Origin of the sequence: Streptomyces sp. NPDC091292 (genome assembly GCF_044757265.1) — a bacterium.
GTDB lineage: Bacteria > Actinomycetota > Actinomycetes > Streptomycetales > Streptomycetaceae > Streptomyces.
In genome coordinates this window covers 1-57,671 of the sequence record NZ_JBIVUQ010000025.1, presented here as the reverse complement: position 1 = coordinate 57,671, position 57,671 = coordinate 1, and the positions used below count along the sequence as shown (strand labels likewise).

General features: G+C 72.2%; 46 protein-coding genes (1 of these 46 running past the window's edge). 27 read left to right on the top strand and 19 right to left on the bottom strand.

What is annotated here, in order from left to right; all coding sequences use genetic code 11:
* Positions 1-7,803, bottom strand: partial view of an amino acid adenylation domain-containing protein gene (locus tag ACIQNU_RS38285; RefSeq protein WP_401375608.1) — the 5' portion only. 1,626 nt of this gene lie to the left of the window's left edge; the window shows 7,803 of its 9,429 coding nt (coding positions 1-7,803); its start codon is at positions 7,801-7,803; its stop codon lies beyond the left edge, outside the window.
* 87 nt (positions 7,804-7,890) lie between these two features.
* The gene (locus ACIQNU_RS38280; protein ID WP_401375606.1) at positions 7,891-8,844 is read right to left on the bottom strand and encodes a sterol desaturase family protein; all 954 of its coding nucleotides are present in this window, start codon (positions 8,842-8,844) and stop codon (positions 7,891-7,893) included.
* A gap of 391 nt (positions 8,845-9,235) precedes the next feature.
* On the opposite strand from ACIQNU_RS38280, the gene ACIQNU_RS38275 reads away from it, so the two are divergent.
* Both ACIQNU_RS38275 and ACIQNU_RS38270 read left to right on the top strand, forming a co-directional pair.
* Positions 9,236-10,147, top strand: coding sequence for a HipA family kinase (locus ACIQNU_RS38275; protein WP_401375730.1), 912 nt, complete (start codon positions 9,236-9,238; stop codon positions 10,145-10,147).
* Positions 10,148-10,189: 42 nt separating this feature from the next.
* A complete protein-coding gene (locus ACIQNU_RS38270) occupies positions 10,190-10,519 on the top strand; it encodes a SelT/SelW/SelH family protein (protein ID WP_401375603.1) in 330 nt (109 codons plus the stop codon).
* Between the two features lie 48 nt (positions 10,520-10,567).
* On the opposite strand, the gene ACIQNU_RS38265 is transcribed toward ACIQNU_RS38270, so the two are convergent.
* The 5 genes from ACIQNU_RS38265 to ACIQNU_RS38245 all read right to left on the bottom strand — a co-directional run bounded on the left by ACIQNU_RS38265 (position 10,568) and on the right by ACIQNU_RS38245 (position 16,009).
* Positions 10,568-11,458 carry a class I SAM-dependent methyltransferase gene (locus ACIQNU_RS38265; protein ID WP_401375600.1) on the bottom strand — a complete coding sequence of 297 codons (891 nt, stop codon included), beginning with the start codon at positions 11,456-11,458 and terminating at the stop codon, positions 10,568-10,570.
* Positions 11,451-13,739 carry a protein translocase subunit SecD gene (gene secD / locus ACIQNU_RS38260; RefSeq protein ID WP_401375597.1) on the bottom strand — a complete coding sequence of 763 codons (2,289 nt, stop codon included), beginning with the start codon at positions 13,737-13,739 and terminating at the stop codon, positions 11,451-11,453. The genes ACIQNU_RS38265 and secD overlap by 8 nt, the downstream gene beginning before the upstream one ends.
* Before the next feature lie 64 nt (positions 13,740-13,803).
* Positions 13,804-14,208 (bottom strand): hypothetical protein, encoded by a 405-nt coding sequence (locus tag ACIQNU_RS38255; RefSeq protein ID WP_401375595.1) that lies wholly within the window; start codon positions 14,206-14,208, stop codon positions 13,804-13,806.
* A gap of 113 nt (positions 14,209-14,321) precedes the next feature.
* Positions 14,322-14,999 carry a response regulator gene (locus tag ACIQNU_RS38250; protein ID WP_401375592.1) on the bottom strand — a complete coding sequence of 226 codons (678 nt, stop codon included), beginning with the start codon at positions 14,997-14,999 and terminating at the stop codon, positions 14,322-14,324.
* Positions 15,000-15,001: 2 nt separating this feature from the next.
* Entirely contained in the window at positions 15,002-16,009 is a 1,008-nt protein-coding gene (locus ACIQNU_RS38245) for a HAMP domain-containing sensor histidine kinase (protein WP_401375589.1), read from the bottom strand.
* Positions 16,010-16,275: 266 nt separating this feature from the next.
* Between ACIQNU_RS38245 and ACIQNU_RS38240 the strand changes: the two genes are divergently transcribed.
* Together ACIQNU_RS38240 and ACIQNU_RS38235 are read left to right on the top strand one after the other, a co-directional pair.
* On the top strand, positions 16,276-16,668 hold the full coding sequence (locus tag ACIQNU_RS38240) for a TraR/DksA family transcriptional regulator (protein ID WP_401375586.1): 393 nt from the start codon (positions 16,276-16,278) through the stop codon (positions 16,666-16,668).
* The gene (locus ACIQNU_RS38235) at positions 16,665-17,429 is read left to right on the top strand and encodes a rod shape-determining protein (protein WP_401375583.1); all 765 of its coding nucleotides are present in this window, start codon (positions 16,665-16,667) and stop codon (positions 17,427-17,429) included. Before ACIQNU_RS38240 ends, ACIQNU_RS38235 begins: the two co-directional genes overlap by 4 nt.
* On the opposite strand, the gene aceB is transcribed toward ACIQNU_RS38235, so the two are convergent.
* Together aceB and ACIQNU_RS38225 are read right to left on the bottom strand one after the other, a co-directional pair.
* Positions 17,426-19,057 (bottom strand): malate synthase A, encoded by a 1,632-nt coding sequence (aceB, locus tag ACIQNU_RS38230; protein ID WP_401375581.1) that lies wholly within the window; start codon positions 19,055-19,057, stop codon positions 17,426-17,428. The genes ACIQNU_RS38235 and aceB overlap by 4 nt on opposite strands.
* Before the next feature lie 150 nt (positions 19,058-19,207).
* Entirely contained in the window at positions 19,208-19,828 is a 621-nt protein-coding gene (locus ACIQNU_RS38225; RefSeq protein ID WP_401375579.1) for an NTP transferase domain-containing protein, read from the bottom strand.
* A 268-nt stretch (positions 19,829-20,096) separates the two neighbouring features.
* Here ACIQNU_RS38225 and ACIQNU_RS38220 point away from each other — a divergent pair, with 268 nt between their 5' ends.
* From ACIQNU_RS38220 to ACIQNU_RS38210, 3 genes are all read left to right on the top strand, one after another.
* Complete coding sequence (locus ACIQNU_RS38220) at positions 20,097-20,384, top strand: DUF5955 family protein (protein ID WP_401375727.1); 288 nt, start codon at positions 20,097-20,099, stop codon at positions 20,382-20,384.
* A gap of 147 nt (positions 20,385-20,531) precedes the next feature.
* The gene (locus ACIQNU_RS38215) at positions 20,532-20,690 is read left to right on the top strand and encodes a hypothetical protein (protein WP_401375577.1); all 159 of its coding nucleotides are present in this window, start codon (positions 20,532-20,534) and stop codon (positions 20,688-20,690) included.
* Positions 20,683-21,039 carry a hypothetical protein gene (locus tag ACIQNU_RS38210; protein WP_401375575.1) on the top strand — a complete coding sequence of 119 codons (357 nt, stop codon included), beginning with the start codon at positions 20,683-20,685 and terminating at the stop codon, positions 21,037-21,039. The genes ACIQNU_RS38215 and ACIQNU_RS38210 overlap by 8 nt, the downstream gene beginning before the upstream one ends.
* A 20-nt stretch (positions 21,040-21,059) precedes the next feature.
* Here the strand turns inward: ACIQNU_RS38210 and ACIQNU_RS38205 are convergent, their stop codons facing one another.
* Complete coding sequence (locus tag ACIQNU_RS38205; RefSeq protein WP_401375574.1) at positions 21,060-21,692, bottom strand: response regulator; 633 nt, start codon at positions 21,690-21,692, stop codon at positions 21,060-21,062.
* Entirely contained in the window at positions 21,689-23,047 is a 1,359-nt protein-coding gene (locus ACIQNU_RS38200) for a sensor histidine kinase (RefSeq protein WP_401375572.1), read from the bottom strand. The genes ACIQNU_RS38205 and ACIQNU_RS38200 overlap by 4 nt, the downstream gene beginning before the upstream one ends.
* 134 nt (positions 23,048-23,181) lie before the next feature.
* Between ACIQNU_RS38200 and ACIQNU_RS38195 the strand changes: the two genes are divergently transcribed.
* Positions 23,182-24,297, top strand: a complete 1,116-nt coding sequence (locus ACIQNU_RS38195; protein ID WP_401375570.1) for an ABC transporter permease — start codon at positions 23,182-23,184, stop codon at positions 24,295-24,297.
* A complete protein-coding gene (locus tag ACIQNU_RS38190; RefSeq protein ID WP_401375569.1) occupies positions 24,294-25,022 on the top strand; it encodes an ABC transporter ATP-binding protein in 729 nt (242 codons plus the stop codon). Before ACIQNU_RS38195 ends, ACIQNU_RS38190 begins: the two co-directional genes overlap by 4 nt.
* Positions 25,023-25,113: 91 nt before the next feature.
* Here the strand turns inward: ACIQNU_RS38190 and ACIQNU_RS38185 are convergent, their stop codons facing one another.
* Positions 25,114-25,920, bottom strand: coding sequence for an IclR family transcriptional regulator (locus ACIQNU_RS38185; protein ID WP_401375567.1), 807 nt, complete (start codon positions 25,918-25,920; stop codon positions 25,114-25,116).
* 250 nt (positions 25,921-26,170) lie between these two features.
* Between ACIQNU_RS38185 and allB the strand changes: the two genes are divergently transcribed.
* Both allB and alc read left to right on the top strand, forming a co-directional pair.
* Positions 26,171-27,508 (top strand): allantoinase AllB, encoded by a 1,338-nt coding sequence (gene allB / locus ACIQNU_RS38180; protein WP_401375564.1) that lies wholly within the window; start codon positions 26,171-26,173, stop codon positions 27,506-27,508.
* Positions 27,509-27,575: 67 nt separating this feature from the next.
* Positions 27,576-28,739, top strand: coding sequence for an allantoicase (alc, locus tag ACIQNU_RS38175; protein WP_401375724.1), 1,164 nt, complete (start codon positions 27,576-27,578; stop codon positions 28,737-28,739).
* A 24-nt stretch (positions 28,740-28,763) separates the two neighbouring features.
* Here alc and ACIQNU_RS38170 read toward each other — a convergent pair whose 3' ends face one another.
* Complete coding sequence (locus ACIQNU_RS38170; RefSeq protein WP_401375561.1) at positions 28,764-29,495, bottom strand: SDR family oxidoreductase; 732 nt, start codon at positions 29,493-29,495, stop codon at positions 28,764-28,766.
* 265 nt (positions 29,496-29,760) lie between these two features.
* Between ACIQNU_RS38170 and ACIQNU_RS38165 the strand changes: the two genes are divergently transcribed.
* Complete coding sequence (locus ACIQNU_RS38165; RefSeq protein WP_401375558.1) at positions 29,761-30,372, top strand: dihydrofolate reductase family protein; 612 nt, start codon at positions 29,761-29,763, stop codon at positions 30,370-30,372.
* 138 nt (positions 30,373-30,510) lie between these two features.
* Positions 30,511-30,954, top strand: a complete 444-nt coding sequence (locus ACIQNU_RS38160; protein WP_401375556.1) for a ribonuclease domain-containing protein — start codon at positions 30,511-30,513, stop codon at positions 30,952-30,954.
* 44 nt (positions 30,955-30,998) lie between these two features.
* Here the strand turns inward: ACIQNU_RS38160 and ACIQNU_RS38155 are convergent, their stop codons facing one another.
* On the bottom strand, positions 30,999-31,211 hold the full coding sequence (locus ACIQNU_RS38155) for a hypothetical protein (RefSeq protein ID WP_401375553.1): 213 nt from the start codon (positions 31,209-31,211) through the stop codon (positions 30,999-31,001).
* 178 nt (positions 31,212-31,389) lie between these two features.
* Between ACIQNU_RS38155 and ACIQNU_RS38150 the strand changes: the two genes are divergently transcribed.
* The 4 genes from ACIQNU_RS38150 (at position 31,390) to ACIQNU_RS38135 (ending at position 35,122) form a co-directional block, all read left to right on the top strand.
* Positions 31,390-32,646: a histidine kinase gene (locus tag ACIQNU_RS38150; RefSeq protein WP_401375550.1), complete on the top strand. Its 1,257-nt coding sequence runs from the start codon at positions 31,390-31,392 to the stop codon at positions 32,644-32,646.
* Positions 32,643-33,380, top strand: a complete 738-nt coding sequence (locus ACIQNU_RS38145) for a response regulator (protein WP_401375548.1) — start codon at positions 32,643-32,645, stop codon at positions 33,378-33,380. Before ACIQNU_RS38150 ends, ACIQNU_RS38145 begins: the two co-directional genes overlap by 4 nt.
* 88 nt (positions 33,381-33,468) lie before the next feature.
* Positions 33,469-34,653, top strand: coding sequence for a cytochrome P450 (locus tag ACIQNU_RS38140; RefSeq protein ID WP_401375721.1), 1,185 nt, complete (start codon positions 33,469-33,471; stop codon positions 34,651-34,653).
* 49 nt (positions 34,654-34,702) lie between these two features.
* Positions 34,703-35,122, top strand: coding sequence for a PaaI family thioesterase (locus ACIQNU_RS38135; RefSeq protein WP_401375545.1), 420 nt, complete (start codon positions 34,703-34,705; stop codon positions 35,120-35,122).
* A 13-nt stretch (positions 35,123-35,135) separates the two neighbouring features.
* On the opposite strand, the gene ACIQNU_RS38130 is transcribed toward ACIQNU_RS38135, so the two are convergent.
* Positions 35,136-36,140 (bottom strand): Gfo/Idh/MocA family oxidoreductase, encoded by a 1,005-nt coding sequence (locus tag ACIQNU_RS38130; RefSeq protein ID WP_401375543.1) that lies wholly within the window; start codon positions 36,138-36,140, stop codon positions 35,136-35,138.
* 100 nt (positions 36,141-36,240) lie between these two features.
* Between ACIQNU_RS38130 and ACIQNU_RS38125 the strand changes: the two genes are divergently transcribed.
* The 8 genes from ACIQNU_RS38125 (at position 36,241) to ACIQNU_RS38090 (ending at position 46,640) form a co-directional block, all read left to right on the top strand.
* Complete coding sequence (locus tag ACIQNU_RS38125; protein ID WP_401375542.1) at positions 36,241-37,005, top strand: GntR family transcriptional regulator; 765 nt, start codon at positions 36,241-36,243, stop codon at positions 37,003-37,005.
* A 261-nt stretch (positions 37,006-37,266) separates the two neighbouring features.
* Positions 37,267-38,250: a sugar ABC transporter substrate-binding protein gene (locus ACIQNU_RS38120; RefSeq protein ID WP_401375539.1), complete on the top strand. Its 984-nt coding sequence runs from the start codon at positions 37,267-37,269 to the stop codon at positions 38,248-38,250.
* A gap of 5 nt (positions 38,251-38,255) precedes the next feature.
* Complete coding sequence (locus ACIQNU_RS38115) at positions 38,256-39,305, top strand: ABC transporter permease (RefSeq protein WP_401375718.1); 1,050 nt, start codon at positions 38,256-38,258, stop codon at positions 39,303-39,305.
* The gene (locus tag ACIQNU_RS38110; protein WP_401375537.1) at positions 39,302-40,150 is read left to right on the top strand and encodes an ATP-binding cassette domain-containing protein; all 849 of its coding nucleotides are present in this window, start codon (positions 39,302-39,304) and stop codon (positions 40,148-40,150) included. Before ACIQNU_RS38115 ends, ACIQNU_RS38110 begins: the two co-directional genes overlap by 4 nt.
* 82 nt (positions 40,151-40,232) lie before the next feature.
* Positions 40,233-41,387, top strand: a complete 1,155-nt coding sequence (locus ACIQNU_RS38105; protein ID WP_401375534.1) for an ROK family glucokinase — start codon at positions 40,233-40,235, stop codon at positions 41,385-41,387.
* Positions 41,388-41,389: 2 nt separating this feature from the next.
* A complete protein-coding gene (locus ACIQNU_RS38100) occupies positions 41,390-41,968 on the top strand; it encodes a sugar kinase (RefSeq protein WP_401375531.1) in 579 nt (192 codons plus the stop codon).
* A 140-nt stretch (positions 41,969-42,108) separates the two neighbouring features.
* Positions 42,109-44,964: a DEAD/DEAH box helicase gene (locus tag ACIQNU_RS38095; protein WP_401375529.1), complete on the top strand. Its 2,856-nt coding sequence runs from the start codon at positions 42,109-42,111 to the stop codon at positions 44,962-44,964.
* The gene (locus tag ACIQNU_RS38090) at positions 44,961-46,640 is read left to right on the top strand and encodes an SWIM zinc finger family protein (RefSeq protein WP_401375527.1); all 1,680 of its coding nucleotides are present in this window, start codon (positions 44,961-44,963) and stop codon (positions 46,638-46,640) included. The genes ACIQNU_RS38095 and ACIQNU_RS38090 overlap by 4 nt, the downstream gene beginning before the upstream one ends.
* A gap of 350 nt (positions 46,641-46,990) precedes the next feature.
* Here the strand turns inward: ACIQNU_RS38090 and ACIQNU_RS38085 are convergent, their stop codons facing one another.
* The 4 genes from ACIQNU_RS38085 to ACIQNU_RS38070 all read right to left on the bottom strand — a co-directional run bounded on the left by ACIQNU_RS38085 (position 46,991) and on the right by ACIQNU_RS38070 (position 54,970).
* On the bottom strand, positions 46,991-47,398 hold the full coding sequence (locus ACIQNU_RS38085; RefSeq protein WP_401375715.1) for a hypothetical protein: 408 nt from the start codon (positions 47,396-47,398) through the stop codon (positions 46,991-46,993).
* Positions 47,399-47,525: 127 nt separating this feature from the next.
* The gene (locus ACIQNU_RS38080; protein ID WP_401375526.1) at positions 47,526-48,257 is read right to left on the bottom strand and encodes a hypothetical protein; all 732 of its coding nucleotides are present in this window, start codon (positions 48,255-48,257) and stop codon (positions 47,526-47,528) included.
* A gap of 28 nt (positions 48,258-48,285) precedes the next feature.
* Entirely contained in the window at positions 48,286-52,953 is a 4,668-nt protein-coding gene (locus ACIQNU_RS38075; protein ID WP_401375524.1) for an RHS repeat-associated core domain-containing protein, read from the bottom strand.
* A gap of 790 nt (positions 52,954-53,743) precedes the next feature.
* Complete coding sequence (locus ACIQNU_RS38070) at positions 53,744-54,970, bottom strand: hypothetical protein (protein WP_401375522.1); 1,227 nt, start codon at positions 54,968-54,970, stop codon at positions 53,744-53,746.
* Between the two features lie 584 nt (positions 54,971-55,554).
* On the opposite strand from ACIQNU_RS38070, the gene ACIQNU_RS38065 reads away from it, so the two are divergent.
* Positions 55,555-56,889, top strand: a complete 1,335-nt coding sequence (locus tag ACIQNU_RS38065) for an alpha/beta fold hydrolase (RefSeq protein ID WP_401375519.1) — start codon at positions 55,555-55,557, stop codon at positions 56,887-56,889.
* 58 nt (positions 56,890-56,947) lie between these two features.
* Positions 56,948-57,580: an MBL fold metallo-hydrolase gene (locus ACIQNU_RS38060; protein WP_401375517.1), complete on the top strand. Its 633-nt coding sequence runs from the start codon at positions 56,948-56,950 to the stop codon at positions 57,578-57,580.
* The last annotated feature ends 91 nt before the right edge of the window (positions 57,581-57,671 follow it).

Below are 57,671 nucleotides of genomic sequence, written 5' to 3'. Positions count from 1 at the left end.
CGGGCCGCACAGTCCGCGCAGCCGCTGGTACTCCGCGACCTTCCACGCGTCCGAACCGACCACCAGGAGCCGCAGGAAGTCGAGCCGTTCGCCCTCCCGCTCGCAGTGGTCCATCAGCCCCCGCACGATCGCGGGCACGAACTCCGCGCAGTCGACGCGCTCCGTCCGCATCGTGCGGTACAGCCGCGCCGTGTCGAAGATCAGGTCCCGGTCGGCCAGGACGAGGGTCGCGCCGGAGCACAGGGCACGCACCAGGTCGCCGGTGAACACGTCGAACGAGGGCTCGGCGAGCTGGAGATGCACCCGTACGCCGTCATCGAGCCGGTACTCCTCGCGCCAGGCCGCGTAGGCGGAGGCGAGGGAGCGGTGGCTGATCCGGACGGCCTTGGGGAGGCCGGTGGAGCCCGAGGTGGTGATGGTGTACGCGGGGGATTCCGGGTCCGCCGCCTCCGCCGGGGCCGGTCCGTCGGTCTCCGCCGCGCGCAGGGCGCCCGGCGTCACCACGGAGGCCGGCAGGCCCTCGGCCCACGGGACGTACGGGTCGCCGACGACGACCAGATCGGCCCCGGCGCTCCGCAGGACCTGCGCGACACGGTCGGCGGGCTGGTCGGGGTGGAGCGGGAGGTAGGCGCCGCCCGCGCGGAGAACGGCGAGCAGGGTGACGATCAGCTCCGGCGACTTGTCGAGGCGCAGCCCCACGACCGAGCCCGCCGTGACCCCCAGCTCCCGCAGCCGCCGCGCCCTGGCGTTCGCCCGGCGGTCGAGTTCCCCGTACGTCAGCCGGGCCGCGCCGCCCCGCGCGGACGGGACCGACACGGCCACCGCCTCGGGGCTCGCCGCCGCGATGTCGCCGATGAGGTGGTGCACCGGCCGGTCCTGCCCCGGAGTGCGTCCCGTACGGGCCGTCTGCCGGGCGGCGCCGCTCCACTCGGACACCAACTGCTCGCGCTCCCGGTCGCCGAGCATCTCCAGGCGCGCGGTGGGCAGCGCGGCGGGCGCCCGCACCAAGCTGTCGAGCAGCCGCACATAGTGCCCGGCCATCCGGCGTACCGTCTCCGGCACGAACAGGTCGGTGTTGTACTTCAGGACACAGTGGAAGCGCCCCTCCGCCTCGTTCTCGTACACCGACAGCGTGAGGTCGAACTGGCCCTCCTCCTCGGGCAGTTCGATGTAGTCGAGCCGGTAGCCGTACTGCTCGGTGGCCACCTTGTGGGTGAGCAGGATGAACATCGCCTGGAACACGGCGGAGCGGCTGGGGTCGTGCTGGAGGCCCAGCTCCTCCACCAGCAGCACGAACGGGTACTCCTGGTTGTCCAGACCGTTCAGCACGGTCGTACGGACCTGTGCCAGCAGCTCCGCGACCGTGGGCGCCCCGGACAGATCCGCGTACAGCGGGAGCGGGTTGACGAAGTAGCCGTAGACGGAGGCGAACTCCTGCTGGGTGCGGCCGGTCACCGGGCTGCCGACGATGACGTCGTCCTGACCGGAGTAGCGGTGCAGCAGGACGTAGTAGGCGCTCAGCAGGACCATGAACGGCGTCACGCCGTGCTCCTGCGCCAGCGCGTGCACCCGGACGCTCAGTTCGCCGTCGAGCACGAAGAACTCCGATGCGCCGTTGTGCGTCTGCACGGCGGGGCGGGGCTTGTCGGCCGGCAGGTCCAGGAGCGGGACGTTGGACGGCAGATGGGAGCGCCAGTACGCGAGCATCCCGGCCGCCTCGCGGCTCGCCAGGAACCGGTTCTGCTGGTTGAGGAAGTCCAGATAGCGTGCGGGCACCGGCGGCAGCGCGGGCTCCCGCCGCTGCTTCAACGCCTCGTACACGGCGAGCAGTTCCTCGATGAACGTGAACGTCGAGATCGCGTCCGAGACGATGTGGTGGACCGCCTTCATGATGATCCAGCGGTCGCGGTCGCGTCGGAACAGGCGGAACCGGACCAGCGCGTCCCGTTCGAGGTCGTACGGCTTGCGGTACTCGCGGACGATCACCCGCTGGATGTCGTCCCACTCCTGCCCCTCGACGTCGAACAGGGCGAGGTCGGGCTCCGCACCGGACACCGTCCGCTGCACCGGCCGGCCCGCCTCCAGATGGAACGAGGTGCGCAGCGCGGGATGCCGGGCGATGAGCCTGCGTACGGCCTCGAACATCAGCTCGGGATCGAGTTCCGCACGCACCTCCACCGCGCCGCCGATGTTGTACGCGTACCCCTCGGGGTTGAGCTGCTTCAGGAACCAGAGCGCTTTCTGATTCTGCGTCAGAGGGTGGTTCCGCTCGTCCGTGAACACCTCCACGCCCGCCCCCGGACCGTCGTCGGCCCCGTCGGCGGCCACCCGGTCGACCAGACCGTCGTAGAGCTGACTGGCCAGTTCGCCGACCGGTGTGCCACTCAGCAGAGCCACCACCGGCAGGGCGATACCGAACTCGGCCTGCACCTTCGCGCGCAGCTCCATCGCGAGCAGCGAGTCCAGGCCCAGCGCGCCGAGCCCGGTCGACGCGTCGATGTCCTCCGCCGTACGCAGGACGCCGGCGGTGAGCGCGGTGAAGCGGTCGGCGACCAGCGCCCGGCGCCCGGCCTCGCCCGCTGCGCGGAAGGCGTCGAGGAACGCGTTGCCGCCCGCGTTGCCACCCGCGCCGTCGTGCTCCCGCGCGGACGCGGCGAGTTCGGTGATCAGCGGGGGCGGGGTGTCGTACCAGGCGAGGAACGTCGGCCAGTCGACGATCGTCGCGACGAGGAGCTGGGCCCTGTCCTGGCCGATGACGCGCTCCAGGACGTTCACCCCGACGTCCGGGAGCAGCGAGCTGAGGCCGCGGCTGTGCAAGTAGTGGTCGGCCAGGCCCAGTTCCTCGATCATGCCGGTCGCCCACGGGCCCCAGTCCAGACTCAGCGCGGGCAGCCCCCGGGCCCGGCGCCGGTGCGCGAGCGCGTCGAGGAACGCGTTGCCCGCCGCGTAGTTGGTCTGCCCTGCGGTCGTCAGCAGCGAGGCGATCGACGAGAAGAGCACGAAGTGCTCCAGCGGTTCGTCCCGCAGATGCTTGTCCAGCAGATGGGCGCCGACGGCCTTCGGCCCGTACACCGCGTCGAACGTCGCCCGGTCCATGTCCGCGACCAGCGTGTCCCGCACCTGACCCGCCAGGTGGAACACCCCGCGCACCGGTGGCGCGCCGCCCCGCCGGTGCGCGGCGAGCCAGGCGGTCAGCGCGGTCTCGTCGGTGACGTCGACCGTCGCGGGCACCGCCTGCGCGCCCAGCGACTCCAACTCCCTGAGCAGGGCGACCGCCCTGCCCTGCGCCGTGCCGGGGTCGGTCGTCGGCCACTCCTCGCGGGCGGGGACCGGGGTCCGGCCCATCAGGACGAGCCGGCGGGCACCGCGCTTGACCAGGGTCCGGCACAGGAGCCGGCCCAGCGCCCCGAACGCCCCGGTGACCAGATAGCTCCCGTCCGCGCGCAGCCGCAGCGGCATCGGCCGGGTCAGCCCCTCGGCGGGCAGCAGGCGGCTCGTCGCACGGCGGTCGCCGCGCAGCCCGATCTCCTCCTCGTCTCCGCTCAGGAACTCGCGCAGCAGGGCCACGGCGTCCGCGCGGGCGCCCGGCGCGCCCGGCTCGCGCGCGGGATCGAGGTCGACCAGTTTGCCCCGGTGACCGGTCAGTTCCTGGTGGCGCAGCACGCGCGTGACGCCCCAGGCCGACGCGGGCAGCGGCGCGACGGCGTCCCCGGGTGACACGGGCTGCGCGCCGCGCGTGACGACGTGCAGCCGACCGCCGGTCCCGCGCCCGAGAAGGACGCGGGCGAGCGCGACGAGGGAGTACGCCCCGGTGGCCCCTGCCCGCGCCAGGTCACCGTGGGCGCAGTCGGCGATGTCCGGCAGATCGAGGTTCCACAGATGGACGACCGTCCCGCCGAACGGCGTGCCGTCCCGGTCGAGGTCGGCGAAGAGCCGCTCCCACTGCTCGGCGGAGTCCGGCGCGACGGTGAACGCCGTGTCCCCGGACCGGTAGGAGGCGCCCGGCCGCACCGTGCGGCAGCGGTCCCCGCGCGCCGTCACCAACTCCGCGAAGGCGTCCGCGACACCGTGGCCGTCGGCGAGCAGCAGCCAGTCCCCGCTCTCCGTGGCCTCGGGCCCGCCCGCGCCTTCCCGCGGGTCCGCCCACGGGCGGTCGGTCCAGGTGGGCTCCGCGAGCCAGGAGTCGATCGTGGTACGGGAGACCGTGGTCGACGCCTTCTCGACGTCGGCCGCGCGGAACCCGGTCATCCGGCCCAGCGCCGTCCCGTCGTCGGCGTAGAGGGCGAGGTCCCCGACCAGTTCGTCCCCGTCGTCCCGGACCACCGTGCCGTGCACCCACAGCGTCCGGTCACCGACCGGCGCGAGGCACACCTCGTCCAGCGACAGCGGCAGCCGGATGCCCGTACCCCTCGACGGCGTTTCCCTGTCGGGGATCTGCGGTGCCAGGAGGGTCTGGAAGCAGGCGTCGAGGAGTACGGGATGGATGTGGTGGCGAGCCGCCTCGTCACCGATCGCCGCCGGGGGCCGGATCCGCGCCAGGACCTCGCCCGCGCCGATCCAGACCTCTTCGATGGCCTGGAACGCAGGCCCGTACTGGTAGCCGAGGGCGGCCAGTCCCGCGTAGCACTCCTCGCCGCCGAGGTGGCGCGGGCTCCGTCGCCTTACCGCGTCGATGTCCAGGGCCGGCCCGGCGGAGCGGCGCTGTCCGGTACGGACCACTCCGCTCGCGTGCACCGCGCGCTCGGTGTCGGCCCCGGACGGCGCGGAGGGGACGGACGCGACGGTGAAGTCCCCGTTCTCCAGGGACACGGACAACTGGACCGTCCGGGGCTCCTCCTCGCTCAGGAACAGCGCCTTGCGCAGGTCGACGGAGGCCAGCACCACATCCGTGCCCCCGGTGAGGGTCCGCACGGCCTGCGTCGCCATCTCCAGGTAACCGGCCGCCGGGAACACCACGGTGTCCTGGATACGGTGGCCGGCCAGGTACGGCAGCGACTCGGTGTCGAGCCGGGACTGCCAGGTCGGCTCCGCGTGATCCGTGCGGCGGCCGAGGAGCGGGTGGTCGAGCAGTCCGAGCCGTACCTGCGCGACGGGCCGCGGCTCGGTCCAGTGACGGTCGCGCCGCCACGGATAGCGGGGCAGCGGAACTGTCTCACCGGCGGGCTGGAGCACGTCCCACGCGACGCAGGTGCCGAGGTTGTGCAGGGTCGCCAGGGACACGGCGAACCGCTCGGGCTCGTCCTCCGCCCGGCGCACCGACGGCACCACGACGGCCGAGCGCCCGGTGTCCTCCAGGCATTCGCGGATGGCGTGACCGAGCACCGGATGCGGGCCGATCTCCAGGAACACCCGGTGGCCGTCGTCGGCGAGCGCGTCCACGGCGGCGCGGAACCGCACCCGGTCGCGGACGTTCTTCCACCAGTACCCGGCGTCCAGCGCGACGCCCGCCGCCGTACCGTCCTGACCCGTGAGGCGGACGGGCACTCGCGCGGGGCGGGGCGCGAGATCGGCAAGCGAGTCCAGCAGCTCGTCCTTGATGCGGTCCATCGCGGCGCTGTGGTACGGGACCTGCACCGAAAGGAACTTGGCGAAGACCTGTTCCGCCTTCAGCTCGTCGGCTAGGGAGCCGAGCGCCGTCGCGTCCCCGGCCAGGGTGAGCGAGGTGGGGCTGTTCACGGCGGCCACGGACACCTTGTCCCCGTAGGGCAGCACCCGGCGTTCGGCCTCGTCCTCGGACAGGCCGACGGCGAGCATGGTGCCCGTCCCGGCCAGCGTGTGCTGGAGGCGGCTGCGATGGAGGACGATGCTGACCGCGTCCCGAAGCGAGTAGACGCCCGCCTCGTGGAACGCGGCCACCTCGCCCGTGCTGTGCCCCACGACGGCGTCCGGGTGGACTCCGTACGAGCGCCACAGGGCCGCGAGGCCGATCTGCACGGCGAAGTTGGCCGGTTGCGCGAGCCAGGTCTCGCCCATCCGCGACCGGTCCTCGTCGGCCGCCATCTCGTCGAGGAGCGACCACCCGGCTTGCGCGCGGATCTCCCGGTCGCACGCGGTGACCGCCGCACGGAACACGGGCTCGCTCGCCATCAGCCCCCGGCCCATGCCCCACCACTGCGGGCCCATCCCGGTGAAGACCCAGACCAGGCGCCGTTCCTGGACCTCCAGTTGACGCCCCCGCACCACCCTCGGATGGGGTGCGTCCCGCAGATACGCGGCCAGCCCGTCGTCCAGCGACTCCCGCGAGGAGTACACGACCGACAGCCGCGACTCCAGGTGCTGACGCCGGTGCGCGAGCGTGTGCCCGAGATCGGCGAGGCCGACCGCCGGACCCCGGTCTCCGGCGAGTTCGTGACGGATGCCGTCGGCCAGCTCGGCGAGGGCGTCCGGGTGACGGGCCGTCAGCGGAAGGATGCTCCACCTGCGGTCGGCGGTGCCGGCGGCGTCCGTGGCCCCGGCGGTGCGGGGGAGCGGGGCCGGGCGCGGGGCGGGCGCCTCCTCCAGTACGACATGGGCGTTGGTGCCGCCGAAGCCGAAGGAGTTCACCCCGGCCCGCGCGGGCCCCTCGTGCGCGGGCCAGTCGGTCACGCGCGTGGGGATGGCGAACGGTAACGCGCCGCGGTCGATCGCCGGGTTGATCTCTTCGAGGTTGATGTGGGGCGGGATCGTACGGTGCTTGAGCGCCAGGGCGGTCTTGATCAGCCCCGCGATCCCGGCGGCCGACTCCGTGTGCCCGATGTTGGTCTTCACCGAGCCGACGTAGCACGCGGCTCCCGGAGCGCGTCCGACGGCGAGCGCACGGGCCAGCGCGTCGGCCTCGATCGGGTCCCCGACCGGCGTCGACGTGCCGTGGGCCTCCACGTACTGGAGGTCTCCCGGCACCAGCCCGGCCTCGGCGCACACCTGTCGCACGAGGGTGACCTGCGCGTCCCCGTTGGGCACGGTGATGCCGTTGGTCCGGCCATCCTGGTTGACGCCGCTGCTGAGGATCACCGCGTGGATCGGGTCCCGGTCCCTGAGCGCGTCCTCCAGCCGCTTGAGCGCGACCAGGCCGACGCCCTCGGCGCGCACATAGCCGTCCGCCGACGCGTCGAACGTACGGGAGCGGCCGTCGGGCGACAGGAAACCGCCCTTCGTCTCCGCGACGGTGTACTGCGGCGCCATGTGCAGCAGGACGCCGCCCGCGAGCGCGAGATCGCTCTCACGGTCCCGCAGGCTCCGGCACGCCAGGTGGACGGCGACCAGGGACGAACTGCACGCGGTGTCGATCGAGAGGCTGGGGCCGCGGAAGTCGAAGGAGTGCGAGATCCGGTTCGACACCATCGTCATCATGGTGCCGGTCGCGGTGTGGGCGGCGAGCGTCTCGAAGCTCAGGTCGGAGAACTGGAGGATCTTGTAGTCCAGCGTGAACGCGCCCACGTAGACAGCGGTGTTGCTGCCCGCCAGCTCGGCCGGCCGCTGGCCGCCGTCCTCCAGCGCCTCCCACGCCACTTCGAGGAGCTTGCGCTGCTGGGGGTCCATGTGGTCGGCCTCGCGGGGACTGATCCCGAAGAAGGCCGGTTCGAACTCGTCGAAGCCGTCGATGTATCCGCCTCTGCCGCCCGCCAGCCGGCCCGGCTTGTCCCGGTGACGGCTTCTGAGCGTGGTGACGTCGTAGCGGTCCGCCGGCGTCGGCGTGACGCAGTCCTTCCCGTCCACCAGGTTCTGCCAGAAAGCCCGGTGGTCCGATGCTCCGCCGGGCAGTCGGCAGCCGATGCCGATGATCGCGACTTTGCCCGTCGAAGCGTCAGGGATCGCGTCAGCCAAATTCGCACACTCCTCAAGTGGTGGCGCTGCCATGAGGGCAGCGCACAGTCAGCGGTGCCGGACTCCGGGGCCGGGTCCGGGTCATGATCAGGAGGACTCGGCGCCGGGTCTCTTCGTACGGCTCGTACGCCTGGTGCGGCTGGTACGGCTCGTGCGGTTCGTGCGGCGCCATGGGTGGAGCAGGCTTGCGAGGATCTCGCCGGTCCCGGGGAACGACGTGGCGTCGCTGAGACCGACCGCGGCCGGTTCACGGCCGGGCCGCCAGGTGAAGCTGCCGAACAGGTGGTCCCAGCAGGAGAGGTCGGACCCGTAGTGGCCCGCCTCGGACACATCCGTGCTGTGGTGCAGGCGGTGCTGCTCGGGGCTCGCCAGGACGTGGTTGAGCGGGCCGATCCGGACATCGATGTTGGCGTGGGCGAAATAGCCCTGGGTCACGACGAAGAGCCCCGTGGTGAGCACGGCCTCGCCGGAGAACCCCACGAGCGCCAGGGTGAGTTGGACGACGCCCTGCGCGAGGACGATGTCGAGGACGTGGTTCACGCCGTTGTTGGCGACGTTGACCTTCTGCGGCACGTGGTGCACACCGTGCAGCCGCCACAGCAGCGGATTGGTGTGTTCCAGCCGGTGCACCAGGTAGCTCGCCAGCGAACCGATCAGCAGGGCGAGAGGGATCTCGGCCCAGAGCGGGAGAGCGGGTTCGGCGGGCGACAGCGCGGTCACCGCAGTCGCCACCAGCAACTGCGCCAGCGCGCCGCCGGCCATCGTCAGGAGGAAGTACACGCCGTACCACCGCCACTCCGACGCGCTGGGATGCCAGTCGCGCTGGTACGGAATCAGCCGCTCCAGCGTGGTCAGATAGAGCAGCGTTCCCATCAGGAAAAGCGGGTTCACACGGCCCGGATCCCATTCCTGCATCAGCGAAATCGCGGCCACCAGAATGGTGAGCAGGAGAAGCAGGGGATAGGCGAGACTGCGGAGAAGTTTTTGGTGAATCGGTCGGTGTAATTCGGTGTTCTCGTCTTTTTCGCGCACCCGTGGCATCTCCGTAGGAATGCTGTGCCGGTCCCATGGGCTGCGCCGTTGCAGCGGTCGGATCCGTCGGTGGGATACAGGAGCCGCACAAGGGTCGCGCTGTGAAGAGCCGCGACGATGCGGATGTCGGATTTCGGTCACATCGCGCAGGAATGGCGCAAAGAATTCGAATGTTCACCGAGTGGGCATTCTCCCCCGAGCGTCATACCTCACGTCTCCGCCATTGAACAGGAAATGCTCGGCGGGGTGGAATGGGGAAAAGGAATATGTCGCCTGTGTGGGTGACTTAATATTCTTATCGCTCCGCATTCGGTCGGCGCCGTCGTCCCCGGGGGGCACGCCTGGTTAGCATGGTCAGTTCATGCGGATCGACGGACCGCTGGGCCACAGGGAGACGAGGATGCTGAGAGAGGTCACGGCGACCCGCTATGTCGAAGCGCTGCGGACCGGCGGCTCCGTGCCCGGAGTCGTCGAGGCCGACGACCTCGGGACCTACGTCGTCAAGTTCACCGGCTCCGCCCAGGGGCGCCGGGCCCTGGTCGCCGAGGTGATCGTCGGGGAACTCGCCCGCCGGCTCGGCCTGCGCGTGCCGGAGCTGGTGCGGGCCCACTTCGATCCCGCGGTCGCCCGGGACGAGCCGCACCAGGAGGTACGGGACCTGCTCGACGCCAGCGCCGGGCTCAACCTCGGCATGGACTTCCTGCCGGGCGCTGTCGACTTCACCCCGCACGCGCTGGACGTCGACCCGCTGGAGGCCGGGCGGATCGTGTGGCTGGACGCGCTCACCGCCAATGTCGACCGGACCGTGCACAGCTCCAACCTGCTGATCTGGCCAAGCTTCGGCACCCGTGAGCCGAAGCTCTGGCTCATCGACCACGGCGCGGCCCTCGTCTTCCACCACCGCTGGGAGACGGCCGCCGCCTCCGTCGACAAGGTCTACGACTTCCGCCGGCACGCGCTGGGCGGACAGGCGCCGGACACCGTCGCCGCCGACGCCGACCTCGCGCCCCGTACCACCCGTGACCTGCTGCGTGAGGTCGTCGCGCTGGTCCCCGACGAGTGGCTGGCCGACGAGCCCGGATTCGCCGGACCCGACGAGGTCCGCGACGCCTACGTCACCTATCTCGCCGCCCGCGCCGAGGCGTCCGCGGTCTGGCTGCCCACAGACTTCCCCGGCCGCGAACAGCTCGCGGCCGAGGACGCCCACCGGGCCGCCGCGACCGAGGCGTCCCGCCCCGCCTGGCTCAAACGGGTCCCGGACCTGCACGGCAAACCCGCCGCCGAACAGGACTGGACCGCCCACCTCGGCTGACCCGTTCACCGAGCCGACCGCAGCGAAAGGCGGTGCCTCCTCATGGCGCCCGAACCCTCTGAGCCCACCGAACCCCCCGCACGTCCCGTACACCGCGTGCAGATCGAGTACTGCACCCAGTGCCGCTGGCTCCCCCGGGCCGCCTGGCTGGCCCAGGAACTCCTCACCACCTTCGAGACGGAGCTGACGGAACTCTCCCTGGCCCCCGGCACGGGCGGAGTCTTCGTGGTGCGGGTCGACGGCGAGGTGGTGTGGGACCGGCGCACTCAGGGGTTCCCGGAGCCGACGGCGGTGAAGCGGCTCGTACGGGACCGGGTGGCACCGGGCCGCAGCCTCGGGCACGCGGACCGGCCGGGGGAGAGCGGCGCATAGCGCCCGGCGTCCGGGGTTCGGGGTTTCGCGGGGACGCCCCGGCTGCCGTCAGACGGTCGCCACGAGCAGCTCTTCCCCGCTCGACGTGCCGAGACCGTCCGTACGGCCCGCGAAGTACCGCTCGTCGAGCACGGCCGCCGATACATGCCGTGCGTCCTTGAATCCGGCGTCGCGGGCGAGGGCCAGCATCTCCGAGGGCGCGAAGAAGCTGAGGAACGGTGTCCCGCTCGCCTGTGCCCCGCGCTGTGCGACGCGGAGTCCGGCGCGCTTGTCCTCGTCGAGCAGGTCCGGCGGTAGCTGGAACGTCATGGCAAGGGTGGAGCCCGGGGCGAGTGTGGCGAGTCGGCGCAGGGTGGCCGCGTTCGCCTCCTTGGTGAGGTACAGGGTGACGCCCGTGGAGGCCACGACGGCCGGCCGGTCCGCGTCGAATCCGGCGGCCTCCAGCTCGTCCCACCACGAGCCGCCCGCCTCGAAGTCGACGGGGACCAGGCGCAGCCGGTCCGGGACGCCGAAGCCGAGTTCGGTCAGGCGCCGGCGCTTCCAGGCCTGAGGGCCGGGCCGGTCGACCTCGAAGATCCGCAGCCGGGACGCGATGTCGGGCCTGCGCTGGGCGAAGGAGTCCAGACCGGCACCGAGGACGACGTACTGGCCGACGCCGCGGTCCGTCCGCTCCACGACCAGGTCCTCGATGAAGCGGGCCCGCGCCACGATCGACGCTCGGAACCAGCGGGTCGCGGCCGGGTCCATGTCCCCCCGGTCGCGCCAGTCGTCGCCGGGGTCGGCGAGCCGCAGACCGATCTCGTCCTCCAGGACATGCGGCGGCGGGTCGACCCGCACATGCAGAGCCCGCCACAGGGCCGTGCGTACCGCCGTACTGTCCGGCACTTCGGCCGCTTCGGCGGCGGAATGGTCCGGCCCTGTGGTGGGTTCGTCAGCCATGGCGCCAGCTTAGGTCGCCTTGTTCCTGCTCAGCTCGCCGTACGCGCAGGGCGCCGCGGGCCTCCAGTTCGACGGCCAGTGGCATCGCCGTGAACATCGACGACCAGGTGCCCACCACGATCCCGATGAGCAGCGCCAGCGCGAAGTCGGTGAGCGAATCGCCGCCCAGGGCGGCGAGCGCCGCCAGGATGAACAGGGCGCCCATCCCCGTGTTCACGGTCCTCGGCACGGTGTGCAGCACCGCCAGGTCGACGGTCCGGGCGAACGGCTGCTTCCTGCGGCCCGGCCACTCCTCCCGCAGCCGGTCGATCAGGACCACCGAGTCGTTCACCGAGTAGCCGATCACCGTGAGCAGCGCCGCGAGGAACACCCCGTCGACCGGTTTGCCGAGCCACGCGAACACCCCGGTGAGGATCACCGCGTCCTGCGCCATCGCGGCGACCGCCGCCGCGCCGAGCGCCCAGCGGAACCGCACCGCGAGGTACAGCAACTGACCGCCCACGGCCACCGCCAGGGCGATCACGGCACCCCGGCGCAGCTCGCTGCCCATGCTCGGGCCGATCCGCTCGTCCCGGATCTTCTCCGCGACCCCGCCGAGCGAGCCGACCGCCCGGTCCACCTTCGCCGCGTCGGCGTCGGACAACTGGTCGGTGCGTACGGTGAGATCACCGTTCCCCGACGTCTGGACGACGGCGCGCGGGAATCCGGCGTCGGCGAGCGCTCCCCGCGCCCGTTCCGCGTCCACGGGCTGCGCGGTCGCGTACTCGATGAGGCGCCCGCCCGTGAACTCGACCCCGAAGTTCAGGCCCCGTACCACGATGCCCGTCACGGCGAGCACCAGGACGGCGGCCGACACGGCGAGCCAGCGGCGCCCGTGGCGCATCGGCCGCAGGTCGCGGCGGGTGAGCCAGTCACGGACCCGGCCGCGGTGCGCGATCCCGGAGATACGGGGGCGGCGGCGGACCGGGCGGCGGGCCACCGCGTACTCGGCAAGGACGCGGGTGACGACGAGCGCGCTGAACATCGAGACGAGGACGCCGATGCCCAGCGTCACCCCGAAGCCGCGTACCGGCCCCGACGCCAGGAAGAACAGCAGTCCGGCCGCGATGAGCGTGGTGATGTTGGAGTCGGCGATGGCGCTGAACGCCTGCCGGAACCCGGACTTGAGCGCCGTACGCGGACTCCGGCCCGCGCGGGCCGCGTACTCCTCACGGGCCCGTTCGAAGACGAGGACGTTCGCGTCCACGGCCATGCCGATCGCGAGGACGAATCCGGCGAGGCCCGGCAGGGTCAGTGTGGCGCCGAGCGCGGCGAGGGTCGCGTAGGAGATGAGGCCGTAGCAGGCGAGCGCCACGGCGGCCAGGGCGCCCAGCAGCCGGTAGACGACGATGACGAACAGGGAGGTCAGGACCGTGCCGATGACTGCGGCCTGGGCGCTGGACCGGATGGCGTCGGCGCCGAGCGTGGGGCCGACGGTGCGTTGTTCGACGGTCTCGACGGGCATCGGGAGGGCGCCGCCGCTGATCAGCAGCGCCAGCTCCCTGGCCTCCTCCCGGTCGAAGTCCCCGGTGATCTGCGTGGCACCGCCGGTGATGCCCGTACGGCACGCCACCGACGGATCGACCTGCGGCGACGAGATGACCTTGTCGTCCAGGACGATCGCGATCCGCCGTGCGGGATCGCCCGCCGGCGCGCACGCGGCGTCGGCGGTCAGCCGCGTCCACAGGTCCTTGCCCGCGCCCTTCAGATCGAGGGCGACGAACCAGCCGAGGGCGCTCTGCTGGTCGAGCCGTGCCTCGGCGCCGCCGACGTCCGCGCCGGTGAGCGCGGCGGGACCGAGCCGCAGGGGCTGCCCCGAACCGTCGGGAAGCACCGGTTCGCGTGGGCTTTTCTGTTGGCGATCGGGGGCCGGGTCGCCGTCGGTGGCGGTTCCCAGGACGGGGTGGACGGTGAGCTGGGCCGTCCGGCCGAGGACGTCCGCGGCCTCCTCCGGGTCCTGGACGCCCGGCAGTTCGACGATGATCCTGCGCTCCCCCGACCGGGCGACGGTCGGTTCGGAGACGCCGAGGGCGTCGATACGGCGGCGCAGTACTTCGAGGGTGCGTTCGGTGGCTTCGGAGTCGGACGCGGCGGATTCCGGCGTGCCCCGGGTCTCCAGGACGATATGGGTGCCGCCGCGCAGATCGAGGCCGAGCCGGGCCGGGACGGTCAGGGTGATGTAGACGGACAGGGCGATGACGGCGAGGGCGAGAAACGCCCGCACCCGGGTGGCGCGTGCCAAAGGAGGTCTCCCACAGGCATACCGCGCCCGCGAAAGGGCACGGCGGATCGGCAGAGGGACGTCGTCAACTGCCTGAGCGGAGCGGCGGGGCGCGATCGGTGGGGCGGGCGAGGGGCCGGGTGTACGGGGTGATGTCCGCCGGGCGCCGGGTGTCCACGGCGCGCGCGGCACCGGGACCGGCCGGACCGGGCGCGACGAGCGCGCCGCCACCGGGTGCCGTGTGCCGTTCGGCGGGGGTTCCGTCGGGGGCGACTCGGGGTGGTGGGGCGCCGCACGGGGTGGTGCAGGGGGTGCTGTCGGCGTGGGTGACGGTGACGGATGCCGTCGTGTCGGCTGTCGGTGCCGTCGCCGTGACGGCGGATGCCGTGACGCTGGAGGGACTGACGGGGTGTGCCGGGCCGAAGTCGCCCAAGGCGCACAGGAGGACGGCGACGAGGGTGCCGAGGAGCGCGCGAGGGGCGGCAGGCATCTGCCGGGTCATACGGGCCCCCTCCGCTGTCGTCGTCAGTCTGCCCCACACCCGGACGCGCGGGCACCCCGGGTACCTGCGGGCACCTCGGGCACCTCGGGCGCCCGGACCGGTCAGGGTTCGATCAGCCCGACCCGTATCGCGTACCGCGTCAGCTCCAGGCGGTCCCGCAGGCCCAGCTTGTGCAGCAGGTTGGCCCGGTGCCGCTGCACGGTCTTGACGCTGATCACCAGGGTTCCCGCGATCTCCTTGGACGACTGGCCCTCGGCGACGAGTTTGAGTACCTCCTCCTCACGGGCCGTCAGCGCCGGGTCCCCGTCCGCGCCGCTCTCCTCGTCGCGCCGCCCGTGGTCCAGGTAGCTGCGGATCAGCGCGGTGACCGCCGCCGGGTACAGGAACGGCTCGCCGCGCATCGCCGCCCGGCAGGCCGCGACCAGATCACGGTCGGCGACGGACTTCAGGACGTACCCGGACGCGCCCGCCTTGAGGGCCTGGAAGAGGTACTGCTCGTTGTCGTACATCGTCAGCATCAGGATGCGCAGCGCGGGATGGCGGGCGGACAGTTCGCGCGCGGCCTGGAGGCCCGTCATCCGGGGCATGGCGATGTCGAGGACCGCGAGGTCCACCCCGCCGGCGCGGGCCAGCTCCACGGCCTCCGCGCCGTGCCCGGCCTCCGCGACGACCTGGAGCCCGGGTTCGCCGTCGAGGATGAGCCGTACGCCACGGCGGACCAGCGCGTGGTCGTCGGCGAGGAGGATCCGGATGGGGCCCGCCACGGGTGCTTCGGACACGGTCACACCTCCCGCTCGGCGCGCGTGTGCGGCTCCGCGCCGGTCACCGGTCGCGGCCCTCTCGGCACGGACAGCGTCACCCGGGTGCCGCCGCGCGGCCCGGACTCGATGTCGAGCGTCGCGCTGATGAGCAGCGCCCGCTCCCGCATGCCCCGGATACCGGCGCCCTCACGGATGGCGCCGATGCCGCGCCCGCCGACCCCGCGCCCGTCGTCGGTGATCCGCAGCTCCACCGTGTCGGGCGTGTGGCACAGGGCCAGTTCGACGCGTTCGGCGTCCGCGTGGCGTGCCGTGTTGGTCAGGCTCTCCTGCGCGACCCGGTACAGCACCAGCTCCCGTTCGTGGTCGAGGGGCGGCAGGTCCGGGTCGAAGCGGCGCCGTACCTCCAGGCCGGTGTGCGTGGCGAAGTCGCTGGTGAGCGAGGTCAGGGCGCTGATCAGACCGAGGTCCTCCAGGACGCCGGGGCGCAGCCGGTGGGCGAGCCTGCGTACCTCGTCCAGGCTTTCGCGGGTGATCTCCTGCGCCTGCCGCAGCTCGTCGCGCAGCGGGGCGGGTGCCTGGTCCGCCGCCCGCTTCAGGCCGAGCAGGACGGCGGTCAGGCTCTGGCCGACCTCGTCGTGGAGTTCCTGCGCGATCCGGCGCCGCTCGGACTCCTGCGCGGACAGGGCGCGGGCGGTGCTCGTGGCGCGCTCGGCCTCCAGCCGGTCGAGCATGGCGTTGAAGGTACGGATGAGCTGGATGAAGCCGCCGTGTCCCGGCACCGGCAACCGCTGTCCCGGGCGCAGCAGATCGACCCGTGTCATCAGCCGGGTGAGCCGGCCGACGGGGGCGAGGCCGACGCGCAGCAGGGCCGCGTTGGCGACCAGCATCACGGCGAGCCCGCCGAGCAGCATGGTCGCCTCGGTGAGCAGCACCGGTACCGAGACCGTCACCGGCCCCCACAGCAGCAGCGCCGTGGCCGCGCCGAGCACCAGGGCGTTGAGTCCGAAGATCCGCCAGAACAGAGACACAGTGCCCAGCTTGCCGGGCCCGTGCGTCCCGGTCGATGGGGGTCAGCAGCCATTTGCACGGTTCCCGGAACCCCTCCCTCCGGTCGCGTACACCACGGGAACACGCCACGTACACCATCGAAACCCCCGGCTATGGGCTCGCGGACCGATGGTCCGGGCGCGGCGCGGCGGTCAGGGTGGAGAGAGTGCCCCCGTCCCCGGCGGACGGCCGTGGCCCCCAGCCTCCTGGGGCCACGGCCGTCCGCCCTCGTGGAAGGACTCGTCCGATGCCACTCGACCCGGCCGACACCGCCCCCGGTCCCCACCGCCCCACCGCGACCGAGATCCGCCGCCGCCTCACGCACGAGCGCGACTCACGGCTCGCGCAGCTCAAGGCGATGGAGGAGAGCGGCGCCTTCGGGGCCGGAGGGGACGGCACCGACCCCTTCCTTGCCGCCCAGCGGGCATCCGTCGACCGGGTCCTGACGGACATCGACATCGCCTTCGACCACCTGGAACAGGGCCGGTACGGCAACTGCGAGGGCTGTACGCGGCCCATCCCCGAGGAGCGCCTGGAGATCCTGCCGTACGCGCGCCGCTGTGTCGGCTGCCGGCAGCGGGTCCCCGGTGGGTCCGGGGCGATCGGTGAGTCCGGGGCGATCGGGGGGTCCGGGCCGTGACGCCCTGGCGGGTCCGGCCGTCGCGCACCGGTGTCGCCCTCGACCTCGGCAGCGCCCGTACCCGGGCCTGGATGTCCGGCCGGGGTGTCGTCCTCGACGTGCCGACGGTGACGTTCGCCGACCGGACCGCCACCTATCCCGTACGGCGCGGGGTGGTCGTCGACCCGGAGGGCGCGGCGCTCATGCTGGAGCGGCTGCTGAGCCACCGTCTGCCCAGGTTCGGCCGTCCGCTGGTGGTGCTCACCCTGCCCGTGCCGTCCGGCGCCGCCCACCGGAGCGCCGCGCTCACGGCCCTTGAGGTGCTGCGGCCCCGCACGGTCCTGACCGTCCCCACCGCGCGCGCCGTCGCGCTCGGCGCGTGCGCGGACCTCACCCGGCCGCTGCTCGTCGTGGACGTCGGGGCGCACCTCACCGAGGTCGCGCTGCTCACCGAGGGCGCGGTGACCGACGCGTACCGGGCCACGCTCGGTACGAGCGACCTCGACGCCACCACGACGTACGACGACCTCATCGGCGCGGTGGCCGGAATGGTGACCGAGACGCTGCGCCGCGACCGGACCGTGCGCAGCGTCGAGGCGCTCGTGCGCGGGGTGCTGCTGTCGGGCGGCGGCGCCCTGCATCCGGACTTCGCGCCCGGCCTGGCGAAGGAGCTGAACGCCCCGGTCGACGCGGTGCCCGCGCCGGACACGGCCGCGCTGCGCGGCGCGGCCCGCGTCCTGACGTCGGCGCACCGCCACCCTTCGGCGCCCCGGTCTGCCTAGCCCGCCAGTTGCTCGTACGCCGGGAGCGTCAGGAAGTCCGCGTAGTCCTCGTCCAGCGCGACCTTCAGGAGGAGGTCGTGGGCCTGCTGCCAGCGGCCGGCAGCGAAGGCCTCCTCGCCGATGTCCGCGCGGATCGCGGCGAGTTCACCGTCGGCGATCCGCCGGGCCAGCTCGGGCGTCGCCCGCACGGTCTGCCCGTCGTGCTCGAACTCGACGCCCGCGTTGATCCACTGCCAGATCTGCGAGCGGGAGATCTCGGCGGTCGCCGCGTCCTCCATCAGGTGGAAGATGGCGACCGCGCCCAGCCCGCCCAGCCATGCCTCGATGTAACGGATGCCGACCTGCACGGCGTTGACGAGCCCCGCGTACGTGGGCCGCGCGTCCAGCGAGTCGACGGCGATCAGGTCGCCCGCCGCGACCGACACGTCCTCGCGGAGGCGGTCCTTCTGGTGCGGCCGGTCGCCGAGGACCGCGTCGAACGACGCCTTCGCGATCGGCACCAGGTCCGGGTGGGCGACCCAGGAGCCGTCGAAACCGTCCCCGGCCTCCCGGTCCTTGTCGTTCTTGACCTTCTCGAAGGCGACCTTGTTGACCTCGGGGTCGCGCCGCGACGGGATGAACGCGGCCATGCCGCCGATCGCGTGCGCCCCGCGCCGGTGGCAGGTGCGGACGAGGAGTTCGGTGTACGCGCGCATGAACGGGGCCGTCATCGTGATCGCGTTGCGGTCCGGCAGGACGAACTTGGGGCCGCCGTCACGGAAGTTCTTGACGATCGAGAAGAGGTAGTCCCAGCGCCCCGCGTTCAGCCCCGACGCGTGCTCGCGCAGTTCGTAGAGGATCTCGTCCATCTCGTACGCGGCGGTGATCGTCTCGATGAGGACGGTCGCGCGGACCGTGCCCTGCGGGATGCCCACGTAGTCCTGCGCGAAGACGAACACGTCGTTCCAGAGGCGGGCCTCCAGGTGCGACTCCGTCTTCGGGAGGTAGAAGTAGGGGCCCTTGCCGAGGTCGATCAGGCGCTGCGCGTTGTGGAAGAAGTAGAGCCCGAAGTCGACCAGGGCGCCGGGCACCGGACGCCCTTCGACCTGGAGGTGGCGCTCGTCCAGGTGCCAGCCGCGCGGACGCGTCACGACGGTCGCCAGCTCCGCCGCGGGCCTGAGCGCGTACGACTTGCCGGTGCGCTCGTCCGTGAAGTCGATGCGGCGCTCGTAGGCGTCGATCAGGTTGAGCTGGCCCGTGACCACGTTCTCCCAGGTCGGCGCCGACGCGTCCTCGAAGTCCGCGAGCCACACCTTGGCGCCGGAGTTGAGGGCGTTGATCGTCATCTTCCGGTCGGTGGGCCCGGTGATCTCCACCCGCCGGTCGTCCAGGGCGGCCGGCGCGGGCGCGACCCGCCAGGAGGCGTCGTCGCGGATGTGCGCGGTCCCGGGGAGGAAGTCGAGCGTGGACGTACGGGCGATCTCGGCGCGCTTCTCGGCGCGGCGGGCGAGGAGTTCGTCACGCCGGGGCGTGAACCTCCGGTGCAGCTCGGCCACGAAGGTGAGGGCCGCATCGGTGAGGACCTCGTCCTGCCGGGGCAGGGTCTCCGCGTCGACGAGGGCCGCCGGGGACGGCGCGGGTGCGGACATGTGCTGTCACTTCCTTCAGTGAACCGGTGAACGTGCGAACTTCACACCACGAAAATGGATAGTAGTTTCCTCATGGTGGAAGTACAAGGAGTGTTGATGTCGAGAATCTTCCCCTCGACAGACCGTGGCCCTCCGTGCCACCCCTCCCCGTTACTCCAGCCGCGCCAGATCCGCCACGGTGTCGATGTCGTACGCCTCGGCGACATCCCCGCACTCGACCGCCGTCAACTCGCCCTCGTGCGCCGCGAGATACGCGCGCGCCCCCCGGTCGCCGACCGCCGAGGCCGCGATGTCCGCCCACCGGTCCGCGCCGAACAGCACGGGATGCCCCCGCTCACCCCCGTACACGGCGGCGGCCAGCGCGCGCGGCGAGGTGCCGGCGGCCCGGACCCGCGCCACCGCCGTCGGACCGATCCCCGGCTGGTCGACCAGCGCGACCAGCGCGGCAGCCGCCCCGGTGCCCGCGAGCGAGGCGAGACCCGCGCGCAGCGACGAGCCCATGCCCTCCTCCCACGCCGGGTTGTCCACCAGGACGCAGCCGGGCAGCGACGCCGCTTCGCGTACCGCGCCCGCGCCCGCCCCCAGCACCACATGGACCCGGGCGCAGCCGCCCTCGCGCAGCACGCGCACCGCGTGTTCCACGAGCGGGCGTCCCCGGTAGGGCAGCAGCGCCTTGGGGCGCCCGCCCAGGCGCCGGCCGCCGCCCGCCGCCAGCAGCAGTCCGGCCACTTCGGCGCCGGGCGGCGGCCCGGTCGGTTCGTTCGTCTCCATGTCCTCCTGCATACCTCAGCCGGGCCCGTTGTCACCGGGTGCCAGGCGCTTCGCGCGCGGTGAATCGAGTACGTGACGGACGCCTCGGACGGGTGCCTTCGCAAATCGGTCGACGGAGTGGCGGTCGCCGCGCCGAGGGCGTTTACTGACCCGCGTCCCCGGCGCCCGACCAGCGCTCGCGGGGGCGTGCATGGGGTCCGATTCGGGTGCGGCGCACGACGGAGTGCGCGGGGGGAGAGCTGTGTTGCGGAGCGTGGGACAGAAAGCGGTGGCCGACAGCGACGAGGATCCACGGGTCGCGGTACTGCGCGTCGCCGTGGTCCGGTTGCACCGGGCGCTCGCGGCCCATCCGGTCGAGTTCCCGGACCGGGGCATCGCCGAGGAGGAACTCGCCGCACTCGCCGCCATGGCCTCCGGCGGCATCCCCGAGACACCCCGGCTGCGCCGGTCCCTGCTGCTGATCGCCGGGTCCATCGGCTCCGTGAGCGCGCTCTCCGGACCTCTCGCGGAGGTACGGAGCGCCGTCGAACTGTTCGGCGGGCCACCCGCCCGCTGACCCCCCGCCGACCGGTCCACATCCTGGACACTGCCCCTCACATAGGGTCCAACTTCCTCGAATTGGCCCTGCCGCCCCACGGTGTGGCGGCGAGACGCTGAGCACCCGGGCCGCTTTGGCCCTGAGGCGTCGACGAGGAGGTACGCCATGGTCCGCCACGACGCGTCGGTCACCGACGGGATCACGGACCGCACCGAGCGGGAGTGGCAGCGCATCGCCGAGGACCGCATGCCCGGGGTCCCGCTGCGCGACCCGGTCCGCCGGATGTACGCGCGGGCGCTCGCGTGGGGACGGGGGCATGGGTGACTCGCGTGGGGACGGGGCACTCGCGTGGGGACGGGGCGCGGATGAACCGGCCGCCGGGGGACGCGCCGCGCGTGGTCGTCGGGGTGTGCGGTTGCTCGCCGTCCTCGCCTGGGAACCGCCCGAGGGCGAGGCCCTGTTCGCCCGCAACCCCGACAGCTCCGGGGCCGGGGTGGCGGCGGTACGGGGGTGGGGCGGTGCCCGATGGGGTGGGCGGGTGCGTCGGCAGGTGTCGCGGCACGCGGTCTGCCCGGTCCTGACGGTGCCGGTCGCACCCGTACCGCGGGGACTGCGGCGGCGGTTGCGGCGCGCGGAGCCGGAGGACTTCGCGGGGGCGCTGTCCCGGGGGTGAACCCTTTTCCGGCGGGGCGGTCAGGTGCCGCGTCGGATCAGCCCGCGCGCGGTCGCCGCCGCCACCGCCGACGTACGCGAGTCGACGCCCAACTTGGCGTAGATGTGCACCAGATGGGACTTCACCGTCGCCTGGCTCAGGAACAGTTCCTTGCTGATCTGCTGGTTCGACAGACCGTCCTTGACCAGCCGCAGCACCTCAAGCTCCCGGCGGCTGAGCGCCTCGCCGGGCGCGCGCATCCGGTGCATCAGCCGGTCCGCCACGGCGGGCGCCAGGGCCGAGCGGCCCGACGCTGCCGTACGGACGGCCGCCGCCAGCTCCTCCGGCGGGGCGTCCTTCAGCAGATATCCGGCCGCGCCCGCCTCGACGGCCGCGAGGATGTCGGCGTCCGTGTCGTACGTCGTGAGCACCAGGACCCGGGGCGCCCCCGGCACCGAGGTGATGGCCGCCGTCGCGTCGGAGCCGTGCATGCCGGAACCGAACTGGAGGTCCATCAGGACCACGTCGACCCCGCCCGCCCCGGCCAGCTCGACGGCACGCTCGGCCGTCGCCGCCTCCGCCACGATCACGAAGTCCGCCTCGGCGTCGAGTACGGCCCGCAACCCGGCCCGCACGACCGGGTGATCGTCCGCGAGCAGGAGCCTTACGGTCATGCGGACCCCCGTACCGGCATCGGCTCGGCGGCGTCGCCCGCGAGTGTCGGGAGCGGCAGGGTCACCGCCACCGCCGTGCCCTGTCCCGGCGCCGATTCGACGGTGAACGTCCCGCCGAGCGACGCGACGCGCGAGCGCATGGCGGGCAGCCCGAACCCTCCGTCGCGCCGCGCGTCGGCCGGGCCCCGCGGATTCCCGCCGACCGTTCCGGACCCCGTTCCGGTCCCTGTTCCAGACCCCGTTCCGGCCCCGGTGTCGAAGCCCACCCCGTCATCCACCACGTCCAGCGCCACCGCCGTGTCCATGAAGCTGAGGGTGATGTCCACGCGTCGCGCCCGCGCGTGCCGCACGGTGTTTCCGAGCGCCGACTGGGCGATCCGCAGCAGCGCCACCTCGTAGGGCGTCGGCAGCTCCACCGGGGTGCCGCTCACCGAGCACTGCGCCTTGACGTCCGCGGCCGTGCCCGCACCCGGGACCGAGCCCGGCGCCGTCGCGCACAGCCGCTCCAGGGCCGCCGCGAGGGTGCCGTGCGCCAGGTCCGGCGGCGCGAGGGCCCGGACGAAACGGCGCGCCTCCGCGAGGTTGTCCTGCGCCGCCGCCCGCGCCTGCTCGATGAGCGGGGCGGCCGGGGCGTCGGCGGGCAGGGTGCGGCCCGCCGCCCGCAACAGCAGTTGGATGCTCGACAGGCCCTGCGCGAGCGTGTCGTGGATCTCCCGGGCCAGCCGCTCCCGCTCCGCGAGGGTGCCCGCCGTGCGTTCGGCCGCAGCCAACTCCGCGCGCGTGGCGATCAGTTCACCGATGAGGGCGCGCCGCCGCTCGCTCTCGCCGTAGAGCGCCTGATAGCCGAGGACGGTCGCGGTGGCGACGGCCGCGCCGAGCAGCGGACCGATGACGGCGCCCGCCGTGAACGGCTCGCCGTGCCGGACGAACGACACGATGGCCGCGCCCGCCGTGACGGCCACCGCCGGAAGCCCCCACCGAGCGGGCAGCAGATGCAGCTCCAGGAAGTACAGCGGGAACGCCAGCCACAGCCCGTCCGGCGTGAGCACGAGCAGCACCAGCCACGACGCGCCGAGCGCCCCGAGCCACAGGGCGGCGGGGCCCTGCCGGTCGCGTACGGCGGGCAGCAGCGGTCCGGCGGCGTACACGGCCGCCACGAGGGCCGTCGCCGCGAGGACCGCCGCCGTACTACCGGACGCGCCACCGCCGGCACCGCCGAGACCGCCGGAACCGTCGCCTCCGGAGCCGTCGGCGGTGAGCGCGCGCACGACGACGAGGGCCAGCAGACCGGCCATCAGCAGGTGCAGGCAGACGCGCAGCGCGCGCAGGGCGGGGGACAGGGGATCAGGACGCATACCTCCACCAGCGTAGGCAGACGTTCCGCGCGCGGGGTCAACCGAAAGGTGGAATGCGGCTTCCCCCCTTCGATCCGGGTGAAGCGTGCCGTGGCGCGATGCCTGGCCGCGCACCGGCGGCGCAAGGTGGGGGCATGTTCGTCGCCTGGAGAGATCTGAGGTTCGCCAAGGGGCGGTTCGCCCTGATGGGAGCCGTCGTCGTGCTGATCACCCTGCTCGTCGGTCTGCTGTCGGGGCTGACCGCCGGGCTCGCCAGGGAGAACACCTCGGCGATCACCGGCCTGCCCGCCGACCGCCTCGCCTTCGCGGCCCCGCCGGACGGCCGGTCCGTGTCCTTCACCGACTCGACCGTGCCCGAGCGCGCCTGGCTGACCTGGGCACGCCAGCCCGGCGTCACCTCCGCCGAACCCCTCGGCATCCGTACCCTGAACGCGGGCGCCGGGGACCGTACGGCGGCGGTGTCCGCGTTCGGCGTGGGACCGGACAGCGGTCTCGCGCCCGCCGGGGTCGGCGCCGGGCGGGTCGTGCTCTCCGGGAAGGCGGCCGACGCGCTCGGCGCCGGGGCGGGCGACACGGTCCGGCTCGGCGGGGTGGAGGTGACTGTCGCGGCGGTCCGGGGCGACGCCTCGTACAGCCACACGCCCGTCGTGTGGACGGCGCTCGCCGACTGGCAGGGGCTCGGGCACGGCGGTGGCGGTACGGCGGCGGGCTCGGGTTCCGGATCGGGCTCGGGTGCGGGGGCCACGGTGATCGCCCTGCGGACGGACGGGGTGTCCGGGGCGGACCTCGCGGCGGGCGACCGCGCGGCCGGTACGCGCACCCTGACCCGCGACGACGCGCTCACCGCGATCGGCTCCTACCGGGCCGAGAACGGCTCCCTCCAACTGATGCGCGGATTCCTGTTCGTCATCTCCGCGCTGGTCATAGGGGCCTTCTTCACGGTCTGGACGATCCAGCGCGCGCCCGACATCGCCGTACTGAAGGCGCTCGGCGCCGGAACCCCGTATCTGCTGCGGGACGCGCTCGGGCAGGCGGTCGTGATACTCGCCGCCGGGACCGGTCTCGGCACGGTGCTCGCCGTCGGGATCGGCGGGCTCGTCAGCGGCGGCGACGTGCCGTTCGTCCTGGACGCGCCGACCGTCCTGGTGCCCGCCGCCGTCCTGATCGCCCTGGGCGCGTTCGGCGCCGCCCTGTCCGTCCGGCGGATCACCGCCGTCGACCCGCTGACCGCGCTGGGGAGCGCCCGATGAACACGACCACCGCAGCCTCGTACGCCACCGCCGCCGAACCGTCCGCGCCGCTGGTCCTGGACGGCGTCACGCTCACCTACCCGGACGGCGACGGGCGCCTGACCGCCCTGGACCGGGTATCGCTCGGCGTGCCGGCGGGCACCGTCACGGCGGTCGTCGGCCCGTCGGGCTCCGGCAAGTCCAGCCTCCTCGCGGTCGCCGCGACACTCGTCCCACCGGACCGGGGGCGGGTCCTCGTCGGCGGTACGGAGACGGGCGCGCTCAGCCGCGCCGAGCGGGCCCTGCTGCGGCGCCGCGAGATCGGCATCGTCTTCCAGCAGCCGAATCTGCTGCCGTCCCTCACGGCGGCCGAGCAACTGGAGGTCATGGCCCACCTCGACGGCCGCAGGGCGCGTACGGTACGGGGCCGGGTGCGGGAGCTGCTGGCGGGCGTCGGGCTCGCCGATCTCGCCCACCGCAGACCGCATCAGCTCTCCGGAGGCCAGCGGCAGCGCGTGAACATCGCGCGGGCGCTGATGAACGAGCCGTCCGTGCTCCTCGTGGACGAACCCACGAGCGCCCTCGACCACGAGCGGGGCGCCGCCGTCCTCGACCTGCTGGTCCGGCTGGTCCGCGAGCGCGGCACGGCGACGGTCCTCGTCACCCACGACCGCGCGCACCTCGCGGCGGCGGACGCGGTCCTGGAGATGGCGGACGGACGACTGGCGACGGCTACGCGCGCGTAGATGACGACGAGCGTCACGGATGGGGGCGTCACGCGCGCGGGGATGATGTCCGGCCCCCGGCCACCCGATGTCCCGCGCGCGTGGCCCGTGTTCAGCTCGCCGGGCCCGAGCTGGCCAGCGCCTCGGACAGCTCCACGGCGACCTGCTGGAGCACTGGGACGATCTTCTCCGTCGCGGCGTCGGTGACCCGGCCCGCTGGCCCGGAGATGGAGATCGCTGCGGCCGTGGGGGAGTGGGGCACGGAGACCGCGAGGCAGCGGACGCCGATCTCCTGCTCGTTGTCGTCGACGGCGTACCCCTGGCGGCGCACGTCCTCCAGGGCGTCCAGGAAGCCGTCGGGCGTGGTGATCGTCTTCTCTGTCGCGGCGGGCATCCCCGTACGGGCGAGCAGCGCGCGTACCTCGTCGGCGGGCGTGTCGGCGAGGAGCGCCTTGCCGACGCCCGTGGAGTGCGGCAGTACCCGGCGGCCGACCTCGGTGAACATCCGCATGGAGTGCTTCGACGGCACCTGTGCCACGTACACGATCTCGTCGCCGTCGAGGAGCGCCATGTTCGCGGTCTCGCCGGTCTCCTCGACCAGCCGGGCGAGGTAGGGGCGGGCCCAGGTGCCGAGCAGCCGGGACGCGGACTCGCCGAGACGGATCAGGCGCGGGCCCAGGGCGTACCGCCGGTTGGGCTGCTGGCGGACATAGCCGCAGGCGACCAGCGTGCGCATCAGACGGTGGATGGTGGGCAGCGGGAGGCCGCTGCTCGCGGACAGCTCGCTCAGCCCGACCTCGCCCCCGGCGTCCGCCATCCGCTCAAGGAGGTCGAAGGCGCGCTCAAGGGACTGGACACCGCCGCCGGAAGCGGCGGGCTTGGCGGTGTCGGTGGTGCGTGCGCTGGACGACGTCGGCACGGCGCGTTCCTTTCGGGGCGGGCGGGCAAGGCAGCAGCCTACCCGGCGACTGTCCGCGCGGTCCCGTGTCAGTTCTGATCTGCGGAATATTACTTCCACTGTACGGAAGTGTCCAGCCGGGCGGAGAAGCGGGCGCGGGGTGGGTGAGTGACCCTTGACGGCGTGAGGTCACGGGTGACACGTTCTTCAACAGAACGTTGAATTTCTCGGACGGGAAACGGCGGGTGGGAAACGGATGAGAGGGGTCCGGGTGTCCGACGTCCAACTGGTGCTGCGCTCGACGCGCGTCATCACCCCCGAGGGGACACGGGCCGCTTCGGTCGCCGTCTCCGGCGGCACGATCACGGCCGTCCTCGCGCACGACGCCCCCGTACCGGAGGGCGCCCGCCTTGAGGACGTCGGCGACGACGTCGTCCTGTCAGGGCTGGTCGACACCCACGTCCATGTGAACGACCCCGGCCGCACCCATTGGGAGGGCTTCTGGACCGCCACGCGCGCGGCGGCAGCCGGCGGCATCACCACCCTCGTCGACATGCCCCTGAACTCGCTGCCGCCGACGACGACGGTGCCGCATCTCCGGGTCAAACAGGACGTGGCGCGCGCCAAGGCGCACATCGACGTCGGCTTCTGGGGCGGGGCCCTGCCCGACAACGTCAAGGATCTGCGCCCGCTGCACGACGCGGGCGTCTTCGGCTTCAAGTGCTTCCTGTCGCCGTCCGGCGTCGAGGAGTTCCCCGCACTCGACCGGGACCAGCTCGCCCGCTCGCTCGCCGAGATCGCCGGCTTCGGCGGACTGCTCGTGGTGCACGCCGAGGACCCGCGCGAGCTGGCCGCCGCGCCGCAACTGACGGGACCCCGGTACGCGGACTATCTGGCGACGCGCCCGCCGGTCTCCGAGGACACCGCCATCGAGGCCCTGATCGCCGCCGCCCGCCGGTTCGACGCCCGCGTCCACATCCTGCATCTGTCGTCGGCGAGTGCCCTGCCGCTGATCGCCGCCGCCAAGCGCGAGGGTGTGCGGCTCACCGTCGAGACCTGCCCGCACTACCTCACCCTCAGCGCCGAGGAAGTCCCGGACGGCGCCAGCGAGTTCAAATGCTGTCCGCCCATCCGTGACGCCGCCAACCAGGATCTGCTGTGGGCCGCGCTCGCCGACGGCACCATCGACTGCGTGGTCACCGACCACTCGCCCTCCACCGCCGACCTCAAGACCCCGGACTTCGCGACCGCCTGGGGCGGTGTGTCCGGGCTCCAGACCAGCCTCCCCGCCGTGTGGACCGAGGCCCGCGGGCGCGGCCACACCCTGGAGGACGTCGTCCGCTGGATGTCCACCGCGCCCGCCGCGCTCACCGGCCTGACCCGCAAGGGCGCCGTCGAGCCGGGCCGCGACGCCGACTTCGCCGTGCTCGCCCCCGACGCGACCTTCACCGTCGACCCCGCGGCGCTCCAGCACCGCAACCGCATCACCGCGTACGCCGGGAAGACCCTGCACGGTGTCGTCACGTCGACCTGGCTGCGCGGCGAGCGCATCCAGCACGACGGCGTCATCGGCGCACCGACCGGCCGCCTGATCGAAAGGAATCACTGACACCGTGAGCGACCTTTTCGCCTCCCTCTTCTCGTCCGCCAAGCCCGCTTCCGCACAGTCGTCCCCCGTGCCGTCCTTCACCGGTGACGCCGACCCGTACGGTGGCGGCGACCCGTACGCCGACTACCGGACGGCCGACTTCCCCTTCACCGCGTACGCCAATCTCGCCGACCGGCAGCTCGGCGCCGGGGTCATCGCCGCCAACGACGAGTTCTTCGCGCAGCGCGAGAACATCCTGGTCGCCGGGCGGCCCGTGTTCGATCCCGAGCACTTCGGGCACAAGGGCAAGGTCATGGACGGCTGGGAGACCCGGCGGCGGCGCGGTGTGTCCGCCGCGCACCCGTGGCCGGCCGACGACGACCACGACTGGGCCCTGATCCGGCTCGGCGCCCCCGGAGTGATCCGCGGCCTCGTCATCGACACCGCCCACTTCCGCGGCAACTATCCGCAGGCCGTCTCGGTCGAGGCGGTCTCGGTGCCGGGCTCCCCGTCACCGGCCGACCTCCTGTCCGGCGATGTGCGGTGGACGACTCTCGTCGAGCGCACGCCGGTCGGCGGACACGCGGCCAACGGCTTCGCGGTCGACGTGGCGCAGCGCTTCACGCATGTACGGATCACGCAGCACCCCGACGGCGGCATCGCGCGCGTGCGGGTGCACGGCGAGGTCGTCCCCGACCCCGGCTGGCTCGGCGCGCTCGGCACCTTCGACGTGGTCGCGCTGGAGAACGGCGGCCAGGTGGAGGGCGCATCGGACCTCTTCTACTCGCCCGCCACCCACTCCATCCAGCCGGGCCGCTCCCGCAAGATGGACGACGGCTGGGAGACCCGGCGCCGCCGCGACCACGGCAACGACTGGATCCGCTACCGGCTCGTCGCCGAGTCCGAGATCCGCGCGATCGAGATCGACACCGCGTATCTGAAGGGCAACGCGGCGGGCTGGGCGTCGATCTCGATCCGCACGGACGAAGCGGGTGCCGGTGCGGATTCCGGCGTGGGCAAGGGCGGTGCGGGTGAAGGCGGTGCCGGGGAGAAGTGGACCGATGTGTTGCCCCGCACCCGCCTCCAGCCCGACACCAACCACCGCTTCGTCCTCGACACCCCCGCCGTCGGCACCCACGCGCGCGTGGACATCTATCCCGACGGCGGCATCTCCCGCCTGCGCCTCTTCGGCTCCCTGACGGAGCGCGGCACCGCCCACCTCACGACCCGCCACCGCGAACTCGGCGGCTGACGCTTCGGAGGCTGGACGGGGGCCCTACGCCGCGTGCCCGCCGTCCACGGCCAGTTCCGCGCCCGTGATGTACGCGGCACGGTCGCCCGCGAGATACGCGACCAGGGACGCCACCTCGTCGGGTGAGCCGAAGCGGCCCAGGGCCGTCAGCGCGCTCTGGGCGTCCGCGTAGGGGCCGTCCGCCGGGTTCATACGGGTGTCCACGGGCCCCGGATGCACGATGTTCGCGGTGATGCCGCGCTCGCCCAGCTCCCGGGCGAGCGCCTTGGTCAGGCCGATCAGCGCCGACTTGCTCATCGCGTAGAGCGTGCCGCCGGGGCCCGGCACCCGCTGGGTCATACAGCTGCCGACCGTCACGATGCGGCCACCGCGCTCCATCCGCCCGGCCGCCGCCTGCGAGGCCAGGAACACCCCGCGGACGTTCACCGCGAGCACCCGGTCGACATCGGCGAGCGCCAGTTGGTCCAGCGGGCCGAGCACGCCCACGCCGACATTGTTGACGAGCACGTCGAGCCGCCCGAACTCCTCCGCCGTACGCTCCACCGCCTCGGCCGCCTGCCCCGCGTCCGCCGAGTCGGCGCGCAGCGCGAGACCGCGCCTGCCCAGCGCCTTCACCTCACGGACGACGTCCTGGGCGGCCTCCTCGCCCGCGACGTAGGTGAGGGCGACATCGGCGCCGTCCCGCGCCAGCCGGAGTGCGGTCGCGGCCCCTATCCCGCGGCTGCCGCCGGTCACCAGGGCCACCTTGCCGTTCATGGAACCTCCTGTGTCGTATCCGTACGCCACCGTCGTTCACCTGCGGTGTCGTGCGTTCCATGCAAGCAGCGGGTGGGACGGGGGACCGGCGGTGAACGGACACTGTGTTCCATGCGTGCGCAGCGCGTGCGCCCGCGCGCGGCGCGATGAGTTCCGGGCGCGCCAGGGGTCAGAGTTGATGACAGGAACCCGTACAGGGATCCATACAGCGATCCATACAGCGATCCGTACACGGACCCGTACCCCACGGAAGCAGGCACCCCTCATGGCTCAGCTCTCCCTCACCACCTTCCTCACGCTCGACGGCGTCATGCAGGGGCCGGGCGGCCCGGAGGAGGACACCAGCGGAGGCTTCGACTTCGGCGGCTGGTCGGTGCCGTACGGGGACGAGGACTTCGGCCGGTTCATGGCGGAGGTCTTCGACCGGTCGGGCGCCTTCCTGCTCGGCCGCCGTACGTACGAAATCTTCGCGGGCTACTGGCCCCTGGTGACCGACCCCGCGAACCCGATCGCGTCCCGGCTCAACTCGCTGCCGAAATACGTCGCGTCGAACACGCTCGACACGGTCGACTGGGCGGGCACGACCATCATCGGCGGTGACGTCGCCAAGGAGGTCGCCGCGATCAAGGAGCGCACCGACGGTGAACTCCAGGTGCACGGCAGCGGCGTCCTCGCCCAGTACTTGATGGCGCATGACCTGGTCGACACGGTCCATCTGCTGACGTTCCCCGTGGTGCTCGGCAAGGGGCTCCGGCTCTTCGCGGACGGTGCGCCGCCCACCGCGTTCCGGCACGTCGCGGCCCGTACCACCAGTACCGGCGTGGCGATCCAGACGTACGACCTCGCGGGCCGGCCCTCCTACGGCAGCTACGTATAGGCGCGCGTGCACGCACGCGTGGGCACGCGTAGGCACTGCGCGTACGCACGCGCGCGTGCCCGGCGGCGGGTTAACTTCGGGAAAATTCGGCCGACTTGACATTGACACGTCATGCTCTACGCGCGTCATCCTAGGGGCATGCGAATCCCCCCACGGTTCCTCGCCGCCACCGCCGTCGCCGCCACGCTCCTCGTCGGCGGTCCCACGGCCGTCGCCGCCGAAGCCGCCCCGGCCCCCGCCCGCACTGTGTCCTCGTCGTCCTCGGCGTCCGCGTCGTCCACGCTCTCCGTGGCCGCCGTCGGCAGCATCTGCTACTCCGCGCTCCCGTCCGAGGCGTACACGACGCTCAACCTGATCGCCAGGGGCGGCCCCTACCCGTACCCGCAGGACGGAGGGGTCTTCCAGAACCGCGAAGGCGTCCTGCCCCAGCAGTCCACCGGCTACTACCACGAGTACACCGTCAAGACCCCGGGCTCCTCCACCCGCGGCGCCCGCCGCATCGTCACCGGCAAGGCCGTGGACGAGGACTACTACACCGCCGACCACTACGTGACGTTCAAGCTGGTCAAGTACTCCTGCTGACCCCTCGGTGACCGCTCCCGGGCCGGCCGGCCCCTCGGCACGGCTCAGCCATTGGTGCGTTTGAGGCTGTCCGCGACGGCGAAGAGGGCGAACGCGAGTACCAGCAGCGTCACGCTCGCGTAGATCTCGTACCCGTCGAAGAAGGCGATCCGCTGTACGAGCCCCCAGCCGCGCAGCCAGCCGCTCACCGCGTGCACCAGGCCCGCCACTCCCTGGATCAGCGCGAACACACCAAGAATCTCCAGCAACTGCTTCATACGGTGATCCTCGCCCCGTGGCCATCGCTGCCCCATCGGCCGCGGGGCGAGGCCGTCGCCACGGAAGTAGCCTCCCCGCGCGCGGGGACGCGCCGAAAGTATCCGGCTCCCCGACTTTGGTCGCCGCCGCCGTCCACCGGTCACGGCGTACCGCTTTCCTTGCGTAGATTTGTCGACCATGAGTGGCAATGAGCCGACGGCGCCCCCGCAGCCGGCGCCGGCGTACCGCTATCGGTGGCTGCTGCCGTCGGCCGTCGCCGCCGAGCTGGAACCGGACCGGGTGAAGGGCCGCAGGCCGCGCCGCACGGTCCGGGACTGGATCGTCGACTTCCTCTGCTTCCTCGTCGCCGTGTTCATCGGGATGGTCGCCGCCGAGGCCGTGTCGAAGGACCCGAACACCCCGCGGGTCCTGGCCGACCTGGACCAGGCCGTCGGCGCGCTGGCCTGCGGCGCCGTATGGCTGCGCAGGCGCTGGCCGGTCGGCCTGGCCGTGGCGATGCTGCCGATCGGTTTCCTCTCCACCGCCTCGGGCGGCGCGGGCATGATCGCCCTCTTCACGCTCGCCGTGCACCGGCCCTTCCGCTACGTGGCCTGGGTCGGCGGCGCCACCCTCGCCCTGATGCCCGTCTTCTTCTGGTGGCGGCCCGACCCCGATCTGCCGTACAGCGGCGCCGTCGGCCTCACCGTGCTGCTCGGCCTCACGGTGATCGGCTGGGGCATGTTCGTCCGCTCCCACCGCCAGCTCCTGGTGTCGCTGCGGGACCGTGCCCGGCGCGCCGAGACGGAGGCCGCCCTGCGCGCGGAACAGGCCCAGCGCCTCGCGCGCGAGGCCATCGCGCGCGAGATGCACGACGTCCTCGCGCACCGGCTGACCCTCCTCAGCGTCCACGCGGGCGCCCTGGAGTTCCGGCCCGACGCGCCTCAGGAGGAGATCGGCCGCGCGGCCGGCGTCATCCGTGAGAGCGCCCACGAGGCCCTGCAGGACCTGCGCGAGATCATCGGGGTCCTGCGCGCCCCCGAGAGCGACGAGTCGGGCCGCCCGCAGCCCACCCTTGCCGCACTGGACGCCCTGGTCGCCGAGTCCCGGGAGGCGGGTGCGAAGGTCCACCTCGACAACCAGGTCACCGACCCCGCCGGCGTCCCCGCATCCGTCGGCCGCACCGCCTACCGCATCACCCAGGAGGGCCTGACCAACGCCCGCAAGCACGCGCCGGGCGCCGAGGTCGGCGTCCAGGTCACCGGCGGCCCCGGCCACGGCCTCACCGTCTCCGTACGCAACCCCGCGCCGCCCGGCGACGTCCCGGCCGTCCCCGGCTCGGGACAGGGCCTCATCGGGCTCACCGAACGGGCCACCCTCGCCGGTGGCCGGATCGAGCACGGACCCGAGGGGGACGGCGGCTTCCAGGTCCGCGCCTGGCTACCGTGGCCCTCATGACTGCGATCAAGGTGCTCCTCGTCGACGACGACCCACTGGTCCGCGCCGGGCTCCGGTTCATGCTCGGCGGCGCCGACGACATCGAGATCGTCGGCGAGGCGGGCGACGGCTCCGAGGTCGAGGCCCTGGTCGACCGCCACCACCCCGATGTCGTCCTCATGGACATCCGGATGCCCACCGTCGACGGCCTCGCCGCCACGGAGACGCTGCGCCGCCGCGAGGGCGCCCCCGAGGTCGTCGTGCTGACCACGTTCCACGCCGACGAGCAGGTGCTGCGCGCCCTGCGCGCGGGCGCCGCCGGATTCGTCCTCAAGGACACCGCGCCCGCCGAGATCGTCGACGCGGTCCGCCGGGTCGCCGCCGGCACGCCCGTCCTCTCGCCGACCGTCACCCGGCAGCTGATCACGCAGGTCGCGGGCGGTGACCCCCAGCAGGACCGCAGGGAACGCGCCCGCGCGCGCCTGGACTCCCTCGCCGAGCGCGAACGCGAGGTCGCCGTCGCCGTCGGGCGCGGCCACTCCAACGCCGAGATCGCCGGCGAGCTGTACATGAGCGTCGCCACCGTCAAGACCCACGTCTCCCGCATCCTCGCCAAGCTCGGTCTCAACAACCGGGTGCAGATCGCCCTGCTGACGCACGACGCGGAACTGCTGCCCGAGGCGGCGGAGGCGGCGGAGGCGCCCGAGAACGGGTCCGGGACCGGGAGAGGGTCCGGGTCCGACGCCGGGGCGTAGCCGAACCGGCCGTTCCGGTACGGGCGTTGTCAGAGCGGCGGGTTAGATTCGAGAAGTGGCGTACGTGGGGAAGCAGACGGGGGAGCACATGACGGAGACGATCGATCTCGGCGCGTACGGCACGGCGTTCACCGACGATCCGCACGCGCTCTACGCCGAGTTGCGCGCCCGCGGCCCGGTCCACCACGTCCGGCTGCCCCCACCGCTCGCCCACCAGACGGCCTGGCTGGTCGTGGGGTACGAGGAGGCGCGTACCGCACTCGCCGACCCCCGGCTCGCCAAGGACGACAGCAAGATCGGCGGACGCACTCTCGACGCGGATCTCATCGGCCCGTATCTACTGGTCGCCGACCCACCACGGCACACCCGGCTGCGGCAGCTCGTCGTCCGCGAGTTCACGCCCCGCCGCGTGACGGAACTGCTGCCGAGGATCCGTCAGATCACGGACGACCTGCTCGACGCGATGGTGCCCCGGGGGCGGGCCGACCTGATCGAGTCCCTGGCGTTCCCGCTGCCGATCACCGTCATCGCCGAACTCCTCGGCGTGCCGACCATGGACCGCGAGGCGTTCCGCCGGATGTCCAACGAAATCGTGGCCCCGACCAGCGGCGACGCGGAGTACGAGGCCGTCACCACCCTCGTCACCTATCTGGACGACCTCATCGAGGACAAGCGGTGCAGCGGCCCCGCCGACGGCCTGCTGTCCGCCCTGATCCGCACCAGGGCCGAGGACGGCGACCGGCTCTCCGCGCGCGAACTGCGCGCGATGGCCTTCCTGCTGCTTGTCGCGGGCCACGAGACCACGGTCAACCTCATCGCCAACGGCGTGCACGCACTCCTCACGCACCCGGACCAACTCGCCGCGCTGCGCGCCGACATGACCCTCCTCGACAACGCCGTCGAGGAAATGCTGCGCTACGAAGGCCCGGTGGAGAACGCCACGTACCGCTTCGCCGCCGAACCCCTCGACATCGGCGGCACGCCCATACCCGTCGGGCACTCGGTCCTGATCGGCCTCACCGCCGCCGACCGCGACCCGGACCGCTTCACGGGACCGGCGCGGTTCGACATCCGCAGGGCGGCGCAGGGCCACCTCGCCTTCGGCCACGGCATCCACTACTGCCTTGGCGCCCCACTCGCCCGCGCCGAGGGCCGCATAGCCGTCCGCGCACTGCTCGACCGCTGCCCCGATCTCGCCCTCGACGGACCGCCCGGCCCGTGGGTGCCGGGGCTGCTGATGCGCGGGATGCGACGCTTGCCGGTGCGCTGGTAGAACCGGCCTGCCCGGACTGCCGGGCGTGTCACCTCTGGAGGAGCACCGCATGACCGAAGTCTTCGGCCTCGCGCAGGCCCGGAAGACGCTGGAGAGCCAGCCGTTCAGCCGACTGGTCCAGGCCCGTGTCACGGCCTTCGGCGACGGCGGGGCCACGCTGGAGATCGACATCCGCGAGGAGTTGCACCAGCAGAACGGCTTCCTGCACGGCGGCGTCCTCGCCTACGCCGCGGACAACGCCCTGACCTTCGCCGGCGGCACAGCGCTCGGCCCGGCCGTACTGACCGGCGGCTTCACGATCCAGTACCTCCGCCCGGCCACCGGCCGCACCCTCGTCGCGCGCGCCGAGGTCGTCCACGCGGGCCGCCGCCAGGCCGTCGTCCGCTGCGACCTGTCCACGGTGGACGCGGACGACGGGAGCGAGCGGGTGTGCGCGGTGGCCCAGGGGACGGTGCTGCCGGTCCAGTGACGGGCCCCGCGCGTCAGGCGTCCGGGATCTCTCCGAGGGACACCGCTCGCCGCTCCCGCCGCGACAGCTCGCACGCCTCCGCGATCCGCAGCGCGTGCAGCGCCTCGCGGCCGTCGCACGGGTTGTCGCGCTCGCCGCGCACCACGTCCACGAAGGCCACGAGTTCCGCCTCGTAGGCGGGCGCGAAACGCTCCAGGAAACCGGGCCACGGCTTGTCGGCGGCGGGCGGCCCGGCCGGCTCGGTGGACGCGATCGGCGTACGGTCGTCCAGGCCCACCGCGACCTGGTCCCGCTCCCCGGCCAGCTCCATCCGTACGTCGTACCCGGCACCGTTGAGCCGGGTCGCCGTGGCCGTGGCGAGCGTCCCGTCGTCCAGGGTGAGCAGCGCGGCGGCCGTGTCCACGTCCCCGGCCTCGCGGAACATCGCGGGCCCCGCGTCCGACCCGGCGGCGTACACGTCGAGGACCTCGCGCCCGGTCACCCAGCGCAGGATGTCGAAGTCATGGACCAGGCAGTCCCGGTACAGCCCGCCGGAGAGCGGCAGATACGCGGCCGGCGGCGGCGCCGGGTCGGAGGTCATCGCGCGGACCGTGTGCAGCCGCCCCAGCCTGCCGTCCCGCACCCACGCGCGCGCGGTGGTGTAACCGGCGTCGAAGCGCCGCTGAAAACCCATCTGGAGGACCGTGCCCGCCGCCTCCACCTCACGCAGCGCCGCCAGCGTGCCCGGCAGGTCCAGGGCGATGGGCTTCTCGCAGAACACCGGAAGCCCGGCCCGCGCCGCCCGGCCGATCAGCTCCGCGTGGGCCGACGTCGCCGTGGTGATCACGACCGCGTCCACGCCCCAGGTGAAGATCTCGTCCACTCCCGGGGCCACCGTCGCCCCGATCCGGTCGGCGAGCGTGTGCGCGCGGCCGGGGTCGGCGTCCGTGACGACCAGGGAACCCACCTCGCGATTACGGTTCAGGGCCGCCGCGTGAAAGGTGCCGATGCGGCCCGTGCCGATGAGTCCGATGCGCATGGGTACAAGCTGTCCGGGCCCACGCCTCCTGTCAATACTTTGTCCGGACAATCGAACTTCACAACTTCCCGTCATCATTTCCTGCGACTACGCTCGGCCCGTGCCCAAACCAGAAGTCGATCCGACCGTCGCGCTCCGCCTCAGCGTCGACCGGGGCAGCCCGGTCCCGCTCTACTTCCAGCTGTCCCAGCAACTGGAGGCGGCGATCGAACACGGCACGCTCACCCCGGGCAGCCTCCTGGGCAACGAGATAGAACTGGCGGGCCGCCTCGGGCTGTCCCGGCCGACCGTCCGCCAGGCCATCCAGTCCCTCGTGGACAAGGGCCTCCTGGTCCGCCGCAGGGGCGTCGGCACCCAGGTCGTGCACAGTCAGGTCAAGCGCCCCCTGGAGCTGAGCAGCCTCTACGACGACCTGGAGGCGGCCGGTCAGCGCCCCGCGACCCGGGTCCTCGACAACACCCTCGTCCCCGCGTCCGCCGAGATCGCCGCCGCGCTCGGTGTCCCCGAGGGCAGCGAGGTGCACCGTGTGGAGCGGCTGCGGCTCGCGCACGGCGAGCCCATGGCGTACCTCTGCAACCATCTGCCGACCGGGCTGCTCGTCCTGGAGAACGACCGCCTCGAAGCCACCGGGCTCTACCGGCTGATGCGCGCCGTCGGCATCACCCTGCACAGCGCACGGCAGTCGGTCGGGGCGCGCGCCGCCACCGCCGTGGAGGCCGAGCGCCTCGCCGAGCCCGACGGGGCGCCGCTGCTCACCATGCAGCGCACCACGTTCGACGACACCGGACGGCCCGTCGAGTTCGGCTCGCACACCTATCGCGCGTCGCGCTACTCCTTCGAGTTCCAGCTCCTCGTACGGCCCTGAGCCGCCGGGGCGTACGGTCCTGAGCCACTGGGCCGCAGAGCCGGAGCGGTGCCCCGCGCGCGTGGACGACGACACCACGCGCGTACCGGACGACCCCGCGCGCGGACCCGATGGCCGGGCGCCCGATCGCCGTGACCGATACTGGAGCGTTCGGGGTCGCGAAGACGGCCCACGGGGCCGGTTCCGTCGGCCCCGGCGTACCGGGGATTGCGGCAAGAAGGGCACGGGGTCGTGGCAAGGGTTGGGACAGGGGTTCGCGTGATGGGCGCCGTGCTGGTGGCGGCGCTCGGGATCTCCCTCGCGGGATGCAGCAGCACCGGCGGCAAACGGGCAGAGGACGCCCGCAAGGCCGCCGCCGCCCAGGGCAAGGCCGCCGTGAACACGCCCCGCTGGACGTTCGCGATGGTGACGCACTCCGGTGAGGGCGACTCGTTCTGGGACATCGTCCGCAGTGGCGCCGAGCAGGCCGCCGCCAAGGACAACATCAACTTCTTGTACTCGAACAGCGACGAGGGCCAGCAGCAGGCGCGGCTCGTCGACACCGCCGTCGACAAGAAGGTCGACGGCATCGTCGTCACGCTCGCCAAGCCCGACGCGCTGAAGGCGGCCGTGGCCCGCGCCGAGAAGGCCGGCATCCCCGTCATCACCGTGAACTCCGGCTCCGCCGAGTCCAAGGAGTTCGGCGCCCTCACCCACGTCGGCCAGGACGAGACCATCGCGGGCGAGGCCGTCGGGGACACCCTCAACGAACGAGGCCGCCACAAGGCCCTGTGCATCCTGCACGAACAGGGCAACGTCGGCCACGAACAGCGCTGCGCGGGCGCCAAGTCCCGCTTCGAGGGCGACATGGAGAACCTGTACGTCGAGGGCACGAACATGCCCTCCGTACGCTCCGCGATCGGCGCGAAGCTCCAGGCCGACCCGTCCATCGACACCGTCGTCACCCTCGGCGCGCCCTTCGCGGACGCCGCCGTCCAGGCTCGGCAGGACGCCGGCAGCAAGGCGGAGATCGACACCTTCGACCTCAACGCCAAGGTCGCCGGCGCCCTCAAGGACGGCACCCTCGGCTTCGCCGTCGACCAGCAGCCCTACCTCCAGGGCTACCAGGCGATCGACCTGCTGTGGCTGTACAAGTACAACGCCAACGCGCTCGGCGGCGGCCGGCCCGTCCTCACCGGACCCCAGATCATCACCAAGGACCAGGCCCCGGCCCTTGAGGACTACGCGAAGCGGGGCACCCGATGACCACCATGGCCCCGGCACCCGCACCGGACGGCACCGGGACCGACGAACGGCTCCTTACGTCCTCGCCCTTGCGTAAACTTCTCGGCCGCCCCGAACTGGGCTCGGTCGTCGGCGCGATCGCCGTCTTTCTGTTCTTCGCGCTCGTCGCCGACAGCTTCCTGCGCGCCACCAGCATCAGCACCGTCCTGTACGCGGCGTCGACGCTCGGCATCATGGCCGTACCGGTGGCGCTGCTGATGATCGGCGGCGAGTTCGACCTGTCGGCCGGTGTCATGGTGACCAGCTCCGCGCTGATCTCCTCGATGTTCAGCTACCAGATGACCGCGAACGTCTGGGTGGGCGTCGCCGTCTCGCTGGTGGTGACCCTCGCGCTCGGCCTGTTCAACGGTCTGATGCTGACCCGTACCAAACTGCCCAGCTTCATCATCACGCTCGGCACCTTCATGATGCTGACCGGGATGAACCTCGGCTTCACCAAGCTGATCAGCGGCACCGTCTCCACCAAGTCGATCTCCGACATGGAGGGCTTCTCGTCCGCCAAGACGGTCTTCGCGTCGACGGTCACCGTCGGAGGCGTCGCCTTCAAGATCACCATCCTGTGGTGGCTCGCGCTCGTCGCCGTCGCCACCTGGATCCTGCTCCGCACCCGCGCCGGCAACTGGATCTTCGCGGCGGGTGGCGGCAGGGAAGCGGCCCGCGCGGTCGGCGTCCCCGTCGACAGGACCAAGGTCGGCCTGTACGTCGGCGTCGCGCTGGGCGCCTGGATCTCCGGGCAGCACCTCCTGTTCTCGTTCGACGTCGTCCAGTCCGGTGAAGGCGTCGGCAACGAACTCAAGTACATCGTCGCGGCCGTCATCGGCGGCTGCCTGATCACCGGCGGCTACGGCTCCGCCGTCGGCTCGGCGGTCGGCGCCTTCATCTTCGGCATGGCGAGCATGGGCATCGTCTACGCCGAGTGGGACGCCGAATGGTTCACGTTCTTCCTCGGAGCGATGCTGCTCCTCGCGACCCTGCTCAACGCCTGGGTCCGCAAGCGCGCGGAGGCCACCACATGACGACGTCGGCCCGTACCCCGGGTACCCCGCTGATCGCACTCGACGCCGTCAGTAAGTACTACGGCACCATCCGCGCCCTCGAAGGGGTGTCCCTGGAGGTCCACGCGGGCGAGATCACCTGTGTGCTCGGCGACAACGGCGCCGGGAAGTCCACGCTCATCAAGATCGTCGCGGGGCTGCACCGGCACGACGCGGGCACCTTGCGCATCGAGGGCGAGGAGTGCCGCCTGTCGTCACCGCGTGAAGCGCTCGACCGGGGCATCGCCACCGTCTACCAGGACCTCGCCGTCGTCCCCCTGATGCCGGTCTGGCGGAACTTCTTCCTCGGCTCCGAGCCCACCAGGGGCCGCGGGCCCTTCCGGCGCCTGGACACCGACCTGATGCGCCGCACCACCCGCGCCGAGCTGCTGCGCATGGGCATCGACCTGCGCGACGTCGACCAGCCCATCGGCACCCTCTCCGGCGGCGAGCGGCAGTGCGTGGCCATCGCCCGTGCCGTGTACTTCGGCGCCAAGGTCCTCGTACTGGACGAGCCCACCGCGGCCCTCGGTGTGAAGCAGTCCGGCGTGGTGCTCAAGTACGTCGCCGCCGCCCGGGACGCCGGACTCGGCGTGGTCCTCATCACGCACAATCCGCACCACGCGTATCTCGTCGGCGACCGTTTCGTCCTCCTGAAGCGCGGCGCCATGTCCGGCAGCCACCTCCGCGACGCGATCACCCTCGACGAGCTGACCCGCGAAATGGCGGGCGGCAGCGAGCTGGACGACCTCCGGCACGAACTGGAGCGCGCCCCCGCCCCCACCCACGTCGGCGGCCACCCGGCGGACGCCGCGTCCGACGCATGACCGCGCCCGTCCGACGCGGGACGGCGACCGCCCTCCGCCGTCGTTATGCGCCCCTACGCGCGCGTGAGGCACAATCGGCGCGATGAGCACCTACCGCGACCTCGCGCACCGTGGCTCCGCACGCGCCACCGTCCTGCGGACCGTGGGCACCCGTGAGCGCCGATCGCATCTGACGGCGCCCCGCGTCCCCACCGTCGGCATCGACATCGGCGGTACGAAGGTGATGGCGGGTGTCGTCGACGCCGACGGCACCATCCTGGAGAAGCTGCGCACCGAGACGCCCGACAAGTCCAAGAGCCCCAAGGTCGTCGAGGACACCATCGTCGAACTGGTCCTGGACCTGTCCGACCGGCACGACGTGCACGCCGTCGGCATCGGCGCCGCGGGCTGGGTCGACGCCGAACGCAACCGCGTCCTGTTCGCGCCCCACCTCTCCTGGCGCAACGAACCCCTCCGCGACCGCATCGCGGGCCGGCTCGCCGTGCCCGTGCTGGTCGACAACGACGCGAACACCGCCGCCTGGGCCGAGTGGCGCTTCGGCGCGGGCCGCGGCGAGGACCACCTCGTCATGATCACCCTCGGTACGGGCATCGGCGGCGCCATCCTGGAGGACGGCCAGGTCAAGCGCGGCAAGTACGGTGTCGCCGGCGAATTCGGCCATATGCAGGTCGTCCCCGGCGGCCACCGCTGCGCCTGCGGCAACCGGGGCTGCTGGGAGCAGTACAGCTCCGGCAACGCCCTCGTGCGCGAGGCCCGCGAGCTGGCGACGGCGGACTCTCCGGTCGCGTACAGCATCATCGAGCGCGTCCAGGGCCACATCCCCGACATCACCGGACCCCTCATCACCGAGCTGGCCCGCGAGGGCGACGCCATGTGCGTCGAACTGCTCCAGGACATCGGCCAGTGGCTCGGCATCGGCATCGCCAACCTCGCCGCCGCGCTCGACCCCTCCTGCTTCGTCATCGGCGGCGGCGTCAGCGCCGCCGACGACCTGCTCATCGTGCCCGCCCGGGACGCCTTCCGCCGCCACCTCACCGGCCGCGGCTACCGCCCCGAGGCCCGCATCGCCCGCGCCCAGCTCGGCCCCGAGGCGGGCATGGTCGGCGCCGCCGACCTGGCCCGCCTGGTCGCCCGCCGCTTCCGCCGGGCCAACCGCCGCCGCGTCGAGCGCTACGAACGCTACGAGCGGTACGCGGAGGCCCGCCGCACCTCACGCTCCGCCCAGGGGGCCCCGTGACCATGTCCACACTGCCCCGCCAGGTGCCGTCCCCGGAGGAACCGGGACGACGGCCCGAAGGGCGCGGCCACCGGATCCGCCGCCGCGCGTTCACCCTCCTGATCATCGTGCTGCTCATCGGCGTACCCGCCGGATATCTCATGATCTCCGCCGACCAGAGCCGGGACAGCGGCAAGGACAAGGAGGCCAAGTACTCCGCGACCGGCCTCACGCCCGGCTGGCCGTCGAAGGTCCAGCGACGCCTCTACGAGATCACCATCCCCTCGTACTCCGGGAACGTCGCCTACTACGAGACCAACAACTGGAAGACCAGCCGCCTGTACGTCCAGTTCCTCACCAGCAACGAGGGCCTGGACAAGTTCCTCGGCACCCTGGGCACCCACACCGACGCACTGCACGCCGACGACCTGCCGATCAACACCCGGGACCGCAAGGTCGTCGACTGGGACTTCTCGGGCCCCGGCCCCTGGTCGGGCCTCACCCGCACCCAGGACGACCCGCGGCCGTCCACGAACGTCGTCGTGAACTGGTCCGACCCCGCGCATCCCATGGTGTACGTGGTGTCCACGGCGACACCGTGAGGCGCCCGGCACCGGCGTGACGGTTTCGGTCACGGAGGCTTCGGGGACCGGGCCCGTACGGCGCCGGAGCCGATTGTCAGAGGCCGCCCGTACAGTCGAAGACGTCTGATCCGGCTGCGCGGAGGGAGGTGACCAGTCGTATGCGGACGACCCGGCTCGCCTGCGTCTTCGTCCCCGGAGACGTCCCCCGCGAGGGACGGCTGGCCTTCTGGGACCCGGAGGGCGGGACCCCGCCCCCGGACGCCGGCGGGGTGCCGGAAGACCTCACCGTGGTGCGGCGGCACGGCCGCGGTGTGCGCGGCGCCCGCGTGCCCGCGCGGATGCTGCCCGTCGCCGAAGCCCTCCCGATCCTGGTCGGCGCCCGCCACGACCCCGCGGCCCATCCCGCCACCGCCTGCTGGGGCGCCGCCGCCCTGCTCGCCCTGCGCCTCGTCGCGCGCGGGCGCATGCTCCCGGGCCTCACCCCCGAGGCGTACGACGCGTGGCGCGCGGGCCCCCTGGAGGCCGACGACATCGCCCACCTGCGCGCGGTGGCCGCCGCCCTGCCCCCGGAAGGGCACGCGACACCGCTCCCGGACCGCACCCCCCTGGAAATGCCCCAGCCGGAAGCGCTCGTACGGGCCTTTCTCGACGCCGTCGCCGACACCCTGCCCCGCACCCCGGCCGCCCCCCACGCCTCCGGCGCCCCCTTCGCCGCCGGGGAGCGGCAGCGGCTGCCCGGTGCCGTCGACTGGGCCGCCGAGGTCGCCGCCGGACGGGACACCGGCGTGCGGATCTCGCTGCGCCTCGACCTGGCCGCGTCCCGCCTCTTCGACGGCACAGCGGAGGGCCGCAGCGCGGGCACCGCCCTCGTCCAGGTGCACAGCCTCGCCGACCCCACCCTCGTCATCGACGCGGCGGCCCTGTGGGCGGGCCAGGGCGAGGACGCCTTCGGGCCGCGCGCCCGCGTGGACACCGCACTCGCCGTGCGCCGCGCCGCCCGGGTCTGGCCGCCGCTGGACCGGCTCGGCGAACAGGACGTGCCCGACGTGCTGCCGCTGTCCGAGGAGGAGCTGTCGGAGCTGCTCGGCCTGGGCGCCACACGGCTGGCCGCCGCCGGGGTCGCCGTGCACTGGCCGCGCGACCTCGCCCAGGACCTCACCGCCACCGCCGTGGTCCGCCCGGCACCCGGCTCCGCGACCGACGGCACCGGATTCTTCGAGAGCGAGGACCTGCTCCAGTTCCGCTGGCAGCTCGCCCTCGGCGGAGACCCGCTGTCGGAGGGCGAGATGGACGCGCTCGCCGAGGCGCACCGGCCGGTGGTGCGGCTGCGCGACCAGTGGGTGCTGGTCGACCCGGCGCTCGTCCGCAAGGCGCGCAAACGCGAACTGGGCCTGCTCGACCCGGTCGACGCCCTGTCGGTCGCCCTCACCGGCAGCGCCGAGGTCGACGGCGAGACGGTCGACGCGGTGCCCGTCGGCGCCCTCGCCACCCTGCGCGACCGGCTCACCGCCGGACTGCCGCCCGCCGAGCCGCCACCGGCGCTCCGCGCGCGGCTGCGGGACTATCAGCTCCGGGGCCTGGCCTGGCTCGACCTGATGACCTCGCTCGGCCTCGGCGGCTGCCTCGCCGACGACATGGGCCTCGGCAAGACGGTCACCCTCATCGCCCTGCATCTGCGCAGGGACCGCCGCGAACCGACCCTCGTGGTCTGCCCGGCGTCCCTCCTGGGCAACTGGCAGCGGGAGATCACCCGCTTCGCGCCCGGCGTCCCCGTCCGCCGCTTCCACGGCACCGAGCGCAGCCTCGACGGCCTCGGCACCGGTTTCGTCCTCACCACCTACGGCACCATGCGGTCCACCGCCGCACGGCTCGCCGAACAGCCCTGGGGCATGGTCGTCGCCGACGAGGCACAGCACGTCAAGAATCCGTACTCCGCGACGGCGACCGCCCTGCGCACCATCCCCGCACCCGCGCGCGTGGCCCTCACCGGCACCCCCGTCGAGAACAACCTCTCCGAACTGTGGGCCCTGCTCGACTGGACGACCCCCGGACTCCTCGGCCCCCTCAAGTCGTTCCGCGCCCGGCACGCGCGCGCGGTGGAGAACGGCGAGGACAGTGAGGCCGTGGAGCGCCTGGCCCGGCTGATCCGCCCCTTCCTGCTGCGGCGCAAGAAGTCCGACCCGGGCATCGTCCCCGAACTGCCGCCCAAGACCGAGACGGACCACCCGGTGCCGCTCACCCGCGAACAGGCCGCGCTGTACGAGGCGGTGGTCCGTGAGTCGATGCTCCAGATCGAGACGTCCGAAGGCATCGCCCGCCGTGGCCTGGTCCTGAAGCTGCTCGGCGCGCTCAAGCAGATCTGCAACCATCCCGCCCAGTATCTGAAGGAGGGCGTGCCGGGAGCGGCGGGCGGTGTCGTACGGGAAGCAGAGGGCGTCGGTGTCGGTGTGGGTGTCGGTGTCGTCGGTGGGCTGCGGCTGGCCGGGCGGTCCGGGAAGCTCGCCCTGCTCGACGAGTTGCTGGACACCCTCCTCGCCGAGGAGGGCTCGGCGCTGGTCTTCACGCAGTACGTGGGGATGGCCCGGCTGATCGGTGCCCACCTCGCCTCGCGCGCGGTCCCGGCGGAGCTGCTGCACGGCGGTACGCCGGTCGCGGAGCGGGAGCGCATGGTCGACCGCTTCCAGAGCGGAGCGAACCCGATCCTCGTCCTCTCCCTCAAGGCGGCGGGCACCGGCCTGAATCTCACCCGCGCGGGCCACGTCATCCACTTCGACCGCTGGTGGAACCCGGCCGTCGAAGAACAGGCCACGGACCGCGCGTACCGCATCGGCCAGACCCAGCCGGTCCAGGTGCACCGCCTGATCACCGAGGGCACGGTGGAGGACCGTATCGCCGAGATGCTGGAGTCGAAGAGGGCACTGGCCGACGCGGTACTCGGCTCGGGCGAGGCGTCCCTCACGGAGCTGACCGACCGGGAACTGTCGGACCTGGTGTCGTTGCGGAGGCCGTCATGACGGGGGCGGAAGCGGGGGCGGGCGCGGGGATGGGGGTTGGTGCGGGCGGTTCCGGTGCAGGCGGTTCCGGTACGGGTGGTACCGGTGGGGCGCGTCCGGGGGATGTCGCGCGGCGGGCGTTGTACGCGGCGCGGGCCGGGGCGGCGGATGCCGAGTCCGTCGATGAGGGTGCGGCCGAGCCGGCCGCCGGGAATGCGGTGTCCTCCGAGGCGCCCTCCGAGGACATCGGGAGCGGGACCGAGGCGGGCGGAGACCTCGCCGGGCGTCCGGGGGACGTGGCTCGCGAAGCGTTGCGGGCGGCGCGGGCGGGGGCGGGGGTGGGCGTCGGCGGGGGAGTGTCCGGTACCGCGGGACCGGTCCGCCGCCCGGTTCAGGGCCGCAAGCGCGCCGCCACACCTCCCCCCGCACCTTCCGGACCCCGCACCGACGATGCCGCCCCGCCACCTCCACCCGCCGGCGAGTCCTTCGCGACGACCTGGTGGGGGCACGCCTGGGTGCGGGCGCTGGAGGAAGGGGCCATGGACGGCGCCCGGTTGGCCCGGGGGAGGGCGTATGCGGGGCAGGGGCATGTCGCGGCGATCAGCGTCACACCGGGACGCGTCCTGGCCTATGTGCACGGCAGCCGCCCGCGCCCGTACCGCGCGCAGATCCGGCTGCGGACGCTCGGGGACGACGAATGGGAGCGTTTCCTGGACGCCGCCGCCGAGCGCCCCGGCCATATCGCGGCGCTCCTCGACAAGGACATGCCGCACTCACTCGCCGACTGCGGAGTCGACCTGCTCCCCGGCCCCGGCGACCTGGATCCGCAGTGCGGTTGCCCCGACTCCGGGCGCCCCTGCAAGCACGCCGCCGCGCTCTGCTACCAGACGGCGCGACTGCTCGACGAGGACCCGTTCGTCCTGTTCCTGATGCGGGGCCGCGACGAGAAGGCCCTCCTGGACGCCCTCTCCCGCCGCAACGCCGCCCTGACGGCGCGCGCGGCCCGTGAGGCCCAGGCCCAGGCCCCGGCGCCGTTCCCGGGCGTCCGTGCCCGCGACGCGTTCGCCGAGCGCACCATGCCGCCGCTCCCGCCCCCGCTGCGCGTACCGCCGCACCCCGAGCAGCCACCGGCGCACCCGGCCGCGCCGGGCGGCCCGGACCCGTTCGCGCTCGACCAGTTGGCGACCGACGCGGCGGCCCGCGCCCACGCCCTGCTGACGGCGGGCCGGGACCCCGTGGCCGGCCTCACCCTCTGGCAGGACGCCGTCCGTCTCGCGGCGGCCCGCCCCGGCTCCGGACTCACCGCGACGACCCGGAGCCTGTACGCCGCGCTGGCCGACGCCACCGGGCGCGACACCGCCGACCTGAGCCGCGCCGTCGCCGCCTGGCGGCAGGGCGGCGCCGAGGGGTTGAGCGTCCTGGAGGAACCCTGGGACCCGCCCGCGGGGCGCTTCGACCGCGCACGCCCCGCCCTCCTGGCCGCCGACCTCCCGGCCTTCCGCCCTTGGCGCAACCACCTCACGCACCCCAAGGCCCACGTCCAACTCCGCCTGGGCCGCGACGGACTCTGGTACGCCTATGAATCGGAACCGGGACAAGACAACTGGTGGCCCCGAGGCGTCCCGGACCTGGACCCGGTAGGCGCCCTGACGACCCTCGGCACGGACCCACCACCCTCCACACCACAACCCCACTGACACCCCGAAGCCCACCCGACCCGTCACCCGAGGCGTACATCCCCGCCCCACGCGTGGCCTCCCGGCGCCTCCACCGACAGCCCCCTTGCACCCACGCCCGTAGTCCGGTGACCCGCCCGTGAACCAGATGGGGCGGCGGCAGAGAACAGCCGCAGGCGAAGCCGTTCGCGCTCCCGGCGGCGGGTTTCCGCTCGCTCGCCGCTGTCCACGAACAGCGCCGAGCTGTGGAAGCGCGGAACAACACCCTGCTGGAGGCCCCCTCTTTCCCAGGTCCTGACCTCGATGCCGGGTGTCGGCGTCACCCTCAAGCGACGACTGCACGAACCAGCCCACAGGCAGGTCGATTCAGGTCAACGCCTTGTGCCGTCCACCCACGCCGAGACAGCTGCGGCAGCCCGCCGGACAGCTTCTTCCGGGTCCCGGGAGAGCTTCGCGCACGCCGCTGCGACATCCCGCACACCGTCCGGTCCCACGAGCGCGTCATGCACCCCGGTCTGCAGCCAGTCAGCCTGGTCGTCGTCAGCCTCGGCAACCGCGAGAGCGATGAGCCTCATGGCCGCCACCGTCCCCACCCGGGCCAGGGCCTCTGCCGTCTGTCGCGTGACGGCCGTGTCCTCGACGTCCAGCAGCAGCCCCACCAGCGCTTCCGCAGCCTCAGGCACATCAGCGAAGGAAGCAAGGTCGCGCCCGGCACGAACACGTTGCGTCCACGAAGGAGACGACGCCTCGGCCAAGGCCGCCTCCAACCCGCTCATCATCTCTGGCACGAGCCAGACAGTCTCATGCCCCACGAAGAAGATCGAACCCCGGGCCGATGCTGATCTCACAGCCATCGTCGTCCGCCATTGCGGGCGCGGGCCTGCGGAGAGCGGACGGACAGAGCCGTCACTGCACGCTGGTGCGGGCCGCCGTCCGGAGTCGGTCGGTATCCACTGCTTCCTGGGTGCCGCCGTGCGTCAGACGGATGCCGTCGGCGGCGCTGTCCGCGCGCCAGATGTCGCCGTGGCGGTTCTCCCACTCGACGAAGCTTCCGGAGGCGTCGTCGAGCAGGCCCAGCTCCCGTACGAGGGTGTCCAGGGGAGCGAAGCCACGGGCGTCTCCCTTGCTCGCGCTGCGCGTGCGGGTGTTGTCGTAGCGCATTTTGACGAAGGGCACCGGCGTGCGGTCGAGCTTGTTGGGCTGGAGCATCTTGCGGAATCTTCCCCAGGCTTCCTCCCCGTTCTCCCGGCCGGAGATCTCGGAGGCGTAGGCGGGGAAGACGGCGTAGGTGACGGCGGCCAGTTCAGGATTCTCCGTGGCGTGGTAGCCGTGCACGTCGGCCCCGGCCACCCCGACGGTGTCGAACGCGGTCCCGGCGTATGCAAAGCCTTCGATCCCGACCAGCGGTCGCCCCTGTCCCACGAAGGTGCTGTCATGGGCGCGCGCGTGGGCCAGCAGCGCCGTGACAAGTCCCTCGTCGTAGGGGCCGCGTACGTTGACCTGCAGGTTGTGGCGTCCGTCGGTGGACAGTGCGGCGGTGAAGGTGAACATCGGGTTCGGCGACCAGCGCCACGCGGATGCCAGACCGGACACCGGGGCGGCACCGGGCAGGGCGGGAAGGACGGTTCCAGGGTTCACGGGGTGGCTCCTGTGCGGGGACGAGTGCCTAGCTGCATGAGTAGAGAGTGGGGTCGACGTCCTGGCGGTAGGTGGCGTCCATGAGTGCACCGCCGCGCGAGTTTTCGCTTCTCGTCATGGGTTCCATGTTGTCGGGGTCGTTGTAGAAGTCGTTGCGGGTGGCCCGGTCGGAACGGTAGCCCGTCTCGTTCCAGTGATCGACCACCGGCGTCAGATGCTCGTAGGTGAGCTGGTGAGAAGGGACGATCTCACCTGCGGAGTTGCGCCAGGTCAGATCGGATCTCGGAGTGCGTTCCATGATCTGACGGCCCTGGGCGTCGAGCTGTCCGGTGGGCCGCATCGGCGTGCCGCCCTGGGCGATGCCCTCGTCGGTCCAGGTAGCGGCCATGGCGTCGTGGGTGGACTGGCGATAACTGCCGGGGTACTCGCTGTCGCGGTTGTGGCTCTGCTGCGGCGAGTTGGCGTCCCTTTCCCACCGGCCACCCCCGCCGCGGACGCGGACGAGACCCAGCGGGTCGAGGAGGACGAGCGGGTTGGTGACATAGGCGTAGTCATTCGGGTCGGGGCCCAGGCCCAGCGGATCGGCGCTGATGTAGCGCGCGGTCTCAGGGTCGTAGTAGCGGAAGTAGTTGTAGTTGCAGCCGGTCTCGGTGTCCGCGTACTGCCCGGGAAATCGCAACGGGCAGTCGGCTTCCGCAGCTGTGTGCGATGTGCTGATCGGCTTGCCCCAGGCGGTGAATCTGCGGTGCCAGACGATTCTTCCGTCTGCCGAGACAAGTTCGGTCGGCGATCCGACGAGGTCGGTGACGATGGCGTAGAAGCGCGCATCCGTCTCGGCCCGGTGCGCCCCGGCGGGGCCTGCTGCCGGCTGTGCCTGGCCGTCGGTCACTGTCTGGGCGACGGGCCGGTAGGAGCCTGGGGCGTAGTCCCAGGTGGTGACGGTGCCGTCGGCTTCGATCTGTTCGGCGAGGCGTGTTCCGTCCCAGACGAACGCTGTCTGCTCCAGCACGTCGCCGCCACCGCCGAGGCGCTGCTTGCTGATCCGGCGGCCGTCCGGGTCGTAGCTGTATCGCCACTCCGATCCGTCCGGTGTGACGGTTCGGACCAGGCGGTCCTCCGGGCTCCACGCGTAGTGGAAGGTGCGCCGTCCGCCGCTGAGGAGTCGGACGGTCCTGCGGATCAGGCGGCCCTGGCCGTCGTAGGTGTAGGTGGTGCGTCCGGCCCGGCGCAGCCTGGTTCCGTCGAACTCCAGGGGTTGGGTGTCCGGGGTGCCGGCGTGCGGGGAGGCTGTGAGGAGATTGCCCGACTGGTCGTATCCGTAGGCTTCCTCGCGGTCCGCGGTCCTGACCGCGGTCAGTCGGCCGACCGGATCGACGTCGAACCGGCGGCTCTCACCGAGGAGTTCATCGATCTCTCGGAGCGCGCCGTCGACATCGTATGCGTAGGTGCGGTGTTGGAGGACGGTGCCGCCCGCATCACCGCCGCGGCCTGGGCCGGCCACCGTCTGCTCGGCCAGCCGGCCGGAATCGTCCCAACTCTGGTGGAGTACTGCCGCCGCGCCCAGGGTTCTGCGGATCTCCCGGTGGGCGGCGTCGTAGTCGAAGCGCATCTGGCTGCCGGAGCCGGTCAGCGTCTGGGGGCGGCCCGTCGCTCCGTAGGTCCAGGTCGAGGTGATGCCCGAGGGGGTGCGTCGGCTGGTGCGTCTGCCGAGGGCATCGTAGGTGTAGGTCGTGGTGCGTCCGTTGACGGTTTCGGTCAGGGTGCGGCCTGCGGCGTCGTAGGTGCGTTCGACCGTGGTGTCACGGTTGGCCGAGCGGAGCAGCGAGCCGGCGCTGTCGTACTCGTAGGTGGTGACATCGTCCGCCGTCCGGTACTGGAGCGGCCGGCCCAGCAGGTCCACGGTGACGTCCGTGGTCTGTCCGGCGCCGTTGGTCCACGACGTTCGCTGCCCGGCCGCGTCGTGGGTGTAGGTGAGCGTGCGGTCGTTGAAGTCCGTCTCCCGGACCAGGCGGTTGGCCGCGTCGTAGGTGTACTCCCAGGTGCGGCCGTCCGCGCCCTGGACGCCCGTCAGGTTCAGTTCCGTGTCGTACGCGAACGTGTGACGGCGGCTGTCCGGTGTCGTGCGGGAGATCGGCTGGTGGAAGTGTGTGAACTCGTACGCGGTGACCGCACCGTCCCGGGCCGTGTGAGAGACGAGGTTGCCTTCACCGTCCCAGCTCCATGCCTCGGTGGCGCCGTCCGGAAAGGAGCGCCAGGAGGCCAGCCCCTCCACGGTCCAGCCGAACCGGTCGGTGGCGCCGCCCCCGTCGGTCACCGCGCTCACGCGTCCGAAGGAGTCGCGCCGCGCCCTGATCGTCCGGCCCTGCGGATCGGTGAGAGCCACGGGCAGGCCGGCCGGGTCCGTCTCGATGCGGCGGGTGTGGCCCAGCGCGTCGGTGACCGCCACGGGCCGCCCCATGGGGTCATACGTGTAGCGGGTGGTGGCGCCGGAGGGGTCGGTGACGGACAGGCGGTTGCCGTGCTCGTCGTAGGTGTAGTTCCAGACCGCGCCGTCGGGGTCCGTGAGCCGGCGGGTACGGCCTGCCTCGTCGTACTCGGCCCGGGTCGAGCTGAGGTCGGGGCGCACCACCTCGATCAAGTGTCCGGCGGCGTCGAAGACCTGCCGCGTGGTGCGGCCCAACGGATCGGTCCAGGAGATCAGCCGTCCGTGCTCGTCCCACTCCCGCTGTGTCGAGGCGCCCAGGGGACCGGTGACCTGTACGAGTTGCAGGCGCGCGTCGAAACAGTAGGTGGTGGATCGGCCGAGGGAGTTGCGGTACGTGGTGACGCGCGCTGCGTCGTCGTAGGTCAGTGAGCAGTCCAGGAAGCCGTCCGCTCCTCTGCCGTCCGTGACTCTGTGCCGATTGTCGTAGGTGTAGCGGTACCAGCCGCCGTTGCGGTCGGTCCAACTGGTGATGCGGGACTCGGCGTCGTAGGTGAGCTTGAAGTCCCGGCCCTCCGCGTCGGAGACGGAGCGGAGATGGCCCTCGGCGTCGTAGCCGTAGCGTCGTACGACTGTCCACGGCGACTGGGCGCCCGTGCTGTATCCGTCGTCCGGCGAGCTGAGAACGCTCAAGGACGTCACCCGGCCCTGCGTGGCGCCTATGGCCACCTGGTATCCGCCCGAGTGGCGGACCTCGGCAAGGTCACCCGCCTCGTCGTAGAGGAAGTCGATCCGGTGCCCGTTGCGGTCGGTGACCGCGACGACGGGCAGGGTGTAGGCGGAATCGGCACCGTCACGCCGTGTCCCCGGAGCGAAGTGGTGTATCCGCCCGGTCTCCTCGTCGTGGACCGTGATCACACCCCCGTGGTCACCGCTCCACCGCAAAGGCCGTCGCGGCCCTTCCAGAGGCAGGGTCGCCGCGTCCGGCGAAGGAATCGGATACGCCAGGAGCATGCCGTCCTCGGTGGCGAACACCACCCCCTGATCGTCGATCTCCAGCCGCTGGTCCAGCGTCGAGGCCCAACTCGCCCCGAAGCAGCGTCCCCAGCGGTAGGTGGAGATATGGGTGCGTCGGATGACCAGTGGCAGGAGCCCGGCGAGATCCAGGTCCACCTGTTCCATGAGCATCTCGCCGGAGACCATGTCGATCGGGTCACCACCCCGGCATCGCCCCTTGTAGGGTTTGGCCTTTGCGAGAAGGTCCTTGGCGCCGGAACGCAGTGATTTCAGGCCGCCTCTCAGGGCCCGGCCCATCCCCTTCATGCCCTTGGCTATCGCGCCGAGGGAGGTGAGGCCCTTGCCACCGGGTATGCAGTCCAGCGCGGCGAAAGCGACATCCCACAACGTCGCCTGCCCCTTGGCGTATTTGCTCAAGGTGTCGGCGAGGACGACAAGGGCGGCGATCAGGACGATCGCGCCGAGGATCGGCCCGCCGATGATCATCGCGATGATGCCGACCACCGCGACGACGACTTTGCAGACGGCGACGATGGTGTCCCAGTTGTCGGTGAACCAGTCGCCGACCTCTTCCCACCACTTCCGGTTCTGGATACCGGCGTCGGAGGCGTCGCCGATTTTGTCCTTCGCCTCCCGGGCCGCGTCCTCGCGCATTTTCCGGGCGTCGGCGGCCATCTTCTTGGCCGCGTCCAGCGCGTTCGAGGCGGAGGACACGTCGGACTGTGCGCTGGTACGGGCGTTCTTCGCGCTCTGCGCGTCCCGGGTGGCCGCCTTCACCTTGTCCGGGTCCGGCTTGGGTACGTCCTTGCCGCCGGTCGGGTCGTCCTTGTACTTGTCGGCCTCCTTGCCCGCCCGGTCGACCCAGGATTCGGCGGAGGTGAGACGGGACTGGGCGGAGGAGAGGTCGGCCTGTGCCTCGCGGCCCTTGACGAGTGCCTTGTCCGCCAGCGCCTGGGCGCGTTCCAGTTTCGGCCAGTACGCGGCGAGCGCGTCGCCCGCCATCTCGTACGACTTCTTCAGCTTCCGCAGATTCTTCGGCACTCCGGAGAATTCGTCCTGGAAGGCTTTGGCGGACTTGCCGGCCCACGTGAGGACCGCGTCCTCCTCCGCCATCCCCTTCACCAGCCGCAACGCCTCACCGACGTCATCAGCGAAGTCGTGCAGGCCCTTCGCCAGCGTCCGCACCCGGTCCGGATCGCCCGGCGTCGGATCCTTGTCCAGGTCCAGGACATGCCAATCCGTTGGCCGATTCCCCACAACTCCCCCGAAACATGCGACTGCAACGCCGGCGAACTACCAAGTTAGGACAGGCGTACGACGTCTGTCACAACCTGGCAGCGTCGGTTCAGCCAGGCGACAGGGCACCGGTGTCCTGACGCCGGCACAACTCCGGCGCATGGAGGAGTCCGCCCAACGGCCCTTGCTGCCTCGGGGAGTCGGCACGGAGACGACCGGGCGGTCCGTGCCGGACGCTCCGGCCGATGAGTTCCAGCGGATCAGAGGAGATTGCCGAATTCGGCGGCCAGGCGCGGCGCCTGCCACGTCGTTCGCGGGGCAGGCACTCACCTCACCAGCGGGCATCACCGGCAACCTGCTCGACGAGGGCGCCATGCCCGGCGAGCGTCCAGCAGTTCTTGCGCGGCAGGTTCGACAGCGGCCCGAGTGCCAACGTCCTTGCCCGGCGCGTGGCTCCACCCGGACGAACCGTCCCGTGATACGGCCCATCAGAACCTCGAATGCTTCCTGCCGGGCGGGCGGGATCGATGTGGTGACCTGCGGCCACCGTCTGATCTTCTGTCTTCGCGCACTGATCATCACCGGTGGCCGCACCGCAAGGGCACTCGCCTGCGCGCTGTCCCGGTACGCGCGAACATCTGCTGCTGTTCGTAACGCTGCCGGGTGACGTTCCCGATCCGGTGGCCACGCCGATCACGATCGCCGGCGGTGGGCCGGCAGTCCGCCACCGACCGGGCGTCATACGACGACGCCCAAGCCCTGGATGCCGCCCGCCCACCCGGAGTGACTGAGCGGGCGGCACCCCCACCCGTCAGGACGGGTTCAGCTTGATGGCGAAGGTGTTGAAGATGGACCACACGTCGACCCAGCCGAGTCCGGTGGTGCATCCGGAGGCGCCGCAGCCGTAGCCGACGCTGACGATGCCGTTGAGTTCCCGGCTGTTGGCGTCGTTGATGAAGATCACCGGACCGCCGCTGTCGCCGCCCCTGCCGACGATTCCGCCGTTGTTGGGGACGCCGTAGCTGCCCCACACGGTGGTGCCGTTGACGTTCCAACTGGCGTTGCCCGCGTACACCGTGCGGATGTTGCAGACGACCTTGGAGTTGTAGCCGAGCTGGCAGGTGAAGTCGTTGACGGCGATGTTGCGGACGCCGTTGAGGTAACGGGTGTAGCCCGCGGCATCGGTGCCGTCCCACGTGTAGCGGAGGGTAGGCGTCTCGATGAAGAGCGCGTCGATCGCGGGCAGCTTGTACTTCACCTGGCCGATGTAGTTGCCGCCGGCCGTGTAGACGTAGTCGTTGACGTTGTAGCAGTGGCCGGCCGTGACGAGCCACTGGCGGCCGTCCCATGTGCTGACGGCGGGGATGCCGCTGGTGCAGTTGGACTCCGTGCCGTACGCGGGCCCGAGGGCCGCTCCCGCGTAGAACGGCGAGGTGTCGTTCCAGCGGCTCAGGGGGCGCGACGGCGCCGCCTGGGTGACGCGGACCGAGGTGCCGCCGACGGCGGAGCGTTCGGTGACGACGGCGGGCGACGCCAGGTACGCCTTCGCCGCCGTCGGGTCGTCCACGGCCAGTTCGATCGCGCCCCCGTCGACCGACGTGCCCGCCAACTCCACTGCGAAAGGCAGCGCGGGGTCGGAGACGATCGCGTCGATCTCCTCCTTGAGCCGCTGACGGGAGTTCTTGCCCTGAAGGACGTTGACGAGCCCGGTGTCCGCCTTGGGGTTGGCGCGACGCACCGCGGCCAGGAAGCTCCGGCCTTTGCTCACGTCGGTCAGATACACATTGACCGAGCGGTAGTCGGAGGCCATTTCGACCTGTGTGTAGATGTCGGCGCGGTCCCCTTGTCCGACCTGGGCGATGGCATCGGCCACCACTCTCAGCGGTCTGAGAACCTCGCCCTGCTTCGCCGGTGACATTGCAGCGACCTCTGCGACGGACAGCGGCCTCGGCGTATCAGCGGCGGCGGACGCCGCCGTCAGCGGCAGCATGGAGAGGACCGCCACGGCGGCGAGGGCGGAGCGGATCACGTTCTTCATGAACCCCCCAATCGGCCCCGCCTGTGCGGAGCCTGTGTTGACGCGGGGGACAATATTCAGGTAAGTGCCGGAGCACTAGCGCTGGTTACGGACATCGTGGGTGTTTTCCCCGCCCGGGTGGCCCGATTCATCAGGGTCCTCGGCCTCGGCTGATCACAAACCTGGTGTCACCCAACTACGCCGAAGCTCTGGACCTTTCTGGCGGTCGCGCCGCCGGGAAGGGCGTCGGTTTGTCGGCGCCGAGCGAGGAGAACACGCACTGGAGCGCGGCGGTCGGCTGTCTCCTTCAACGGTGGCGGTGCACGAGGCGGGCGATGGGCCGGGCATACGCATATGCAAGACGACCAAGCGGTGGGGTACGTCAAGCCGGATGTAGAGGATCTTCGCGGAGCCGCCACCACAGGGGATGGCCTGCACGGGGTTGTGGCGGAGGGAAAGGCGTGAGCCAGGGGGACCACGAGCCGAGTGACTTGCCGAGCTGCATGGCCACCGATAGCACCGGACCTGCCGTCGCGCGAGAGCCAAGGTCCGCTACGTTCACCCCGGCGATATGACTTCTCGCGACAGATGAGAGGGTCGGACGGGTGAGCGAGACACCGGAGAACACCCTGCAATACCGCTTTGACGGGCCAGAAGACGCCCCGGTCCTGATCCTCGGTCCCTCACTGGGTACCACATGGCACATGTGGGACCGGCAGATACCCGAGCTGACCAGACAGTGGCGGGTGCTGCGGTTCGATCTGCCCGGTCACGGTGGGGCGCCCGCACATGCCTCCACGGCCGTGAATGAGCTGAGCGACCGGTTGCTGACGCTCCTCGACGAGTTGGGCGTGCACCGGTTCGGGTATGCGGGGTGCGCGTTCGGCGGGGCCATCGGTCTCGATCTGGCGTTGCGTCATCCGCACCGGGTTGCGTCACTCGCGGTGATTGCCGCGTCGCCCCGCTTCGGCTCGGCCGACGAGTTCCGTCAGCGCGGTGTCATCGTCCGCAGCAACGGCCTCGACCCGATCGCCCGTACCTCGCCCGAGTGCTGGTTCACGCCGGGCTTCGCCGCCGCGCAGCCCGCGATCACCGAGTGGGCCGTGCAGATGGTCCGCACGACCGACCCCGGCTGCTACATCGCGGCCTGCGAGGCGCTGGCCTCCTTCGACGTGCGGCCCGCGCTCGGCCGGATCGGGGTCCCGACGCTGGTCCTGGTCGGCTCGGACGACCAGGTCACGGGCCCGGCCGAGGCCCGTACGCTCGTCGCCGGCATCCCCGACGCCCGCCTCGCGGTCGTCCCCGGCGCCTCCCATCTCGCCCCCGTCGAACAGCCGGCGGCGGTCACCGACCTGCTCGTCCGGCACTTCTCGACCGCCTGGCAGGCCGCTCCCGACACCACGGGACAGACCGCCGTCCCGGCCGTCTTCGCCGCGCCCGCCGCCGATTCCCCGACCGCGACCACCGCCATCGGCGCGGGCAGCGGCACCGGCAGCGGCACCGGCATGGGCATCGCCGAGATCGCGCCACCCCCGCCGGAGCCCGCGACGCAGGGCAGGCCCGACCCGTACGACGAGGGTCTGAAGCTGCGGCGCGAGATCCTGGGGGACGCGCACGTCGAACGGTCGCTCGCGGCGGCCGGCGACTTCTCCGGCGACTTCCAGCAGCTCCTCACCCGTTACGCGTGGGGCGAGGTGTGGACCAGGCCCGGCCTCGACCGGCGGCTGCGCAGCACCGTCACCCTCACCGCGCTAGTCGCGGGCGGTCACCTCGACGAACTCGCCGCGCACACCCGCGCCGCCCTGCGCAACGGGCTGACCCCCGACGAGATCAAGGAGATCCTGCTCCAGGCGGCCGTGTACTGCGGGCTGCCGGCCGCCAACAGCGCGTTCCGGGTCGTCCAGGAGACGATCCGCGAGGAGACCACACCGGAAGCGTGAACCCCGTGTGAGCCGTGAGCCCGCGCGCGTGGCTCCCGTACGCATCAGGATGGACACCATGAAGCTCACCAAGAAGACACACTCCTGTGTCCGCCTGGAGAAGGACGGCCAGGTCCTCGTCATCGACCCCGGTGCCTTCAGCGAGGAGGACGCGGTCGTCGGCGCGGGCGCGATCCTGGTCACGCACGAGCACCCCGACCACTTCGCCGAGGACCGGCTGCGGGCGGGCCTCGAAGCGAACCCGGACGCCCGGATCTGGACGCTGAAGTCGGTCGCCGACCAGTTGTCGGCCGCGTTCCCCGGCCGCGTGCACACCGTGGGCCACGGCGACACCTTCACGGCCGCCGGATTCGACGTCCAGGTGCACGGCGAACTGCACGCCGTGATCCATCCGGACATCCCGCGCATCACCAATGTCGGCTATCTGGTCGACGGGTCCCTGTTCCACCCCGGGGACGCCCTCACGGTCCCCGACCACCCCGTCGAGACGCTGATGCTCCCCGTGCACGCGCCCTGGAACAAGATCTCCGAGGTGATCGACTACGTACGCGAGGTCAAGCCGCGGCGCGCGTACGACGTCCACGACGCCCTCCTGACGGACCTGGCCCGGCCGATCTACGACCGCCAGATCGGCGCACTCGGCGGCGCCGAGCACCTGCGCCTCGCACCGGGCGACACCGCACCCGTCTAGGGCCTCTCGTTTGGATCAGGCCGGGCTCGCGGGCCCTGGCACCGCACCTCGCCGCGTTGTCGTCGGTCGCCAGGGCGCCGCCCTGACTCCC

Coding starts and splice junctions, on each gene's coding strand:
- ACIQNU_RS38225 (WP_401375579.1), bottom strand. CDS start 19,828: ATGGAGACGAACGAACCGACCGGGCCGCCGCCCGGCGCCGAAGTGGCC.
- ACIQNU_RS38270 (WP_401375603.1), top strand. CDS start 10,190: ATGGCGCCCGAACCCTCTGAGCCCACCGAACCCCCCGCACGTCCCGTA.
- ACIQNU_RS38115 (WP_401375718.1), top strand. CDS start 38,256: ATGGCCCCGGCACCCGCACCGGACGGCACCGGGACCGACGAACGGCTC.
- ACIQNU_RS38240 (WP_401375586.1), top strand. CDS start 16,276: ATGCCACTCGACCCGGCCGACACCGCCCCCGGTCCCCACCGCCCCACC.
- ACIQNU_RS38095 (WP_401375529.1), top strand. CDS start 42,109: ATGCGGACGACCCGGCTCGCCTGCGTCTTCGTCCCCGGAGACGTCCCC.
- ACIQNU_RS38105 (WP_401375534.1), top strand. CDS start 40,233: ATGAGCACCTACCGCGACCTCGCGCACCGTGGCTCCGCACGCGCCACC.
- ACIQNU_RS38060 (WP_401375517.1), top strand. CDS start 56,948: ATGAAGCTCACCAAGAAGACACACTCCTGTGTCCGCCTGGAGAAGGAC.
- ACIQNU_RS38165 (WP_401375558.1), top strand. CDS start 29,761: ATGGCTCAGCTCTCCCTCACCACCTTCCTCACGCTCGACGGCGTCATG.
- ACIQNU_RS38100 (WP_401375531.1), top strand. CDS start 41,390: ATGTCCACACTGCCCCGCCAGGTGCCGTCCCCGGAGGAACCGGGACGA.
- ACIQNU_RS38070 (WP_401375522.1), bottom strand. CDS start 54,970: ATGAAGAACGTGATCCGCTCCGCCCTCGCCGCCGTGGCGGTCCTCTCC.
- ACIQNU_RS38215 (WP_401375577.1), top strand. CDS start 20,532: ATGGTCCGCCACGACGCGTCGGTCACCGACGGGATCACGGACCGCACC.
- ACIQNU_RS38200 (WP_401375572.1), bottom strand. CDS start 23,047: ATGCGTCCTGATCCCCTGTCCCCCGCCCTGCGCGCGCTGCGCGTCTGC.
- ACIQNU_RS38280 (WP_401375606.1), bottom strand. CDS start 8,844: ATGCCACGGGTGCGCGAAAAAGACGAGAACACCGAATTACACCGACCG.
- aceB (WP_401375581.1), bottom strand. CDS start 19,057: ATGTCCGCACCCGCGCCGTCCCCGGCGGCCCTCGTCGACGCGGAGACC.
- ACIQNU_RS38195 (WP_401375570.1), top strand. CDS start 23,182: ATGTTCGTCGCCTGGAGAGATCTGAGGTTCGCCAAGGGGCGGTTCGCC.
- ACIQNU_RS38135 (WP_401375545.1), top strand. CDS start 34,703: ATGACCGAAGTCTTCGGCCTCGCGCAGGCCCGGAAGACGCTGGAGAGC.
- ACIQNU_RS38275 (WP_401375730.1), top strand. CDS start 9,236: ATGCTGAGAGAGGTCACGGCGACCCGCTATGTCGAAGCGCTGCGGACC.
- ACIQNU_RS38150 (WP_401375550.1), top strand. CDS start 31,390: ATGAGTGGCAATGAGCCGACGGCGCCCCCGCAGCCGGCGCCGGCGTAC.
- ACIQNU_RS38155 (WP_401375553.1), bottom strand. CDS start 31,211: ATGAAGCAGTTGCTGGAGATTCTTGGTGTGTTCGCGCTGATCCAGGGA.
- ACIQNU_RS38140 (WP_401375721.1), top strand. CDS start 33,469: ATGACGGAGACGATCGATCTCGGCGCGTACGGCACGGCGTTCACCGAC.
- ACIQNU_RS38085 (WP_401375715.1), bottom strand. CDS start 47,398: ATGATGAGCGGGTTGGAGGCGGCCTTGGCCGAGGCGTCGTCTCCTTCG.
- ACIQNU_RS38120 (WP_401375539.1), top strand. CDS start 37,267: ATGGGCGCCGTGCTGGTGGCGGCGCTCGGGATCTCCCTCGCGGGATGC.
- ACIQNU_RS38170 (WP_401375561.1), bottom strand. CDS start 29,495: ATGAACGGCAAGGTGGCCCTGGTGACCGGCGGCAGCCGCGGGATAGGG.
- ACIQNU_RS38130 (WP_401375543.1), bottom strand. CDS start 36,140: ATGCGCATCGGACTCATCGGCACGGGCCGCATCGGCACCTTTCACGCG.
- ACIQNU_RS38090 (WP_401375527.1), top strand. CDS start 44,961: ATGACGGGGGCGGAAGCGGGGGCGGGCGCGGGGATGGGGGTTGGTGCG.
- ACIQNU_RS38205 (WP_401375574.1), bottom strand. CDS start 21,692: ATGACCGTAAGGCTCCTGCTCGCGGACGATCACCCGGTCGTGCGGGCC.
- ACIQNU_RS38190 (WP_401375569.1), top strand. CDS start 24,294: ATGAACACGACCACCGCAGCCTCGTACGCCACCGCCGCCGAACCGTCC.
- ACIQNU_RS38255 (WP_401375595.1), bottom strand. CDS start 14,208: ATGCCTGCCGCCCCTCGCGCGCTCCTCGGCACCCTCGTCGCCGTCCTC.
- ACIQNU_RS38145 (WP_401375548.1), top strand. CDS start 32,643: ATGACTGCGATCAAGGTGCTCCTCGTCGACGACGACCCACTGGTCCGC.
- ACIQNU_RS38110 (WP_401375537.1), top strand. CDS start 39,302: ATGACGACGTCGGCCCGTACCCCGGGTACCCCGCTGATCGCACTCGAC.
- ACIQNU_RS38265 (WP_401375600.1), bottom strand. CDS start 11,458: ATGGCTGACGAACCCACCACAGGGCCGGACCATTCCGCCGCCGAAGCG.
- ACIQNU_RS38160 (WP_401375556.1), top strand. CDS start 30,511: ATGCGAATCCCCCCACGGTTCCTCGCCGCCACCGCCGTCGCCGCCACG.
- ACIQNU_RS38210 (WP_401375575.1), top strand. CDS start 20,683: ATGGGTGACTCGCGTGGGGACGGGGCACTCGCGTGGGGACGGGGCGCG.